The following is a 56,357-nucleotide window of genomic DNA, read 5'->3' as shown; positions in this document are numbered from 1 at the left end:
GCCGAAGGGCTGCTCCAGGTGGAAGGCCCAGCAGAAGGCGAGGATGATCGGCAGGTAGAAGAACAGGAAGAGCACGATCAGCTGAGGCGCGGCCAGCCCCCACAGGAGGAAGCGCGCGCGGAAGATGGCCTGTTTCATGGGCGGGTCCTTCGGCGGGGGAGGCAGCCGGCGCCGCAGCGCCGGCCGGGACGGGATCAGGGCAGCTCGGCGCCCTGGTAGGTCTGCTCGAAGCGGCGCAGCAGCGCGTTGCCGCGGTCTGCCGCGCTGTCTAGCGCCGCCTGCATGGACTGCCCGCCGGTGAAGGCCTTCTGCGTCTCCTCCATGAAGATGTCGCGGAACTGCACGTAGAAGCCCAGCCGGATGCCGCGGCTGTCCGCGCCGCCGGGCTGGTTGAGGGAGTCCACGCCGATCCTGGCGGTGGCGAATTCCAGCGACCCGGCCCGGTCGGAGGCCTCCAGCGCCGCCAGCGCGCTGTTGGTGACCGGCACGTAGCCGGTGGCGCGGGTGAACTCGATCTGCTGCTCGTCCAGCCGCAGGAAGTCGAGGAAGGCGCGTGCCGCGTCGTATTCGGCCTCCGAATGGCCCTTCATCACCCAGATCGAGGCGCCGCCGATCAGCGTGTTGTGCCGCTCGTAGCCCTCGTACATCGGCGCCATGGCGATCTCGACCTTGTCGCCGAGCGCCGCGAAGGCTGCGCCGTAGGAGCCGGTCGAGCCCTCCATCATCGCGCATTCGCCGGTATTGAAGGCGGTGGTGTACTTGCCCGCCGCGGTGTCGGCATCGAGCTTCACCAGCCCTTCCTCGCGCCAGCCGGCGAGGTTCTGCAGGTGCTGCGCCACCGGGCCGGCGTTGAAGGTGTATTCGGCATCGAGCCCGCCATAGCCGTTGCTTTCGGTGGCGATGGACAGGCCGTGGCGCGCCGAGAACTGCTCCAGCACGCGCCAAGGATGGGCGTCCGTCGCGAAGGGGCAGTCGACGCCCGCCGCCTTCAGCGCGCGGGCGGCCTCGGCCACGCCTTCCCAGGTCTGCGGCAGCGCATCGATCCCGGCCTTCGCCAGCAGCTCGCGGTTGCCGTAGAAGATCAGGGTGGAGCCGTTGTAGGGCTGCGAATAGAGCGCGCCCTGCGAGGTCTCGTAATAGGAGCGCGCGCCGGTGATGTAGTCGCCCCAGTCGGCCCCGGGCTCGAAGTCCTGCACCGGCATGACCGCACCCGAGAGCATCAGGTCCAGCGTGCCTGCGTCGAAGAACTGGATCAGCGCCGGGTGCTGGCCCGAGCGGTAGGCGGCGATCGCCTTCTGCATGGCCGTCTCGTAGCCGCCCAGGCCGACGCAGGTGGCGCGGTGGTCGTCCTGGGCTGCGTTGAAGGCGGCGCAGGCGGCCTGGATGGCCTCCTCGCCGGTGCCGGTATTGCCGTACCAGAACTCGATATCGGCGGCGTGGGCGGCGCTGGCGGCCATGAACGCCAGCGCGGAAAGGGTGGATGTCTTCGGCATGTCGGTTCCTCGGAGAACGGGGGGCAGGGAGGCCGGACTCGGCATGCGCCTTACTTACTCAGAATGTGTGACAACAGAGTGACGCTGGGTATCATGCGCATATCCTGCTTGAAAGCCGGTCATCGCGCATGAAATGTGAGGACATGACCGCCCTGTTCCGCACCTTTCCCCATGACCCTGCCGCGCTGCTGGCGCCGCGCTTCCGCCGCGCGGGCGGCGCGCCGGCCAGCCGCAGCGAAAGGCAGCTGCTGGCGCTGCTTTGGCAGGAGCCCGAACAGACGCGCGCGGCGCTGACCGGGCGGATGGACATGGCGCAGCAATCGGTGCACCGGCTGCTGTCGGGGCTGCAGGAGGACGGGATGATCCTGTTCGGGCCGCTGGAGCCGCCGCGGCACAAGGGCAAGCCCAGCCCGCGGCTCCTGCTCAATCCGCGCTTCGGCTGCGCGCTCGGCGTGTCGCTGGATACCGACCGAGTGGGGCTGGCCTGCATGGATTTCGCGGGCGGCCACCTGGCGCGGCAGTTCCCGATCGCGGGCGACAGCGTCGAGGCCGTGCTGGACCGGATCGAGGCGGAATTCGCCGCGCTGCTCGACCAGGCGCGGTTCGGGCAGGGCGACGTGCTGGGCGTGGGCTTCTCGATCGCGGGCTACCTGATGAAATCCGGGCGCTACAACCCGCCGGATCCGCTGGTCCACTGGTCCGAGGTCGACCTGGCGCGGCGCGTGTCCGACCGCTTCGGCCTGCCGTGCTGGACCGACAACAACGCGAACACCGCCGCGCTCTGCGAGGCGATGTTCGGGGTCGGGCGGCGGGTCCGCAATCTCGCCTACCTGTCCTTCAACTACGGTTTCGGCGCCGGGATCATCGCGGAGGGCGACCTGATGCGCGGCGGCTTCGGCAATGCCGGCGAGATCGGCATGATCTTCACCCCCGAGGAGGCCGCGGTTCGGCCCGCGCTCGGCCTGCTGCTGGCGCATCTGCAGCGCGGAGGCCATGACATCCGCGGCATCGCGGATCTGGAGCGCGCGGCGGACTGGCCCGAGACGGCCGCCTGGGTGGCGCAGGTCATGCCGCAGCTCAACCGCGTGCTGAACGCGCTGGCCGCGGTGGCCGATCCGGAATGCATCGTCTTCGGCGGCCAGATCCCGCGCGCGCTGGCCCGGGCCTTCATCGGCCGCGCGGAATTCTACGCCCGGCCGCGGCACGGCCATCTGAACCCTCTGCCGGAACTGGCCGTCTCCTCCCTGGGCGGCGAGACACCGGCGGTCGGCGCCGCCTGCCTGCCGCTGCGGGCGCTGGCCTTCTGAGCCTGCCTGCCGGGAGCCGGAAGGAAAGAAGGCCGGTTCGGGGAACCGGCCTGTCTGAGCGCAATGAAAGAGGGAGGGACATCGGGCTGGCAGGCCCTTCGTCGCCGTCCTGTCTACCCCAGGCAGCCGTCCTGGGGTATTGCGGTATTCCCTACTGCTACGTCAAAGCGGCTCGGTCACCCGTTCCAGCCAGGCCGCGGCGCCACGGCTGACCAGAGGCGCCAGCCGGTCGCAGGTTTCGGCATGGTAGGCATTCAGCCAGGCGCGCTCGGCTGCGGTCAGCATGTCGGCAAGGATCATGCGGCGGTCGAAGGGGACATAGGTCAGGGTCTCGAAATCCAGCATCCTGCGCGCGGCATCGCCGCCGGACAGCGCGGGCGCCTCCTTCACCACGATCAGGTTCTCCAGCCGGATGCCGAAGGCGCCGTCGCGGTAGTAGCCGGGCTCGTTCGACAGGATCATGCCGGGCTTCAGCTCTTCGGCGCTGACCCGCGAGATCCGCTGCGGGCCCTCGTGGACCGACAGGTACTGGCCGACGCCGTGTCCCGTGCCGTGGTTGAAGTCCTGCCCGGCCTGCCAGAGCGGCATCCGCGCCAGCGCGTCGAGGTCGCGCCCGGCAAGTCCCTTCGGGAAGCGCGCCATCGAGATCGCGATCAGCCCGCGCAGCACGCGGGTGTAGCAGGTCTTCTCCTCCATCCCGGCGCTGCCGACGGCCATGGTGCGGGTGATGTCGGTGGTGCCGTCGAGATATTGCCCGCCGCTGTCGACCAGCACCAGCTCGCCCGCCGCGAGCGGACGGTCGGTTTCCTCTGTGACGCGGTAATGCATGATCGCGCCGTTCGGCCCGGCGCCGCAGATCGTGTCGAAGGAGATGTCGCGCAGCTTGCCGGTGGCGGCGCGGCACTCCTCCAGCTTCTTCACCACGTCGATCTCGGTCAGGGGCTCGCCGCCCGCGGCGAGCGTGTCGGTGGCCTTCTCCAGCCAGGCGAGGAATTCGACCACGGCAGCGGCATCGCGGGCATGGGCCTGGCGTGCGGCGGCGATCTCCGTCGCGGACTTGCAGGCCTTGGGCAGCAGGCAGGGCTCGCGTCCGAAGACGATGTCGGCGCCTGCGCCGACCAGCGCGGCATGGACCGCGACCGGCACGCTCGTCCTGTCGATGCGCACCTTGCCCGAAAGCTTCGACAGGGCAGGGCCGAAGGCCCCGGGCTCGTGGATGCGGATGCCCGCGCCCAGGTGGTTGCCGAGGCCTGCCAGCTTCTCGGGGGCCATGAACAGGTCGACCGTCGCGTCGGCATTGAGCACGGCGAAGCCATGGGCCACCGGCACGCGGGGAATGTCGCCGCCGCGGATGTTCAGCAGCCAGCAGATGCCGTCGGGCTGGGTCAGCACGGCCGCGTCCTCGCCCGCCTCGGCCAGCGCTTCGGCCAGCTCGCGGCGCTTGTCGTCCTGGGACTTCCCGGCCAGCTCGGCGGGATAGGCGGTGGCCGGCGCCATCGGCGGCGGCGGCTGGTCCTCCCAGAGCCGGTCCACCGGGCTGGGCGATTCCACCAGCGTGACCGCCGTGCCCGCCAGACCGGCGCGCAGCGTCTCGATCTCCTGCACCGTGTGCAGCCAGGGGTCGAAGCCGATCTGCGCCTCGCCCGCGATCTGGCTCTTCAGCCAGTCGGCGGGGCGGGTTTCCGGCCAGTCCACCGGGGTATAGGCCTCCAGATCGCATTGCGCCCGCGCCTGCAGCCGGTAGCGCCCGTCGACGAAGACCCCGGCGATCTCGGGCAGCACGATGGCGAAGCCCGCCGAGCCGGTGAAGCCGGTCAGCCAGGCCAGCCGGTCGTCATGGCCGGCGACATATTCGCCCTGGTGCGCATCGGCCCGCGGGACGATGAACCCGTCGAGCCCGTCCTCGGCCAGCGCCTTGCGGAAGGCGGCGAGGCGCGGCGGTCCCTGGTCCGGGCTGGCGGTGGAGGTGAAGCTCTGGAACACGCGCGGTCCCCCTCTGACTGGTCACGCCCTTGGCCTAGCGCGTGCGGGGGACCGGCGCAACGGCGCGGCTGGCCGCATTCGCGGATCAGCCGCGGCGGCCCCTCCGGCGCGCCGGAATGGCCAGCAGCGCGGCGCCCGAGGCCAGCGCGAGCAGGCCGGGCGGCAGCGGCACCTCGGGCAGCGGATCGCCCTCCAGCCGGAAGCTGTCCAGCACGACCTGGAATTGCAGCGCGTTCAGGCCGTTGGGGTCCTCGGCGAAGCCGAAATTCATGAAGGCCCGGTCGAAATCGCCCAGGTCGAGGCTTTCGTTCAGCAGCGCGTCCGGGCCGAACAGGCCGGCCGCCGGTCCGCTGATCTGGACATTGAAGCTGGCGACCCCGGCGTTCAGCTCGCTGCCGTTCAGCAGGATCGGCTCCACGGCCGGGTTCCAGGGATCGGAGGCGAGGAAGCCGCCGGCATTTGCATCGGCATCGTTGTCGAGCGCGGTCGCGCCGAACAGGCTGCCGGTGGGGGCGGTGTCGCGGCTGTTGTCGACCTGGAAGATGCCGCCGCCGATCCCGGCCGACTGCGCGGTGCTTTCCGCGGCGGCGAAGGAAAAGGCGTTGCCGCGGGCGATGGCGGTGATCCACATCGGCATGTCGGCGGAGAAATACTGGTCGGGATCTGCCGGGCGCTCGTCCGGATGGGCGATGTCGTAGGCGAAGCTGCCGGTGACCCGGTCGTGGAGCTGCAGGCCGATGTCCAGGTTGTCCCCGCGCTGCGCGGAGACCGAGCTGACCCGGCCGGTCCATTCGAAAGTGATCGGCGCGGCACCGGCCGTGCCGGCGGAGATCAGCGCCGCGCAGGCTGCAATCCAGATTTTCATGTCCCCTCCCGTTTGCACGCGAGGGTAGCATGGCTGCGCCGTCCTGTCGCCCAGGCGTGCGGAACGGAAGGCCCGCCGGCCCGCCGGGGCGGGCCGGACCGTCAGGCGACCCGGTTCATGCCCAGGACGCGCGCCCGCGCCCGCGGATCGCTGTCGAAGAGCGAGGCAAGCTGTTCGGTCATCGCCCCGGCCAGCTGCTCGACATCGGTGATGGTCACCGCACGCTGGTAGTAGCGGGTCACGTCATGGCCGATGCCGATGGCGATCAGCTCGACCGCCTTCTTCTTCTCGACCATGGCGATCACGTCGCGCAGGTGCTTCTCCAGGTAGTTGGCCGGGTTGACCGACAGGGTGCTGTCGTCGACCGGCGCGCCATCGGAGATCACCATCAGGATCTTGCGCGCCTCGGGCCGGGCGATGACGCGCTTGTGCGCCCATTCCAGCGCCTCGCCGTCGATGTTCTCCTTCAGCAGGCCTTCCTTCATCATCAGTCCCAGGTTGTTCCGGGTCCGGCGCATCGGCGCGTCGGCCTGCTTGTAGATGATGTGGCGCAGGTCGTTGAGGCGGCCCGGCTGCTGCGGCCGGCCGGCGTTCAGCCATTCCTCGCGGCTCTGCCCGCCCTTCCAGGCGCGGGTGGTGAAGCCGAGGATCTCGACCTTGACCGAGCAGCGCTCCAGCGTGCGCGCCAGCACGTCGGCGCAGATCGCGGCGATCGAGATCGGGCGGCCGCGCATCGAGCCGGAGTTGTCGAGCAGCAGCGTCACCACGGTGTCGCGGAACTCGGTGTCCTTCTCGATCTTGAAGCTCAGGGGCGTCGTCGGGTTCGCCACCACGCGCGCCAGCCGGCCGGCATCGAGGATGCCTTCCTCGCGGTCGAATTCCCAGGAACGGTTCTGCTGTGCCTGGAGCCGCCGCTGCAGCTTGTTGGCAAGGCGCGACACGGCGCCCTTCAGCGGCTCCAGCTGCTGGTCGAGATAGGCGCGCAGCCGTTCCAGCTCGGCCGGTTCGGCAAGGTCCTCTGCGCGGATTTCCTCGTCATGCTCGGAGTTCCAGACGGCGTAGCCCGGATCGGCCTCGGACACGGGCGGCGGGGGCGGCGGATCGAGCGGACCGGCGCCGTCGGGCAGATCGGATTCCTCGCCCATCTCGGCATCGGCCATCTGGTCCATGACCACCTGGGCCTCGGACTGGTCGCCGGCATCGTCCTGGCTCTGCTCGGGGGCGGCCTCGTTGTCCTGCGGCGCATCCTCCTGCTCGCCGTCATCGCCCTCCTGGTCCTGCTGGTCCTCCTGGGTCTCGGCCTGGTCCTCGGGCTCTTCCTCGTCCGACAGGTCCGGATCGTCGCCCAGCTGGTCGCCGTAGCCCAGATCCTCGATGATCCGCCGCGAGAAGCGCGAGAACGCGGCCTGGTCCGACAGCACGCGGTCGAGATCGCCCAGCGTCTCCTGCGCCTGTCCCTCGATATGCTCGCGCCACAGCTCCATCACGTTGGCGGCGGCGGGCGGCAGCTCGCGCCCGGTGGCGAGATGGCGGATCAGGTAGCCCGCGGCGACGGCAAGCGGCACGTCCTTGGGGTCGGTGACCGTGGCATAGCCCTTGCGCTCGGCTTCCCAGGAAATCTTGGCGTCGATGTTCCCGGCGGTGCCCGGCATCACGCGGGCGCCCATCGCCTCGCAGCGCGCGGTCTCCATCGCCTCGTAGATGTCATGCGCCAGCTGGCCCTGCGGGGCATAGCGGGCATGGGTCGCATCGTCATGGAACTTGCGGTGCAGCGCATAGGCATCCGCGGTGCCGCGGGCCAGCATCACCTCGGCACGCGACATCCGGCGGCTGATCTGCGGCAGCCGCATCGCGTCGGCGGTCATGCCCGGCGGGTCGACCGAATAGCTCACCGTCATCTCGGGATCGTCGGCCATGACCTTGGTCGCTTCGGCCAGGGCCTTCTTGAACGGATCGGCGGGATTGTCGGAGGGCTTGGACATCTGGATTACCTGCGCTTGCGTCTGCCCTGCGTGCCACAGGCAGCGGCACGGGGCAAGGCCGCGGCCCCGGCGCGGGGCGCGCGGCAGGGCGGCGGCGCCTCATTCCGCCCAGAAGGCAGGCATGGCGCGCAGCCGGTCCCATTTGCCCTGTGCCGCCGTCCACTGGGTCCCGGCCTCGCGGCCGAGCCCGTCGAGCAGCCCGGCCAGCGCCTCCGCCGCGGCAGGCGTGGCGGGGGCCAGCGGGCCGCCCTCGGCCGACAGGGTTTCCAGCATGGCGATGTCGTTCATCCGGCCGAAGGTCTCCTGCAGGCGCTTCAGCCGCTTGAGGAACTTCGCCGGGGCCTTGCCCGGATGCAGCGGCGCGGCGAATTCCGCCTGGTAGCGCAGCAGCTTGAGCGCCTTGCGCAGCGCATGGCGCGCCTCGGTATCATGCCCGGCAATGCCGCGGGCGCGCCTTTCGGCCTTCGCCCAGCTGCGCTCCAGCGCGGCGGCGGCCAGCGGCTGGGCATCTCCGTTCAGGCTGTCCCATCCGGTCGCCTCGGCATGGCGACCGAGCGCCAGCAGGAAGCGCTGCACCCGGACCGTGCCGAGAATCCCCTGCAGCACCGGGCGGTTCGCCGCGGCCCGCTTCGCCGCCTGGTCGCGCAGCGCGGCCAGCGCGGGGTTGCCGCCCGCCGCCGCCGGGTCCAGCAGGTCGGACAGCGCCACGTCGAGATCGCGCTGCAGCCCGGCGAGCCCGCCCAGCCACCTCGCTTCGGCCTCCAGGTAATCGGCGGCATCGGCGTCGGGCAGGGGCGCGAAGAGCTTGAGCGCCGCGCGCAGCCGCCGCAGCCCGATCCGCAGCTGGTGCGGCCCCTCGGGGTCGCTGCCGTGGCGGACCGCCCCGACATTGGCATGGATCTGCGCGGCGCAGTCGCGGAACACCGCCGCGGCGGCCTCGCCGGCCTGCATCCCGGGTTCCAGCGCCACTTCGGCGGCATGGAGCGGCTGCGGCTCGGGCGCGATCCGGCCCTCGGCGGCCAGCAGGTAGCCGCGCGCCGATTTCGACAGCGTCGAGGGGGCCGCCCCGCCATCGGGCAGCAGGTCGGCCGCCAGGTCGTAGAGCGCGCCGAGCGGGCCGGATTTCAGCTCCAGCTCCAGCTCGCGGAACGGCTCTGAGAGCGGACCGGCGGCAATTACGCCTTCGTCCAGCGCGACCTCCACCGCCGCGCCGCCGGGGCCGTGGATCACCAGCTGCAGCCGCTCCATCCGGGTCTCGCAGACCGGGTGCAGCATCCGCCCCTTCAGCGCCTTTTTCACTGCCTTCTGCAGCCGCGCGTCGGGAATGGCGCCGAGATCGAGCATGGCGTCGGGCATTTCGGCCTCGGCCTCCTCGGCGCGCTGCAGCCCGCCATGGTTCTTCGCCTTGGCCTTCACCGTCTGGATCCATCGCTCGCCGTCGCGCCGCATCCTCAGTGCCAGCCCGGCCTTCTTCAGCCGGTGCCGCCGGGTGTCGAAATAGACGCTGTGCAGGATGTGGCGCTCCGCCGGGCCGAGCCGCTCCAGCCTCTCGCGCAGCAGCGCGCAGGATTGCGGGTCGAGGGCGAATTTGAGTTCGGTCTCTGGCATGATGCCCGGGATCTACGCCGCGGCGCCCGGTTCTTCAATGCAAAGCGGCTGCGGCGCAGGCGGCATGGAACCCGGCGGCGGGGCCGCGGCTTGGCTTTCCGACGGAAAGACGGAGAACGCGATGACCAACGGCAAACCGATCGGCCAGGTGCGGCTGACCTTCGACCCCGACGCCCATGACGAGGAGGTGCATCTCGACATCTCAACCGCCACGCGGCACGGCGATGCGCTGCTGCTGAGCTGCGACGAGACCGCGGGCATCGAGCGGCTGACGCCGGACAAGGAGGGCTGGGGCAGCCACGCGCATTTCCCGCTGGGGGAGATTTTCGACCTGCCGGACGGGCCGGACGGCGAGATGGACATCGAGGGGCTGGCGGTCGACGGCGACTGGCTGTGGATCACCGGCTCGCAGTCGCTCAAGCGCGGCAAGCCCGATCCGGACGACGATCCGGCGGAGCGGCTGGAGGACATGGCCGAGATCAAGTGGGACGGGAACCGGCAGTTCCTCGGCCGGGTGCCGCTCGAGGCCGGGCCGGACGGGCCGGTGCCGGTCAGGGCGGACGGGCCGCGCAAGGCCTCGATGCTCAAGCCGAAGAAGCTGGGGCGGCTGCGCAAGTGGCTTGCCGGCGACCCGCATCTGGGGGCGTTCCTCGACATTCCGTCGAAGGATAACGGGCTGGATGTCGAGGGCGTCGCGGCGCGCGGCGACCGGGTCTGGCTTGGCCTGCGCGGCCCGGTGCTGCGCGGCCACACGGTGATCCTGGAGATGCGGGTGAAGGAGACCTCGCAGGGCTGGCTGAAGCCGCGCAAGATCGACGGCGGGCGGCGCTACGTGAAGCACCTGCTGCCCCTGGGCGGGCACGGCGTGCGGGATCTCGCGCTCGACGGAGACGACATGCTGGTGCTGACCGGCACGCCGCTCGCCTCCGGCGGGCGCTCGGCGATCTGGCGCTGGAAGGACGGCACCAAGGCGCGCGCCTCCGGCGTCCGCGGCGCGGGCGAGGTCAGCCTGGCCAAGGAGCTGCCCTACCTCGGCAACACCGACAATCCCGAGGGGCTGGTGCGCTGGCAGGACGGCACCTGGATGATCACCCATGACAGCCCCGAGGACCACCGGATCGGCGGCGGGTGCTGGCTGGAGGCCGACATCTGGGCGCTGGACGGCTGATCCCGGCCGGCGCGATCGGCGGTTTCCAGCGCATGGCGGGACGGCAGGGGCGGCTGCGGCGCAGTTGCCCCTTGCCGGTAAAGCTAGCGCTAACTATGTGGCTACGCGGCCGCGCGCGTTTAACTGGACGGTAACGCGGCAAGCCCTAATTCCGCCTTACCCCCAACCGCACACGGAGTTCTGTGCCATGTTCGATTTCATCCAGTCCGTTGTCACCAATCCTGTCTGCATGGGCATCGTCGCCTTCTACTTCACGGTCCTGGCGATCCGCGTCCGCGCCTGACGGAACCCTGCCCGGAGCGGCCCCGGCCGCGTCCCGGACATGCGAAGGCCCGCCCCCTCCCCGGGGCGGGCCTCGCCGTTCCGGCACCGCGCCCGCGCCGGGTCAGCCCATGCCGGGATCGCGGTCGGCCGACACGTCCCCGTCATCGAAGAGCGCCAGAGAGCGGTCGTTGAAGATCACGGGGCGGTTCTCGGCGCTGCCCTGCGCGGCAGTGTATTTCACCCGGTCGATGCGGGCGCCCTCGGCGTCGTAGAGGTAGATCACCCCGCCCTGGTTCGACAGCCGCAGCGGCGCCACCGGCGACAGGCGCAGCGCCTCGCCGGGCAGCAGGCTTCCCGACAGCTCCCGGCGCTTGCGCTTCTCGTCGCTGACCGTCCAGCCCGACAGGTCGACCGTGCCGCCGGTCAGGTTCAGGATGGTGATCCATTCGCCCAGATGCTCGTCGCCGGCGGCATTGACCATCGCCGCGGCGATGTAGACCGCGACCTCGTCGTCGCGGACCACCTCGCGGGTCTCGCCCTCGCGGATCACTTCTTCGGGCATGTCGACCTCGCGCCGCTCGGGCAGGCGGGTGACGTTCAGCGCGGCGGCGGCGGGCGAGGGGTTGAAGAAGATCGGGTTGGTGTCCGGCAGCTGCGGATCGAACAGCAGCCCGGTGCGCTCCTCGATCTCGGTGACCGACACCTGGTAGCGCTGGTTGTCCTGCATCTTGCGGCCCGACTTGTCGCGCAGCGCCGCCGCGTCCTGCGGCATCAGGAAGGCGCGCACCTGCGGCACCCCGGCCTGGACATAGGCGATCACCTTGAAGAAGGCCGAGGGCACCAGCGCGGTCGGCCGTCCCGGCGGGGTGACCGAGCGGGGATTGCCGCCGAAGACCGGGCCGGAGATCGAGGTGATCTTCTGGTTGTCGGTGCCGGTGAAGTCCTTCACCCAGTTCTCCAGCTCCAGCCATTCGTCCTGGTTGAAGTTCCGGTGCTGCAGCGTGGAGTTCGAGAAGAAGAACGTGTCGTCCGAGGCATGCTTGGCTTCGCGGCCCGACGCGCCCCAGGCGGCCGCGGCGCGGCGCGCCAGATGCCCCCGGTCCCAGGGATTGTCGAAGTAGTAGTCGTTGTTCAGCTGGAACGCGTCGCCGATCCGCGTGTCGGTGCGCCAGTCATTGCTGCGCTCCACCGTCTTCAGCGACGCCTGGTCGATGTTGAGCGCGGCATAGAGCGGCGTGCGCAGCTCGCGGTGCATGGCGACGGTGTAGTTGGCGTAGTCCGCCAGATGCCCGTCGCGCAGCAGCGGCTGGCCCTGCAGCACCTTCTCCACCAGCTCCGGGCCGAAGCCGGGCAGCTCCAGGCGGAAGCCGTCGCCGAGGAAATCGGGCCGGTAGCCCGTCTTGGTTGATGTCAGTGTGGGTGTGCCGGTCACGGCCGTCCTCCTCCTTGCGCAACTTGCTGCAGCGGAGAGGACGGCCGGAAGGCGGCAGGCGCCCGGGGCCGCCGCGGACGGATCCGCGGATCAGACGGAGAGCGACGCGGCGCTCTCGGGCAGCTCCTCGTCGAAGCAGCGCTGGTAGAACTCGGCGACGGTCTGGCGTTCCAGCTCGTCGCACTTGTTGAGGAAGCTCAGGCGGAAGGCATAGCCGATGTTGCGGAAGATTTCCGCGTTCTGCGCCCAGGCGATCACGGTCCGCGGGCTCATGACGGTCGAGAGGTCGCCGTTCATGAAGGCGGTCCGGGTCAGGTCGGCGACCGTCACCATCTGGCTGATCTGCTTGCGTCCCGCCGCGGTGTTGTAATGCGGGTTCTTGGCCAGCACGATCGCGGTCTCCGCGTCATGCGACAGGTAGTTCAGCGTGGCGACCAGCGACCAGCGGTCCATCTGGCCCTGGTTGATCTGCTGGGTGCCGTGATAGAGGCCGGTCGTGTCGCCGAGGCCTACGGTGTTCGCCGTGGCGAAGATGCGGAAGGCCGGGTGCGGGGTCAGGACGCGGTTCTGGTCGAGCAGCGTCAGCTTGCCGTCTGTCTCCAGCACGCGCTGGATCACGAACATCACGTCCGCGCGGCCGGCATCGTATTCGTCGAAGACGATCGCGCAGGGGTTCGACAGCGCCCAGGGCAGGATGCCTTCCTGGAACTCGGTGACCTGCATGCCGTCCTTGAGCTTGATCGCGTCCTTGCCGATCAGGTCGATCCGGCTGATGTGGCTGTCGAGGTTCACCCGGACGGCCGGCCAGTTCAGCCGCGAGGCGACCTGCTCGATATGCGAGGATTTGCCGGTGCCGTGATAGCCCTGGATCATGACGCGGCGGTTGTGGGAGAAGCCTGCGAGAATCGCCAGCGTGGTGTCGGGATCGAACTTGTAGGTCGGGTCCATCTCCGGAACGCGGTCGGATCCTTCGGCGAAGCCCTTCACCTTCATATCGGTGTCGATGCCAAAAACCTCGCGGACCGAGATTTCCTCGGTCGGCCTTGCACTCATATCCATCGTTCCGTCCGCCATGTCCGTCCTTCGGTCTTTCGTCTTCGGGATGCAACATAAGGCGGTGGCGTGCAAGGGGAGCCGCGACAAATCCGCGTCCCGGGGCCGGGCGGGGCCGCCTCCTGCCTGCTTCCTTTGCGCTCGCGCCGCCGCCGGGCGTGGCCGGGAAACGGCCAGCGCCGCCAGCCCCGCGACCAGCAGGACCGCCTCCGGCCGGCAGCGGCACCGCCGCCGTCACGGCGCCCGCCTCCCGCGGGGCGGCGAGGATCATCAACATCGGCGGCGGCCCCTGCGCCGGACCGTCCGCCCGGGCGCCTTCCATCAGGCAGAGCCCGCCGGAGAAGTCCGACATCCGGAGCCGCCCGCGCCCGTCGGTGCCGAAGCCGATGATCTGGCCGGGCATCCGCTCGGGCGAGGCCACGTCCCACGGCGTCAGGTCGGCGGCGGTGGCGGTCTCCAGCGCGGCATCGAAGGACCAGATCCGCGGGCTGTCCGCGCCGGGCTGGAAATCGGCGAAGGCATGCTGGCCCTGCAGCGCGGCAAGCGGACCGCGGCAGACCTCGCCGCCGATGATCGAATGGCCCTCGAAATCGCCCGGCCCGTGCAGGCATTCCCAGAGCGGCCCGGCCAGCGTGCCGGACTCGGCCAGCGTGCCGACATGGCCGCGTCTGCCCTCCTGCGCCGGCCAGCCGCAATTCGCCCCGGCCGCGCCGATGTTCGGCTCCTCCGCCGTGACTTTGCCGGCATCGGGAAGGAAGCGGCGCCCGGTCGCCGGGTCGAAGCGCGCGCGGTAGGGGTCGCGCAGCCCGGTTGCCCAGAGAACTGGCCGGGCGCCGGGGCCGAAATCCGGGTTGTCCTGCGGGATGCGGTAGCTGCGCATCGGATTGGCGGGGAAATCGTCGCCCGAGACGTCGAGCCGCAGCATCTTGCCGAGCAGCGAGCCGGCATCCTGCGCGACCGACAGCCCCGCCTGCTCCGAATGGCTGTCGCCGGTGGTCAGGTAGAGCATCCCGTCCGGCCGAAGCCGACCGCGCCGCCGAAATGCGATCCTGTCATCCGCCCGGTGGCGCTGTCTATTGCGATCACGTTCTGCCGGGTGGCCGCCGCGAGATGCAGCTCGCCCTTCGCCGTCAAGGTGGCGGTGTAGCGGACCACGCGGTTGCGCGCGGCCGCGTCGGAATAGCTCAGGCAGACATGGCCGGTCGCGGCGAAATCCGGCGCGAAGGCCAGGTCATAGGCCCGGCGCAGCCCCGGCGGCGCGTTGCGCGCGTTCAGCAGCTGGCTCCCGGCTGCCCGCACCGGCCTGCCGCCCGAAGTGTCCCAGGTGCCGATCCGGCCGTTCAGCCTCGGCACGTTGGCACGGCCGCGCGCCGGGTCTGGATCGCCGAGAACTGCCGTGGCCAGGCCCCGCGTCTCTCCCTTGGCGCGCGAGGAGAAGCCCTGCGTCGCCGCCTCCGCCGCCTGGAGACACGCGCAGCAAAGAAGTGCGCAAGTCCTGCCCTTGCCGTCACGAAATGCCCTTTCTCCGGGGCGTGTCCGGCCGAAATGCCTGGCCCCGAGGAAAGCTCGGGGCGGCGGGCCGCGCAATCTCTGCCTTGCAGCAACCCCACGCGACGGTGATCGGCGGCGGGCCGGGCAGGGCGGAACATGCCGCCGGCGCCCGGTGTTTTTCCCGCAGCTGGGGCCGCGGCCCCGCAGATGGATGGAAAGGAGACCGATATGGCCCGCTTCGAGGGAAAGACCGTGATCGTCACTGGCGCAGGCTCCGGCATGGGCGCGGCCGCCGCGCGCAAGTTCGCCGCCGAGGGGGCGAAGGTGGCGCTGGTCGGCCGCCATGCCGAGGGGCTCGCGGCCGTGGCGGCGGAGCTGCCCGGGGGGCGCGCCATGACGGTCGTCGCCGATGTCACCCGCCCCGAGGACACCCGCCGCGCGGTCGAGGAAGTCACCGCCCGGTTCGGCAGGGTGGACGTTCTGGTCAACAATGCGGGCGTGGCCAGGACCGGCCGGATCGAGGACTTCCCCGAGGCGGACTGGCACGCCGTCATAGATACCGACCTGACCGGCGTCTACCACATGACCCGCGCGGCCTGGCGCGCGCTCAAGGCGGCAAGGGGCAACGTGGTCAACACCTCTTCGGTCTCCGGGACGGGGGGCGACTGGGGCATGTTCGCCTATGACGCGGCGAAGGGCGGCGTGACCAACATGACCCGGTCCCTGGCGCTGGACTACGCGACCTCGGGCATCCGCGTGAATGCGGTGAACCCCAGCTACACCCGCACCCGCATGGCAGAAGGCATCGAGGGGAATGCCGGGCTGAAGGCCAAGTTCGCCGAGCGGATCCCGATGGGCCGCGGGGCCGAGCCCGAGGAGGTCGCCGACGTGATCGCCTTCCTTGCCTCCGACGAGGCGCGCTTCGTCAACGGCGTGAACCTGCCCGTCGACGGCGGGCTATCGGCCTCGAACGGCCAGCCGCCTCAGGCCTGACGCCGCGCCCGGATCGCCTGGCCCGCAGCCCAGCCGGAGGACCAGGCCCACTGGAAGTTGTAGCCGCCGAGCCAGCCGGTCACGTCCATCGCCTCGCCGATGACATGCAGACCGGGGGTCCGGCGGCTTTCCATCGTCTTCGCGTCCAGCCCGCCGGTATCGATGCCGCCCAGCGTCACCTCGGCCTTGCGGTAGCCTTCCGAGCCGGTCGGCTTCAGCCGCCAGTCGGCCAGCCCTGCGGCGAAGGAATGCAGCAGCTTGTCGGAGCAGTCCGCGAGATTGCCCTTCAGCCCGGCCTCCGCGGCGACATGCTGGGCCAGCCGCTTCGGCAGCGCCTCGGCCAGAACCGTGGCGATGTCGCGCCGTCCGGCCTTCTGCCGCTCCGCCTTCAGGAAGGCGAAGAGATCCGTGCCAGGCAGGAGATGGACGGAGATGTCCTCCCCCTCGCGCCAATAGCTCGACACCTGCAGAACGGCGGGCCCCGAGAGCCCGCGATGTGTGAAGAGCAGCGCCTCCTCGAAGCCCGCGCCGCCGCAGGACAGCCGCGCCGGGCACGCCACGCCCGAGAGGGCGGCGAAGCGGTCGCCGAAAGTCAGCGGCACCAGCCCCGGGCGTGTTTCCGTCACGGCCAGTCCGAACTGCTCGGCGATCCGGTAGGCCAGCCCGGTCGCGCCGATCTTCGGGATCGACTTGCCGCCAGTGGCCAGCACCAGCGCATCGCAGGTCACGGTCCGCCCGCGCCCCTCGCGGGACAGCCGCAGCCGGAACCGGGTGCCGTCATGGGCGACCTCCTCCACCGAGGTCGACAGCCACAGCTCCGCCCCGGCGGCGGCCATCTCGGCCGTCAGCAGGTCGATGATCTGCACGGCGCTGTCGTCGCAGAACAGCTGGCCCAGCGTCTTCTCGTGCCAGGCGATGCCGTGGCGCTGCACCAGGTCGAGGAAATCCCACTGGGTGTAGCGCTTCAGCGCCGACTTGGCGAAATGCGGATTGCCGGAGATGTAGTTCTCCGCCGCGGCATGCATGTTGGTGAAGTTGCACCGCCCGCCGCCCGAGATGCGGATCTTCTCGCCGGGGGACGCGCGGTGTTCGATCACGACGCTGCCCGGCCCGGCATGTGCGGCGCACATCATCCCGGCGGCGCCGGCGCCGAGGATCACGGTGGGAAGATGCTGCGTCATGTGCGGTGTTCCGTTGCTGCGCTGCCGCCCGGCGCGGAATTGCGCGGCCGGGCAGGACATACCCAGCCGGAGACGATAGTTCGAGCCATTTGAGGGGAAGATTTACATGTCGCGCAAGGCAAGCCTAGCCGCTGCTGCCGCAGCCGCGATCCTGCTGCCGCTGGCCGCCTATCTGGCGCTGCCGCTGCTGCGCGACCGCAGCGTGACGGTCGGCAGCCTGATGAAGGAATACGGCTACGTGGAATTCTGGCCGCCCTCCAACCTGGTGGAGCCGGGTGACTGGGTCTGGGTGCGCGGCAAGGCTCCGCTGCAGCTGTCGCTGATCTGCGGCAGCCGTCCGGCGCTGGGATTTCCCGAGGATTTCGCGCCGCGGGCATCCGGCACCATGGATGCGGAGCTCCGCCGCCGCCTTGAAGGGTTACTCGACGTCTCGGCGGAGCTGCTGGCCTCGCTCAAGGCGGATCCGAAGCTGTCCTCGGTGGAGAGCCTGGTGCTCCGGCTGGAGAACGTGCGGCTGGAAGAAGTGGCCGACGATCAGGTGCGCGCAGCAGTGCTCAACCGGACGTCGGCCTGCCATGCGGCGATCCTCGGCCGGACCCGCGGCGGCTTCCCGGTTGCCATGGTCAGTTCCACGCTGGTGGCCGCCGCGGTCTACGAGGTCGGGTTCGAGCGCGGCGCCGGGGAAAGCGTGCGGCTGGCGGCGATGCGCGAGCTAGCGCTGAAATTCGACCTGCGCAGCAAGCTGGGCGACAGCGCGGAGCGCAGGCTGACCGGGCAAGGACTGGTCTGGGGCATCCGCGAGGATGCCTATCTGGCCGGGCTGGGCCTGGAGCTGCCGGATACCGGCTCGGCCGGGGACGGCGGCGGGGGCGGCAGCGGCGTTCTGGCGGATCTGGGGCCCGTCAGCGCGCTGGAGGCCGATCCGGCGCCGGAGCGGAAGGGCTTCGCCCCGGAGGAGACGCAAGTCCGGCTGGAGGTGGCGCCGCTGCGGCAGAGTTCGCCCAACGGCTGCTGGGCGACGGTGCATGCGATGATGCGGAACTGGCGCGACGGCACCGATCTGCCGGTCACCCGCAGCGTGGCCGCGCTCGGCCAGCCGTGGACGGACTACTACATAGAGGACAGCGGCCTGCCGGGCGGGCGGGAACTGGAATTCGTCGCTGCGGCGGGAATGGCCGCGAAGCCGCCCGCGAATTACATGCTCCTGGCCTTCCGTGACGACCTGCGCCGCTACGGCCCGCTCTGGGTGATCACCGGTGACGGGATCAGCTCGCATGCGCGGCTGCTGGTCGGGCTCTACGGCACCGACGAACGCGAGACCGCCGAGGCCTGTGGAATCACGGTCTTCGAGTTCATAGACCCGGCCAGCGGCAGCTTCGTCCATGAACCGGCGCTGGACTTCATGGCGCGGTTCGAACGCGAGGCGGCCTATGTCGCCGAACGCGATCCGGAGACCGGCCTGCGCTGGCAGATCCTGCACTGGCCCGGCTGAATCGCGCCGCTGCGGCGGCAGGCGGGCCGCGGGGTTGCCATGCGGCGCGGGATCGTCAGAAGGTGGCGCCAGCATATATGGGAGCGATAACATGACCGATCTTCGCTGGGGCATCCTCGGGGCGGCGAAATTTGCGCGCGAGCACATGGGGCCCGCCATCGCCATGGCGCCGGGGGGACAGCTCTGCGCGCTGGCGACCTCCGATCCGGCCAAGGCCGCACCGTTCCAGGTCTTCGCGCCGGGGCTGCAGGTGCATGGCAGCTACGACGCGCTGCTGGCCGATCCCGCGATCGACGCGGTCTATATCCCGCTGCCCAACAGCCTGCATGTCGAGTGGTCGCTGAAGGCGATGGAGGCGGGCAAGCACGTGCTGTGCGAGAAGCCGATGGCCATGCAGGCCGGTGAGTTCGACCGGCTGATCGCGGCGCGCGACAAGGCGGGCGTGCTGGCGGCCGAGGGCTACATGATCGTGCACCACCCGCAATGGCAGCGCGCGAAGGCGCTGATCGCCGAAGGCGCGCTGGGGGATCTGTGGCGGATCGACGGGGCGTTCAGCTTCAACAATCCCGACATGGCCAACATCCGCAACCAGGCGGCGACGGGCGGCGGCGGCATGCGGGACATCGGCGTCTACACGCTGGGCTGCGCGCGCTTCGCCACCGGCGAGGAGCCTGCCGAGATCGAGTCGCGCATCCGCTGGGAGAACGGCGTCGACACTTATGCCCGGGTCAACGCACGCTTCGGCGGGGCGGATTACAGCTGCTTCACCTCGATCCGGCTGTCGCCGCGCCAGGAGATGACCTTCCACGGCACGGAGGGCGTGCTGCGCCTGACCGTGCCGTTCAACGCCCGCGTCTTCGGCGAGCCGCAGCTGCAGCTGTCGCGCGGCATGGAAACGGTGGTGGAGCGCTTTCCGGCGGCTATGCAGTACGAGCTGCAGGTCGAGGCATTCAACCTCGCCGCGCGCGAGGGCACGCCCTATGCCTGCCCGCTGGAATTCTCGAAGGGCACGCAGGTGGCGATGGACGCCGCTTTCGCCGCCGACCGGCCGCTCTGAGCGGACGGGGAGGGCCGGGCCATGCCCGGCCCGGCGTCAGAGCTCGATGGCCGACATCACCGCGGGCTCGATCACCTCGACGCCCGGCAGCCCGACCCTCAGCTCCTCGGCGGACTGCGCCAGAAGCGGGAAGGTCTTGTAGTGGCAGGGGATCACGGTCTTGAAGTTGAAGAACCGCTTGGCCGCGTAGGCAGCGCGCTTCATGTCCATGGTGAAATGGCCGCCAGCGCAGAGCACGCCGATCTCGGGATGGTGCAGCGCCTCGACCAGTTCCATGTCCATGGTCACGTCCGTATCGCCGGAGACATAGACCCGGCGGCTGCCGTCATCGAGCACGAAGCCCGCCTCGCTGCCGACCGAGACCGGACCGCCATCGGAGGGCATGGTGGAGGAATGCACGGCATTGACCATGGTCACCTTGACCGAGCCGAGCGCCACCGTGCCGCCCTTGTTGAAGCCCACCGCCTTTATGCCGTCCTTGCCCTCGAGATAGCCCACGAGGTCGAAGATGCCGACGGCCGGGATGTCCAGCTCCTTCGCGATCGCCGCGACATCGTTCGCATGGTCGAAATGGCCGTGGGTCAGCAGGATATGCGTGGCGCCGGCGATGGCCTCGGCGCGCGCGCCCTCGGGGAACATCGGGTTGCCGGTGATCCAGGGATCGAGCAGCAGGACCTGGTCGCCGATCTCGATCCGGAAGCCGCTATGTCCCAGCCAGGTGAATTTCATGGGAGTCTCCCTTAGTTACTCACGGGGCAGACCCTAGTGCGGAGCGCGGGAAATGGAATGGACAAGACAGCTCGACGGCTATTGCGAGCGCATTGACGCATCGCTGTGGTCCGAGCCGGTCAACGCGGCGACCAACCTCGCCTTCCTTGCCGCCGCCTGGATCATGTGGCGGCGCTGCCGCGGGCACGGGCTGGCACAGGCGCCGCTCCTGATCGGGCTGCTGGCGGCGATCGGGGTCGGTTCCGGGCTGTTCCACACCTTCGCGGCGCAATGGGCGATGCTGGCCGACGTGATCCCGATCGGCTGCTTCATCCTGGCCTACATCTACACCGCCAACCGCAATTTCTGGCGGCTGCCGGTGCGCGCGGCCAAGCTCGGCACGATGCTGTTCATCCCCTATGCCTTCCTGGTCGCGCCGGTCTTCCAGGCGCTGCCTTTCTTCCGCATCTCGGCCGCCTACTGGCCGGTGCCGGTGCTGATCGCCGCCTACGCCGTCGCCCTGCGGACCCGCGCGCCCGAAACGGCGCGGGGGCTCGCGATCGGTGCCGGACTGCTGGTCATCTCGCTTGCCTTCCGCAGCCTCGACGGGGCGCTTTGCCCGTCATGGCCGCTGGGCACGCATTTCCTGTGGCACCTGCTGAACGCGGTGCTGCTGGGCTGGATGATCGAGGTCTACCGCCGACATTCCGCCGGAAAGCCGATGGCGCGGCGCGGCGTGCTGGCGCGGCCCTCCCGGGCGGGCAGGCCGTCGAATCGCGGCTAGAGCCGCGCCGGGCCGTGGGGGCGGGATCGGCTGCGGACACGGGCCGGTTGCCTGCCATGTGACCCATTTCGCGGCGATGCCCAAGGCATATCCGCAGCAGATCGGCGAGACGGCGGCTGCGCTCTTGCATGCGGCCATCCGGCTGCCCAGCATGCCGGGGACGGACCTGTGCCGGTCGGCGGAAAGACCGCCGCGGCGCCGAGAGGCGCGGAACAGGCCATGGAACGGCACCGCCGGGAAGGGGAGCGGCACGGCAAGGCGGGCGCTGGAAACGCGGGAAAGGCACCATGATGTGCGGCGGCGGCCGGTTTCCGGCCCCGGTCATGCCCGCCGCAGCGCCCTCCCGGCCTTGCAGCGGCGGGGGCGGGAGGCTAAAGCCTTCCCCGACCAGCCAGATGGAGTATGCATGTCGATCGACGAAGGCACCGCGGCCAAGGTGGCCAAGCTCGCCCGCATCAAGGTGGAGCCCGAAGAGCTCCCGCATCTTGCGGCGGAGTTCAACAATATCCTGGGCTTCATCGAGCAGCTCGGCGAGGTCGATGTCGAGGGCGTCGAGCCGATGGTCTCGGTGACGCCGATGCGGCTGAAGCGCCGCCAGGACGGGGTGACGGACGGCAACATGCAGGACAAGATCCTGTCGAACGCGCCGGATGCGCGCGAAGGGTTCTTTGCAGTGCCGAAGGTGGTCGAGTGATGGGCGAACTGACGAAACTGACGATTGCCGGCGCCCGCGACGCGCTGCGCAAGGGCGAGACGACTTCGGCCGAGCTGACCGAGGCCTGCCTGTCGGCCATCGAGGGCGCGGGCGCGCTCAACGCCTTCGTGCACCACACGCCCGAGATCGCCCGTGCGCAGGCCGCTGCCGCCGATGCCCGCATCAAGGCCGGCGGCGCGCCTGCCATGTGCGGCATTCCGCTGGGCATCAAGGACCTGTTCTGCACCAAGGGAGTGCCATCGCAGGCCGCCTCGCGGATCCTCGAGGGATTCACCCCGGAATACGAATCCACCGTGACCTCGAAGCTCTTCGATGCGGGCTCGGTCATGCTGGGCAAGCTGAACATGGACGAATTCGCCATGGGCTCGTCCAACGAGACCTCGGTCTACGGCAATGCCGTGAACCCGTGGAAGATCGCAGGCGACGGCAAATCGCTGACCCCCGGCGGGTCCTCGGGCGGCTCGGCCTCGGCCGTCGCGGCCGATCTCTGCCTTGCCGCGACCGGCACGGATACCGGCGGCTCGATCCGGCAGCCGGCGGCCTTCACCGGCACCACCGGCCTGAAGCCGACCTACGGGCGCTGCTCTCGCTGGGGCATCGTCGCCTTCGCCTCGTCGCTCGACCAGGCGGGTCCGATGACCAAGACCGTGCGCGACGCGGCGATCATGCTGGGCGCCATGGCGGGCCACGATCCGAAGGATTCGACCTCGGCCGATCTGGCGGTGCCGGATTTCGAGGCGATGATCACCGGCGACATCCGCGGCCAGAAGATCGGCATTCCGAAGGAATACCGCGTCGACGGCATGCGCGACGAGGTGGCCAAGCTCTGGGACGAGGGCGCGGCGATGCTGAAGGACGCGGGCGCCGAGATCGTCGACATCTCGCTGCCGCACACCAAATACGCGCTGCCGACCTATTACGTCATCGCACCGGCCGAGGCGTCCTCGAACCTCGCGCGCTATGACGGGGTGCGCTACGGCCACCGCGCCAGGCTGGCGCAGGGCGACGGCATCACCGAGATGTACGAGAAAACCCGCGCCGAAGGCTTCGGCCCCGAGGTGCAGCGCCGGATCATGGTCGGCACCTACGTGCTGTCCGCGGGCTTCTACGACGCCTACTACAACAAGGCGCGCAAGGTCCGGACCCTGATCAAGCGCGACTTCGAGCAGGCCTTTGCCTCTGGAATCGACGCGATCCTGACTCCGGCGACGCCGACCGCGGCCTTCGGCCTGGGCGAGATGGCCGAGGCCGATCCGGTGGAGATGTATCTCAACGACGTCTTCACGGTCACGGTGAACCTCGCCGGGCTGCCGGGCATCGCGGTGCCGACCGGCACCAATGCCGACGGGCTGCCGATGGGTCTGCAGCTGATCGGCAAGCCCTGGGAGGAAGGCGCGCTGCTGAACCAGGCGCAGGTCCTCGAGACCGCCGCGGGCTTCGCGGCCAAGCCGGAAAAGTGGTGGTGACATGAAAGCGGGCCTGGCTCTTCTCTACGCGGGGCTGGGCCTCGCCGGCTGTTCGGCCTGGCAGGGCGGCAGCACGGCGGTGGCGCCGATCGCGGTCGCTTCGCTGCAGCTCGAACCTTCGGTGCCGTCCGGCACTGCCGCGGTGGCCGCCGCGCCGCCCGAGGGAAGTACCGGCGCTTGGGGGGCGGCAGGCACGGCACCGGTCGCCCGGGTCAGCGGCGGCAGCTTCCCCGTGGTTCCGTCCGCAGTTGCCGAAGCTGCACTGCAGCCTTCCGTCCCCAACGGCCAGAGCAATGTCGCGCCGGTGGCGGCGGCAGGCTCGGTGGCGCTGGTTCCAGTGGCGGCCGGCGGCCTGGCGGAACCGCGCCCGGTGGCGCCGGCGCGCGGCGCCTCGTCCCGGCCCGCGGCGGCGAGCGATGCGTCGAACCCTGTGGGCTTCGCGCTCGCCACCTCGCATCCGGTCGGCCAGAAGGTCTATCCGCGCCGCGGCGCCGCGCCGGCCGCAGCCTGCGGCGGCTACGGCTCCGGCGTGTCGGCGCAGCAGGCCTTCCTGAAGGCGGGCGGGCCGCAATCCGACGGGCTCGGCCTCGATCCCGACGGCGACGGCTATGCCTGCAGCTTCGATCCGGAGCCCTACCGGCGTGCCGCAAGAGGGTGATCTCCCCGAGGCGGAGGGCGCGCTCTGGCACCCCTCGCCGAATTTCGGGCCGCGCCGCGAAGGCGCGCTGCCCGACATGGTCGTTCTGCACTACACCGCCATGCAGAGCGCGGAAGAGGCGCTGGAGCGGCTCTGTTCGCCCGAGCACGAGGTGTCCGCCCATTACCTGATCGGCGCCGGCGGCACCGTGTGGCAGCTGGTGCGCGAGGCCGACCGGGCCTGGCATGCCGGGCAGGGCGCCTGGGGGCGGGTGCGCGACGTCAATTCCCGTTCCATCGGCATCGAGCTCGACAACCGCGGCAGGGGCAGCTTCGCGGTGGCGCAGATGGAGGCGCTGGAGCGGCTGCTCGCGGGGATTCTCGCGCGCTGGAACATCCCGCCCGAGCGGGTGATCGGCCATCAGGACATGGCCCCCGAACGCAAGCAGGATCCGGGTCGGCATTTCCCCTGGCCGCGGCTGGCGCGGAAGGGCCTTGCGGTCTGGCCCGAGGGCCGGGCGGCCAAGGGGCGGTTCCTCGATTGCGCCCGCGCCTTCGGCTATCCCGACAGCGATCCCGGCTTGCTGCTGGCGGCGTTCCGCGCGCGGTTCCGGCCGATGGCGGCCGGGCGGCTCTGCGAGGAGGACCGCCGCGTGATGGCGGAGCTTGCGGCGCGCTTCCCCGTTGACGGCGGCACCGGGAGGGGCTAGCGGGGGCGCGCGCGGATGGCTGGATGACCGCGGGCTCCGCAAGGGGCGCGAGGAAAGTCCGGACTCCACGAAGCAACGGTGCCGGGTAACGCCCGGCGGGGGCAACCCCAGGGACAGCGCCACAGAGAACAGACCGCCGCGGTCCGCCGCGGCAAGGGTGAAACGGTGGGGCAAGAGCCCACCGCGGGACTGGCAACAGGACCGGCACGGCAAGCCCCACCGGGAGCAATGCCTAATAGGGGATCCGCATGGGCTGCTTCGGCCCCGAGATCCCGGGTTGGCAGCTTGAGCGCGTCGGCAACGGCGGGCCTAGAGGAATGGTCATCCAGGGGGGCAACCCCCGGACAGAATCCGGCTTACAGGCCATCCGCGCAACTTCCGTCGCGACAATCGCAGAGCGGCCGCGATCCAGCGGAGACGCCCCTTGCGGGGCGTCGTTCCCCTTGTCCCCGCGCCGGGCTCCGCCCTCTGCGGGTCGCCGCCGGTGGCGCAGCCGGGTCGAATAGGGCGGCGACGCGCGCGCGGCGGGCGCCGCTGCCGGGGGGATGGGTGCGGGGCGCGCCTGCCCCCGAGACGCCGCAATGTGCCGGGGCCATCGAGCGAAAGCACTGCGGGATGACGGATGCGAGGACCGGCGTGGTCCGAGCCGGGCGTGCAGTCCGGCCGCCTGGAGCCTCCATGTCCGGCGAGGCGACAGTCTGCGGGACCGGGTCCGGATGTCCGTGGCGGGTCCGTGGCGGGAGTGGTTGGCCGAAGCCTGGTGTTCGGGCGGGCTTTGGATCGCGCGAAAAGGAAGCGCTTGGCCATGAGGTCAGGCTGATCGTGCCCGGCATGTCCGGCCGATCGCGATGCGCCGGAAGACGGGGGCTACCGATGACGGAACGGAACGTGGCGCAGCACCCGGAGATGTGGTTCTTGCCGCCGGAGACCGGAGGGCCGTGCGGTGCTGGTCCGGGGGCGGGAACGAACCGAGCTGCAACGCATATGGCTGCTCCTGGCGGGAGCGGCGATGTGCGTCTGGCCGACGTTGCCCAACTGCAGCGGATCGCGGACCTGATCGGGGCGCCGGCCTGACACCTGCCGGAGTCCGCCATCGGGGAATGCCGGAATCTTGGCGCGCAGATTGCCGGCCGCGGAGCGCATAGGTGCGCAGATGGCGGGGCCGGAGCGCTTCGCCGCCGAACACCGTGGCTGCAGGCCATGTCCGGCGCCGGGCCGCTGGCGGCGCCTGCCATCGGGGCCGTCACTCCGGGCCGGGAGGCATTCCCGCGCGGGCGGGCCGTCGCAATCTGGCTCGGGCTGGCGTCAGGCTGCATGGCTCCGACGGGAAGGGGCGCCCCGGAAAGGATGCCGACGGCCGGACAGCGGGCGGCGCCTGATCATCCGTGCGACGGCGGGACCCGTCGGCAAGGGCGGCCCGAAGATCGTGCCGGGAGCCGGACGGGCCGCATGTCGGCGCGCAAGCCGATGCGCCCGGCCGGAAGCGCACCGGTCAGCAAAATGGCGCTGCAACTCCGGGCCATGCGGGCCGGCGGCTCGTGGCTGGACCGCACGCGGAGCCTGGAAGACCGCCGGATCCGATGGGAGCCGCTGCGGAAGCCGGCGTCAGGACGTGATAGCCCTTTGCCCGACTGAGGTCGGGCCACGCGTTCGGTCCGGGCGGTGCCGAAGGCGTTGACGCGGTTCATGAACGAGCGGCAAGTGCCATCGGTCCGAGCAAGGCCGCGAACGATGCGGGTCCTGATTTCCGCAGTTTGACGGTCCGGGCCCCTTGAGGCGATGCACTCGCCAAAGGGCTCGAGGCACCGCGTCCCGGCCTGGAACCGGCTGCCGGCTTTGCCGCCAGCCCAACTCTCTTTTCGGAGGGAGCCGGATCTTCGGCGCCAGTGCGCGGTGGAAGTCCGGTGAACGCGGCCGGGGTGCTTGCGGGAGCGCGCTGCGCTCCGGCGCCGCAGGACAGTCGTCCTGGCGGAGGCGGCGGTTCCTGCCGTTTGGGAGCGGCGGCATGATTGCGGCAGGACGGGGAAAGGCCGAGCGCCTTTGTCTCCGCCCGCCAGGATCGCTGCATGGCACTGCCGGCGCTGCTCCGGCGGCTGGTGCGTCCGCTGGCAACTCGCCGGCAAGGGCGCCGACTTCCTTGTCACCCGGGTTCTGGTCGAGAGGCTCGGGCAGAACCAGGCTGCCGCTCCCGCGGCCGGAGGCAAATGCCGCCGCCCGGATGTCCCCCTAACCGTGTTCATCGCCATTTGGATCTTGCGGGACTGGCGGCGCCGCTGGGACCGCGGTCCCTCCGCATTGTCCGGGGACCACGATGCCGGTGCTGTCCGCTGCCCGGCTGGGCATTGCGCCGCAATGTCCGAGAGGAGGCCGAAAGGCCGCGCGGGGCCTTGAGCCCGACGGGACGGGCGCTTCGCGGCGATCGTCCGGCGGACTTCCGCGGCCCCGCCGGGGGCACGGTCCGGTTGCGCTCCGGCGGCGGCAGGGCACGGAGTAGCCGCGCCGGCCGGTCGGGCCCGGCCTTTTCGTGGATGCGGGAGACCTTGCCGCGCCGCCGTCGCCCATCGGACTCGAACCGATGAGGCGCCGACGGGCAATTCGTTCGGACCTGCGGCGTTCCCATGGCTCGATCTGGCGCAGCGGCAGGTGGCCGAGGTCGTCCATCATCGGGCAGAACTGGATGGCAGCGCCGGAGAAGGCAGGCGGGCACCCCGGCCTGCCGCCTTTCCCGGCGGAGCCAGAGCACCAGCTTCCCGCGCCCCATCAGGGCGTCATAACATGATGACCAGCTGGCAGTGCGGTGGCGGCAGGCTCGGGCTTCGTCATGGCAGGGTCTCGACCCGCAGGGCGCGAAACGCGCATCCCGCCCCCTTGCGAACTCCGCAACAAGGCCCGTTCGGTCCCGCATGCATCCGGACTGAAAGCCACTGCAAGACCCGCTGTCACCGGGAGACGCGGCTTGCTCACTTGCCGATGGCGATGCCCTCGCGGCGGGGATCGGCGCCGCCGAGCAGCCCGTCGGGGGTGATCCCGATGGCGTGGATGCCGGAATTCAGCTCGGCCAGGCCGGTCTCGAATCCGAGGTCCCCCAGCGGACCGGCCAGCTGCTCGGCCGGGGTGCCCGCCTCGATGTCGTACTTGCCGAATCGGTTGACCAGATGCGGCGCGGCGGCGGCCTGCTGCGGGTCCATCCCCCAGTCGATCACGTCGATCACGTTCTGCGCGACATAGCCGATGATCCGGCTGCCGCCCGGCGAGCCGGTGACGTAGAGCGGCTTGCCGTCCTTCATCACGATGGTCGGCGCCATCGAGCTGCGCGGCCGCTTGCCCGGCTCCACCCGGTTGGCGATCGGCAGGCCGTCGTCATGGGTGCGGAAGGAGAAATCCGTCAGCTCGTTGTTCAGCAGGAACCCGCCCGGCGCCATCAGCCGCGAGCCGAAGCCGTTCTCGATCGTGGTCGTCATGCTGAGCGCGTTGCCGTACTGGTCGACGATGGAGATGTGCGAGGTCGAGGGCAGCTCGATGCTGTCGTCGTCGCCCCAGAGCATCGCGTGGTCGAAGACCGGCCGGCCGGGCGAGACCTCTGGCAGGGCGGCCTCGGTTCCGGCCAGCAGGTCGGCGCGGCTGCGCAGGTATTCCGGATCGGTCAGCCCGGCGGTCGGCATCGGCACGAAATCGCTGTCGGCCATGTAGCGGCCGCGGTCGGCGAAGGCGAGCCGGGAGGCATCGCCGATCAGCCGCCAGGCGCGCGGGTTGCCCGGACCCATCGCCCTGAGGTCGAAATTCTCCAGCATGCCGAGGATCTGGCCGACGGTCAGCGCGCCCGAGCTGGGCGGACCCATGCCGCAGACCTCTGCGCTGCGGTAGGGCACGCAGACCGCCGCGCGCTCCTTGACCTTGTAGACCGCCAGGTCGTCGAGCGAGAGAACGCCGGGATTGCCCTCCGCGCCGCGCACGGTGTCGACGATGCCCTGCGCCACCGGGCCCTTGTAGAAGGCGTCCGGCCCGCCCGCCGCCAGCGCGCGCAGCGTCCGGGCATAGGCCGGGTTGGCCAGCCGTCCGCCTGCCTGCAGCGGCTTGCCGCCGGGCAGGAAATAGGCGGCGGTGGCCGGGAAGCGCGACAGCCGTTCGGCATCCTCCGCCACCAGCGCGGCGAGGCGCGGCGAGACCGAGAATCCCTGGTCGGCAAGGTTGATCGCCTCGAGGAACAGCCCCGGCCATTCCTTCTTGCCCCAGCGGGCATGGGCGGCCTTCATCAGCGCGGGCGTGCCCGGCGTGCCGACCGACCGGCCGCCGACCACGGCATCGTAGAATTTCAGCGGTTCGCCCGCCTCGTCCTGGAACAGCTGCGGCGTGGCCTCCATCGGCGCGGTCTCGCGCCCGTCCAGCGTCGTCACCGTGCCGGTGGCGGCATCGTACCAGACCAGGAAGGCGCCGCCGCCCAGCCCCGAGCTCTGCGGCTCGACGAGCCCCAGCACCGCCTGGGCTGCGATCATCGCATCCGCGGCCGTTCCGCCCGATTCCAGCATCTTCGCCCCGGCCTGCACGGCCAGCGGGTTGGCGGCGGCGATCATCCAGGACTTGGCCGAGACCGGCTTGCCGGAGTCCTTGGCGGCCAGCGCGGCCTTGCCGTCCGCGGTCAGCCCGGCAAAGGCGGCGGCCGGGGCCGCGGATTCCGGCGCCACGGCATCCGCCGCCTGCTGGGCGGAGGCGGCGAAGGCGGCGAGGATGAGCACGGCGGCGCCGCCGAAAGCCCTGAGCGTCATTGGTCACGGATCTCCCTGTTCCTGTTGACAGAGGGCAGCATTTTGCGGCCTCCTCCGCAAGAGACAGGTTTTTGAAAATTCCCCGCTTGACTCCGGCGGGCGCCTAGTCCATTTGCGGGCCTCAGCTTTTCAAGGTGCAGGCCCTGCGCCCGCACCCCCGAAGGAGACATGACATGGCGAAGCCGACCACTATCAAGATCCGCCTGAACTCCAGCGCGGGGACCGGGCATTTCTACGTCACGAAGAAAAACGCCCGTACCATGACCGAGAAAATGGTCATCAAGAAGTACGACCCCGTCGCGCGCAAGCACGTGGAGTACAAGGAAGGCAAGATCAAGTAAGATCGCCTTTCCCGCTGGATGACAGGGCCGTACCTTCGGGTGCGGCTTTTGTCGTTTGGAGGAACCGGAACATGGCAGTCACCGGCGTGCTGCGGCCCGCGCGGCCCGATGACCTCGCGGCGCTGGATGCGCTGCTGGCGGAAAGCTATCCGCGGCTGCTGCGCGCGGACTATCCGCCCTCGGTGATGGTGCTGGCGCTGCCGCTGATCGCGCGGGCCCAGCCGAAGCTCCTGGCCTGCGGCACCTACCATGTCGTCGAGCATCGCGGCCGCCTGATCGGCGCGGGCGGCTGGACGCCGCGCGGGCGCGATCCGGGGCGGGCGGATATCCGCCATGTCGCCGTCGACTGGCGCTTCGTCCGGCAGGGCGTGGCCGGAGCGATCCTGCGCCATGCGCTGTCCGAGGCGCGGGCAGCCGGGGTCGCCGAAATGCGCTGCGAGGCAACGCGGACGGCCGTGCCGTTCTACCGCGCGATGGGTTTCCGCGACCTCGGCGAGGTCGCGATTCCGCTGGCGCCGGGTGTCGAGTTCCCGGCGGTGCGCATGGTGCGGATGCTGTGAGGGCATGTCCGGCCGCGCGTCGCGTGGTCCGCGGCCGGCCGGGCGGGGGCGTTCCTAGGCGGGAGCGAAGGAAATCGTACCGTCGTGCTCCACCGTGAGGATGAGATCTCCCGCGCTGCCGGAGTAGAGGAGTTCGGGATTTTCCGACGTCTTGATCATGCCCATGATCTGGCTCTGGCCGCTGTCCCAGAAGCTGTAGGTATGCCTCGCCGTGTAGATCACGTTCGCCTGGAGGAAGACCGGCAGGTTCTTGGAGTCGTCGAGGGTGTTGATCTCGATGTTGTAGTCGGGCTTCCGGCTGTCGGTCGGGCCGATGAAATAGGTGTCCCTCTTTTCTGCCGGATTTGCGGTGAGAATGCTTCTCTTCGAGTCGTTTATCAGATTCGCGATATGATAGGTCATGCTGGGCTCTGTCTTGGTGTGGAATGCAGTTTTCCGTCCGGCAGGGCGGCGCCGGGCAGGGCAGGTTGCGCGCGCGGCGGAGTGCGCCGCGCCAGCAGGGGCCGGACAACCGCACTGGCAGCCGGATCGGCCCGCATCCGCAACGTCATGGCCCCCGGGCCCGGATCCGCATGCGGACCGGGCCGCCGTCGGTGCATGGCCACATGCACGTCGGGAAGGGACGTCCCTTCTGCCGCATCGAGGTCGGAGGGAGAGGACGCGCGGGGATTGGATCAACACGGATGGACGGGACCCGCGACGGGCTCCGAACGGTCCTTTACATGCTGCATCTGCCAATCTGCCAGATGAGCCGGAGGTCACGCAGTGCGGAACGGCGCCGGACAGTCTTTCCTCGGGGCCTGGAACCCCTCAATCCGGCATGTTCGGAAATTGTGCACTTTCGAAACGCAATGACAAGATGATTCATCCGGCGTGCCCGCCTTTGTTGCGGGCGCCGGGCAACGGCCGCCCGGGCCGCGCCGGGTTTAGCTGCCGCCCTGGAGACCGGCGATCACCTTGGCCATCGCGTCGCGGAACCGCACCCGCTCCTCCGGCGGCAGGGCCGCGAGCGCCTGCGCGTTGACCGCCTCGGCCGCGGCAACGGCGGGCGCCTCCAGAGCGCGGCCCTTCTCGGTCAGCCAGACCCGCTGCAGCCGCCCGTCATGCTCGTCCCGCAGCCGCTTCACCAGGCCGTCGCGCTCCATCCGCGACAGCGTGTTGGCCATGGTCGCCTGCTCGATGTCGAGCCGCGCCACCAGCTCGCGCTGGCTCAGCCCGTCCTCCGCCCAGAGCTCCAGCATCGCCGGGAAGGTCCCCGGGCTCAGCCCCAGCGGCTTGATCCGCGCATGGATCGCCCGGGCGAACAGCCGGGCAAGATGGTTGGCCAGATAGCCGGCCGAGGCTTTGCGGTCGAAGGACATCCCGCTTCCTCGCATTACATAGCAGGCTATGCAATAGCTCCATAGCATGCTATCCAATATCCGCGACTCGCCGGAGCCGGCCCGGCGGGCGCGTTCGGAAACATAGCAAGCTAAGGAATGTCCCGATGACCCCGAAAACTGCCCTGGGCACGCTCGCCCTGTCGCTGCTGCCCGCCGCCGGCCAAGCGGAGGTGACGCTGATCAACGTCTTCGAAGTCCCTGCCGGAAAGCGGGACAGCGTGATCGAGGCCTGGGAGGCCGCCCGCGATTTCCTGAAGGAACAGCCGGGCTACGTCTCCACCGCGCTGCACGGCGCGCTGGGAGAGGGAGCCGATTTCCCGCTGGTGAACATCGCCACCTGGGAAAGCCCGGAGAGCTTCGCCGCCGCTACCCGCGCGATGCAGGAGGCGCGGGTCTTCCCACAGATCGAAGGCGTGCGCATCCATCCGGCGCTCTACCAGGTGATCCGCGGCAACTGATCGCTGGCCGGGCGATGCCTGTGGGGTAGAAAAATCCGTCCGTCCCGGCGAGGATCGGGGCGGACACGAGAGGAGGGCGGAGATGCGGCCCGTGCCGAACCGAGACAAGCTGCACATTGCCGGGTTCCCGGCCTGGCCGCTGGTGACCGCGCTGCTCTTCTTGGCAGCATCGCTGACACCGTCCATGATCCCGAGAAGCTGGATCGTGCAGGGCGCGCTTTCGGGCGCGCTCATGGGGCTGGGCTACCTGATCGGCCGCTTCCTGCTGCTGGTCTGGCGCAGCCTCGGGCTGACCGCGCTGCCCGGGCGCACCGCCTGGGCGATCCTCGACGCGGCGCTTCTGGCCGCGCTCGCCGTGGCGGGCTACGCGCTCTGGCAGCACGGCATCTGGCAGGACGACGTGCGGCTGCGCATGGACATGTCCCCCGCCGAAAGCGCGCACCTGCTGCGCATCGTCGGCCTCGCGGCGGGCATCTTCCTGGTGCTGATGCTGCTCGGCCTCGCCGTGCAGCGGGTCTTCGACATGGCGCGCCGCCGCCTGACCCATGTCATGCCGCAGGGCGCCGCCAACGTGCTGGGCCTGCTGATCGTCGTGCTGGCGATGTTCTTCCTGACCCGCGACGGGCTGGTGGACCGGCTGGTCGCGGTGATGGACGAATCCTTCGAGACTGCGCAGCGGCTGTTCGATCCCGAGCGGCCCGCGCCGGAGGACCCGATGAAGACCGGCAGCGCCGAGTCCCTGGTCTCCTGGGGCGCGCTCGGCAAGCCGGGGCGGAATTTCATCGCGGATGGCGTCGATGCCGCGCGGATCAGCGGATTCACGGGCCGTCCCGCCAAGGAGCCGATCCGCGTCTATGTCGGCCGCGCGCAGAATGACGACCCCGAGATCCGCGCCCGCATCGCGCTGTCCGAGCTGATCCGGCAGGGCGCCTTCGAGCGCAAGATCCTCATCGTCGCCAGCCCCACCGGCACCGGCTGGCTCGATCCCGGCTCCTTCGACGCTGTCGAGATGATGCATGACGGCGACACGGCCTCGGTCGCGGTGCAGTATTCCTTCATGCAGTCGCCCGCCGCGCTGATCTTCGAGACCCGGTCCGGCCTCGACCAGGCGGAGGCCACGATCCGGGTGATCCACGACTACTGGCGTGACCTGCCGCCCGTCAGCCGTCCGAAATTCTACATCCACGGGCTGAGCCTCGGCGCCTGGTCCTCGATGTACGGCGTCAACGGATTCCGCATGGCGAACGACCCGATTTCGGGCGCCTTCTGGGCCGGTCCGCCCTTCCCGTCGGACCTGTGGAACCGCGCCACGCGCAACCGCGACGAGGGCAGCCCCGAGATCCTGCCGGTGCTGGCCGACGGCGAGGCGGTGCGCTTCATGTCCCACTACGGCGGTCTCGACCGCGACTACGCGCCCTGGCGGAACCTGCGGGTGATCTTCCTGCAGTATTCCACCGACGCGATCGTGTTCTACGACCCGGCCTCCACCTGGCGGCCCTCGGACTGGATGCGCGAGCCGCTGGCGCCCGACGTCTCGCCCAATTTCCGCTTCATCCCCGTGGTGACGCAGTTCCAGATGGCGATGGACATGGCGATCGCGATGTCGGTGCCGGGCGGCCACGGCCATGCCTATTACCTGCCGGACTACGTGCTGGCCTGGGCCGAGCTGACCGAACCGGCGAACTGGAGCCCCGGGGAAAGCGCGCGGCTGACCGCCTTCTGCGACGCGGAGGTGCAGCAGGGGTGCGCCGCGCGCTGATCTGGACCGCCGGGGTCCTGGCCGTGCTGGTGCTGCTGGCCGGGGCCAACACGCTGCGCAACCGCGCCGGGATCGCCTTCGAGTCCGGCACGCTGCAGGACCGCATCGCCCGGCTGGCGCCCGCAGCGCATTTCATGCCGGACGGGCAGGGCGCGCCGCATCCGGTGGCGATCCTGCTTTCGGGCTGCGACGGGGTGCACGACAACATGTACTGGTGGGCCGAGGAGCTTGCAGGGCTGGGCTATGCCGGCCTCATCCTCGACAGCCACGGGCCGCGCGGGCTCGACAAGCTGGAAAGCTGGCGGCTGGTCTGTGCCGGGCAGGTTCTGCCCGGGGCGGAGCGGGCGGGCGACCTGGTGGCGGCGCTGGAGGCGGTTCGGGCCGATCCGGCGCTCGACGGGGACAACGTGCTGCTCTTCGGCGCCTCGCATGGCGGCTGGACGGCGATGGAGGCGCTGGCCGACTTGATGGCGCCCGCGCTGCCTGCGGGGATCAAGGCCTGGGAGACGCCGCCGGCGGAGCTTCTGGCGGGGATCCGCGGCGCGGTGCTGCTCTATCCTTATTGCGGGGCCCTGAACGGGTCGGCGCGGAGCCCGTGGGACTCCGCGCCGCCTGTGCTGATGATCCTCGGGGGACACGACACCATCATCAGCACGCCGGCCTGCCGGAAGCTGGCCGGGTCTCTTGCCGGGCAGGGCGCCCGGATTTCGGTCCGCGAATTCGCGGAGGCCGATCACGGGTTCGACCAGCGGGAGAAATCCTTCCTGTCCTCGCTGGTCTTCGATGCCGGGCTGCGCGACCGCGCCCGGGAAGAGGTCGGGGCCTTCCTCGCCGGGCTTCCCGGCCGTTCCAGGTAGGAGGCGGGCTCCTCGGTAGAAGGCCAAATCGCCCTCCGGCAACCGGGCCGTGGCATCCCCAAAACGAGGGTCCCGCTGCCGCGGCCCGGAACTTGGGCCGCGTTCCCGCGGTCACCGGCACGGGTCATGATCATCGCCGGAAGCTCTGCCCGCTCGGCTGCGCATCGGCCGTTGGCCATGATCCGGCTGCCCGCGCTGCTGCCGGAGTCCCGGACGGCATTCTCGCCTGTGCGGCCACAGCGCAGCGCGTTCGCGCCGCCCGGAAGGACGGCGCCGCCGCCAGTATTGCCGGACATGGTGCCGTCCGCGCCGCCGCCTTCCGGCAGGCTGCCATCGCCAACGAAGCCCGCGTCGGCTGCCTCGGGGCGCCGCTCGCCGATATGCTTGAAGGACTGGTCGCGGATCAGCCACCGGACGGCGCCGGCGGGGCTGTCCCCGGTTCCGCGCGGGGGCGCCGGCAATCCGATGCGGCCCCTGCCGCCCTGCAGCGGGTCCAAGCCGACGGAGCGCGGGATGGCGCCGGAGATCATCGAGGCGCCGGCAGTGGCTGCAGCGCTGCCGCCCGCCAGGGGGCCGGTGCCGTCGCGATCGGCACGGCTGACGGGGGATGCCCCCGGGAGATCGACCGGCCGCCCGCCGGACTGGCCGTCCATGGTCTTGGCCACCGGCGCGCGCGATGCCGTCAATGCGCTGCCGTCGACCGGATGTTCCTGCCCGCGTAGGTGCAGGAGGCAGATGCCGAGGCTCTCCGACCCGCCCGGAGCGCCCGAAATCCCGGATAAACTGGCCGCCTTTGCCATGCCGCAATGTCTCCCCCTTCTGGGCCGCGCGCCAGGAGCGTGCGGGACGCTGGAATCCGGTCGGCAGGGCGGGCGCCGCGGCCGGGTCGTGTCCGGGCCAAGCTAGCCGATGCGCCGCCATCGGACCGTGCCATTTCGCACAGGGAGATGCGGGAATGCCCCGTCCGGAGAGATTTTTCAGGTCCGGGGAGACACCCGCGCATCATAGGCGCCGCGCGCCGCCTCGACCTGCGGCAGGCTCTCCCAGGTCCATTTGTAGAGCGCCTTGAAGGGCGGCAGCAGCGAGCGGCCCAGATCGGTCAGGTCGTAGCGCACCGAGACCGGCGAGGTGTCGAGCACCTCCCGCGACACGAGGCCGTTGCGCTCCAGCTTGCGCAGCGACTGGGTCAGCGATTTCTGCGAGACGCCCTCGAGGCAGCGCTTCAGCTCGTTGAAGCGGTGCGGCGCGGGCTCCAGCACGGTGAGGATCATCATCGACCACTTGTCCGCGATCTCGTCGAAGAGAACGCGGCATTCGCAATCGGCCGAGAAGCGGATCATGCAGGTGCCGTCCATGGCGGTATCCTCCGGGTGGCCTGGGGTGGAAATGGTTCCTCGTCGCACCCAGGTATCCGAAAGATACCTGGGCCGCAACGCTGCAACGGGGAGGGAGGCGACATGTCCCTTGGCGACATCGCCTTGGTATCGGAACATTGTTCTGCCCTTCGCCAGGCCGGGCCCGCCGCATTGCAATCAGGTTGCGAAAATTCCCGATCTTCCGCGGCTTGCCGTCTTTCGCCTCCCCGGAAATCGGGAAATCCAGGGCTCCGCCTGGCAGACGCGCGCCATTGCGGCCGTGATGCCCTCGTGCGCACCGAGGAGTTCCGGCTTTGCGCCACGCAGGCCGGATCGTGCCCCTGTGCGAGGCAAGGTTCGCGGACCTTCCGGGAGGTCCGGATCTGATCAGGTCGCCACGGCGGGCAGCCTGGTGTTCTGGGCGACGATCGCACGGGAAGGGCTTCAAGCGACATGCATCTGCCTGCGGCGGCACACTCGCCGTTCGCCTTCAGCATGAATGCGTCGACGAGACGGTTGATGGCGGCATGTCGGGGAGCAAGGGCAGGACTTCCAGGACCCGAAGGAGTGCCCGCGCGCCAATGGTGCGCGCCTGGCCCTTGATCTCGCGGTCCACACGTCCCAGCGGGTTCGCTGCCACGATCTGGGTCCTGGGTTCGCTGGGAGATCGCGCCAGTCCGCGCGGCGGCGAACAGTCCGGGAGGCGGTCCAAGGCAGAACGGGCGGAGCCCCGTGCAGGCCAGAACCTCCTGGCGGGCGCCGTTCATCAGTTTGCCGGGCCTCGGCTGCCTTGCCTTTGGCGCATCGGCAACGATGTCCCGCTGGGCATCGGCCGCCTGCACGAAGACCGTCTTGAGCATCGCCGCCACGGACGTGCGCTCTTGGCCGGGGCGTTCTGCATCGAATGAACGGGCAGCGCCGTTGGGAGGCGCTCGAGACGCGGTGCATGACGGCGCCGCGCCCGCGAAGTGAGCGTGGGATCACCAATTTCACGCCTTGCAGGCCGCAGTCGGCCAGAGAGCGCAGGAACTCCGTCCCGGACGTCTCTGCTTCCGGCCGGCTGGTTGCCGCGCCCAGCCTCTCGCGCTTGCCGACAGCGTTCGCGGCCGGGGCGAGTGTCACGGACTTGCCCGGCCGGCGTAGTTCGCGCTCATGGGCTGAGGGACAATGGCAGCGCGCCCGCCCGTGGGGCGGTGAGATCGGTCGCTTCGAGCGCCAAATGGGGTCCGGCGCCTCAACCGGCCTTGACAGGAACGCGTCTGCGCGCCTGTCCATCTGCCGCGCAGGCGGCTGGCCCGGGTCTCCGGCATGCCGCCAGCGCCCATGGCCTTGGGCAGATTGACCACTGGCCAATGGCGGACTCGGCTCGCTCAACGAGGCCTATGTCCACCATCGGAAAGAAGGCAATGGCGTGCGCCTCTCGGGGCGTCCCGGCAGTCTTGCACGGCCCGGGAAGCCCGGAAAATAGATGCGCCTGCCCGGCTTGCGGATTTCCGGAGCGATCCTGCCGACATGGGTTTCCCGGTCCCGCCCGCGGCACCTGAGGCGCTGGACTGTCCGCGGCGGCAAGCGGACGCCTTCGCGGCACGGCTCCGCTCTTCCGCCTCATTCTTGCTGCGATCGGGTCCCCCGGTCTGATCGGCCCGCGCTCGCAGTCCATGCTCCGCTCTGCCGTGCGGGCCAGCACTGCGCGCGCACGGTCACCGTCTGCCGGCATTTCAACACGCTCTGGCAACGCCATGTTCGCTTCGGTCCTCGTGAACCCGGTGCCGGTTCCCGGCTTCGCAATCCGGATCGTCTCCGAAGACCGGCGATGACCGCCAGCGTCACCCCGGCCGCGCGCAGCGCTGCACTGCGGGCTCCGAGCGCGGCCGCCTGCACCGCTCCCGAGGGTGCAGCCGGCATCTGGACCATTGCCGGGGGGCGAGAATGGACTCCCGGACGCCCGGAGCGGGCGGACCTCCTGCGTCCTGGGAAAGGCCACCGGCATCAGCCAGACCTCATGGATGGGCCTGCCGCCCGCCCTTCCTGCGGATGTTCTCCAGCCGGTCCGTGACCCGCGGCTCATCGTCAGGGCCGGTCAACTTCGCGACACCCTGCTGTCTCTCGGCCCTGAAGCTGAGATTCCACTTCGCAGGATCACAGGTCGGCCGGTTTCCCAGGAGCCCAGCCCACTCGGGACAACGCTGCACGCAACGGAAGTGGGACCGGATCGTCCAAGGGCATTGGCCTTCAGCGCGGAGAGCCAGTGAAGAAATTATTCCGAAAATCAAATGTTACAGTATCTTGGCATCGCCTCGCGGGCCCCGCCACGGCGCCGTCCATTGCGGTATCCTTGGGGTGACCTGGGGCAGGAAAGGTGCCTTCTTGAACTCAGGTATCCGAAAGATACCTTAGCTGCAACGCAGCAATCTAGGAGAGGACCGACATGTCCCTTGACAACATCGCCACCGGCACCGAGGCCCTGTTCCGCCCCTTCGCCCTCAAGGGCCTGGAGCTGAAGAACCGGATCGTCATGGCGCCGATGACGCGCGGCATGGCCCCCGAGGGCATCCCCGGCGCGGCCAATGCCGAGTACTACGCCAAGCGCGTGGCCGGTGAAGTCGGGCTGATCCTGTCCGAGGGCACGGTGGTCGACCGTCCGGCCTCGCGCAACCTGCCGGGCATTCCGTTCTTCCACGGCGCGGCGCTCGACGGCTGGAAGGGCGTGATCGATGCCGTCCACGCCGAGGGCGGGAAGATGGGCCCGCAGATCTGGCATACCGGCTCGACCCGCGGCGGCGAATGGCAGCCTGAGGCGCCGGTGGAAAGCCCCTCGGGCCTCGTGGGCCCGGGCGACAAGCGCGGCGTCGAGATGACCGAGGAGGACATCGCCGATACGATCGCCGCCTTCGCCTCGGCGGCGGCCGATGCCAAGCGGCTGGGCTTCGACGTGGCCGAGCTCCATGGCGCGCATGGCTACCTGATCGACCAGTTCTTCTGGGAAGGCACCAACCTGCGCACCGACGGCTGGGGCGGCAAATCCTTGCAGGAGCGGTCGCGCTTCGCCCTTGAGATCGTCAAGGCGGTGCGTGCCGCGGTTGGCCCGGACTTCCCGGTGATCCTGCGCGTCAGCCAGTGGAAGCAGCAGGATTACGCGGTCAAGCTGGCCGCCGATCCGGCTGCGCTTGAGGCCTGGCTCGGCCCGCTCTCCGATGCCGGGGTGGACGTGTTCCACTGCTCGCAGCGCCGCTTCTGGGAGCCGGAATTCCCGGAACTCGACGGCGAGGACGGGCTGAACTTCGCCGGCTGGACGAAGAAGCTGCTCGGCAAGCCGACGATCAGCGTGGGCTCGGTCGGTCTCGACGGCGATTTCTTCGGCGCCTTCAGCGGCCAGGCGGCCGGCGCGAGCCCGCTTGGCAAGCTGGTCCAGCGGATGGAGCGCGACGAATTCGACCTGATTGCGGTCGGCCGGGTGCTGCTGAGCGACGCGGACTGGGCCGGGAAGGTCAAGCGCGGCGCGGCGGAAGAGATCGGCGGCTTCGATCCGGCTTCGCTGGGCGTGCTCGCCTGATCCGGCGCGGGCGGGGGCCGATCCCGGCCCCCTGCCTGCCTCGGCCCGGCCCGGACCAGCGTATTGGGGCCGGTCCGGGCGTCCCGCAGCGCGCGTCGTCGGCCTGTGCCATTTGCACGTGACGCCCGGCTGTCCGCTGTGTTCTGCGCGCGGTTGCTGCGGGTGTGGCGACGCCGTTGCCGTCTTCGACCCGTGGCTGTTGCCTGCATTGATTCCCCGCTTGGCGGGAGACCTGCCGCGGTCCCCGATCTCTTCAGGGCGCCCGAGGTTACGGTGGATGCAGCCGATTTTCGGCCGTGCGGAGACGGGAGGCCTCGCCGCTTGCCGCCTGTCCCGGCCTATCTGTCCCCTCGGTTCTTCTGCAACAGCTGCTCCCGGAGGCGGTCCGATCCGGAGCTCCTGCCGAAAGCCTTCCCGTGCGCGGCCCACGAATTTCGGCTGGGCGTCCACGCTCCGGAGGCGGCATGAGACCGATAGTTCAGGGTCCGTTCGGGGCGCCTGCAGCCCCGACCGACAAGCCAGCTGGCGGCCGTTGCGGCTGTGTCAGAGCAGAAAATCCGTGCGCAGAGGCGCGTTCCGGCGTGCCGCCGACCCCGCCGCCACCGGCTGCGAGCACGGCAAGGTTGCCTGCAACCATGTCCGATCCATGCGGGCGGGCATCCAGGCGCGGCCGTGGGCGCCGAGCACCTGCAGGCCCTTGCCGTGGGCATTGGCTGGCCGTTCCGCGCAGCGGGAGCGGGTTTGCCTGCTGGGCGGGATCAGGCCGCGGCGCGGCGGGAGCTGCCGCGGATCAGCCGGAGCGCGGCGCCCCCGGAGATCGCGCCGCCGAACTTGCCGTGCTGGGTCTTGTCCCAGTAGAACGGCTTGTAGAGCATTTCGCTGAACGCCTTGTAGGCCGCGGCGCTGGCCAGGAAGAAATAGGCCGGCAGCGTGAGCATCCAGGGCAGCAGCCTCAGCCGTCCGGTCCGGTGCAGCGCGAGCCCCGCCATCCCGGCCATCACCAGCTCGCTCAGCCCGAAGAACAGCGCCATCGCAGCCATCATCGGCTCCGGCACGACCTCGCGCACCGGGTGCGCCAGCCCGAAGGGGATCACCCAGAGCGACCACAGCAGCGGCGCCAGCGAGAATTGCACCAGCGTGCCGAGGAACATGGCCTGGAAGCCCCAGAAGCGCCGGGCGCCCAGTTCCCGCCACAGGAGCAGCGGCCGCCGCATGTGGACCGCATAGGTCATCGCATAGCCCTTCAGCCAGCGCGAACGCTGCTTGATCCAGGGCCAGGGCACGCAATTGGCCTCTTCCCAGGTGGTCATCTCGAGGATCTCGGTGACATAGCCCGCCCGCGCCAGTCGGATTCCCAGATCGGCATCCTCGGTGACGTTGTGCGCGTCCCAGCCGCCGAGGGATTCGAGCACGCCGCGGCGGAAGAACACCGTCGTCCCGCCGAGCGGCACCGCCAGGCCCAGCCGCGCCACGCCGGGCAGCATCACCCGGAACCAGGCGGCGTATTCCATGGTGAAGCAGCGCGACATCCAGTTGAGCCCGGTATTGTAGAAATCGAGGCAGCCCTGCAGGCAGGCGACGCGGGGACCGGCAGCGGCGAAACGTTCGGCCACCTGGCGCAGCTGGGCTGGGTCCGGCGCGTCCTCGGCGTCGTAGATGCCGACGATGCTACCGCGGCAGAAATCCAGCGCGTAGTTCATCGCCCGAGGCTTGGTTTTCAGCTGGCCGTCCGGGACGGTCAGCACCCGCATCCAGAAGGGCAGCTCGGTCCCGGCCAAGGTGGCGTGGGTCACGGCGTCATCGGCCTCGACCACAAGGCAGACATCGAGCAGCGCCGCCGGATAGTCCAGCCGCTCCAGCCGCCGCACCAGCTGCGCGGCGATGCGGTCCTCCCGGTAGAGCGGGACGAGCAGCGAGATGACTGGTAGCCGTCCGGGCGTGACGTCGCCGTGCAGCTCGAGGATCTCGGCGCCCTGCGGCGGGAGCGGCCGGGCGAAGAGCGCGGCGCATTTCAGCACGGTCTGCGCCGCCAGGCTGATGCAGGCGAGCGCGAGCAGGGCGGCGAGGAGCCAGGGCAGCGAGAGCGCGCCGAGCAGCAGGCAGGCGGCGGCCGCCGCTGCGCTGCCGGTGCGGAACGGGCCGCTGCGCCAGACCCGGCAGGACAGGCTTCGCGCCACCCGTGTCTCGGCCCGTGCGGCGAGCTCGCCTGCATGGGAGTGCGCAATCGCGGCGCCGACCTCGCCCGGGGCCGCCAGCGCCATCATCACGGGACCGAACAACGCCTCCATCCGTTCGCGGATCTCGGGGAAGCGGGCCGGATCCTCGGTGGCGATGACCGTGGCGCTGCCGATGCGGCGCCAGGGCAGGGCGGCCATGCGCAGGCAGTCGACGGCGCCGATCCGGTCGACCAGCCGCCGGTCGGCAGGCGCGGCGCGCAGGTCGACATGGCGGGCGCCCCATTGGGTTTCGAGCAGGCGGGCGACCTGGCTGCGCTCCAGCGCGCCGGTGGCCATGAGCGCCTCGCCGAGGCGGAGGTCTGCAGAGCGGTGAAGTGCGAGGGCTTCGTCTATCAGGGCCTGGTCAGCGAGGCCGCTGGCCCGCAGCAGCTCGCCGATCCGCGGCCGCCCGGGCGGCTGGTCCCCGCGCGGTTCCGCGCTGCCGGCCGGCCCGGCTGATCTGATCGGCACCAAGGCCATCCTGTCCAGTCCTGTCGCAAGGAATGGACCGGGATTTGCCCGAAATAAGTTAAATCGCCTTTAAGATGAATTGGTTTTCACGGACTAACAGTCTGGAACTGCTGGAATTCCGGACCTGGGCGCCTCCCGCCGGAGCGGGAGGCAGGGCGGCGTCAGGCCGCGGGTTCCATCGCGGCGCGGAAGCGCTCGAACAGGTAGAAGCTGTCCTGCGGGCCCGGGGAGGCCTCGGGGTGGTACTGCACCGAGAAGACCGGGCGGTCGGCCATGCGGATGCCGCAGTTGGAGCCGTCGAACAGCGAGACATGGGTCTCCAGCACGCCCGCGGGCAGCGACTGGCTGTCGACGGTGAAACCGTGGTTCATCGAGGTGATCTCGACCTTGCCGGTTTCCAGATCCTTCACCGGATGGTTGGCGCCGTGATGGCCGTGGTTCATCTTCACGGTCTTGGCGCCGAGGGCGAGGGCCAGCATCTGGTGGCCGAGGCAGATGCCGAAGATCGGCAGGTTCTTCTCCAGCACGCCCTTGATCATCGGCACGGCGTAGGTGCCGGTGGCGGCGGGATCGCCCGGCCCGTTCGACAGGAAGACGCCGTCCGGGTTCTGCGCCAGCACGTCCTCGGCGGTCGCGGTGGCCGGCAGAACCGTCACGTCGCAGCCTGCATCGGCAAGGCAGCGCAGGATGTTGCGTTTCGCGCCGTAGTCGATCGCCACGACCTTGGGGGCGGCGCCCTCGCGCTTGCCGAAGCCGTCCGGCCAGGCCCAGCGGGTCTCGTCCCAGCGGTAGGACTGGGCGCAGGTGACGTCCTTGGCCAGATCCAGCCCGACCAGGCCCTGGAAGCTGCGCGCCTGGCGGACAAGGTCCTCGATGTCGAAATTGCCGTTCGGATCATGGGCCAGCGCGACATGCGGCGCGCCCTGGGCGCGGATCGCGCGGGTCAGGCGGCGGGTGTCGACCCCGGCGATGCCGATGCGGCCCTTCGCGGCCAGCCATTCGGACAGGGTCTGGGCGGAGCGCCAGTTGGACGGCAGGGTCGGGTCCCATTTCACCACGAGGCCCGCCGCGACCGGGTCGGCGGATTCGTCGTCTTCCGGCGTGCAGCCCACATTGCCGACATGCGGGAAGGTGAAGGTGACGACCTGGCCCGCATAAGAGGGGTCCGTCATGATTTCCTGGTAGCCGGTCATGGCGGTGTTGAAGCACAGCTCCGCCACGCAGGTTCCGGTCGCGCCGATCCCGTGTCCGTAGAACAGGGTACCATCGGCGAGGGCGAGACAGGCTGTGGGCGTGGGCATGGGCGACTCCTATCGGCAAATCCTCGGTCAGATAAGCCTAACGGCAAGCCTCTGCAAGCAGGGTTGCGTGCCGAAGCTGCAATGCAGTATAGGCCCGCGGACCACAGACATCAGGGGATGGACGATGGGCAAGGACCTCAAGGCCCGCGTAGGCGAAAGCCTCAAGCAGGCGATGAAGGACAAGGACGCCGTACGGCTTTCTACCCTGCGGCTGATCAATGCCGCGATCAAGGATACGGAGATCGCCGTCCGCTCGGCCACGCCGGGCGATGCCGAACCGCAGCCCCTGTCGGACGACAAGGTGCTGGCGATCCTCGGCAAGATGGTGAAGCAGCGCCAGGAAAGCGCGCGCGTCTACGAAGAGGGCGGGCGGCTGGAGCTTGCCGAGCAGGAGCGCGGCGAGATCGAGATCATCGAGGAATTCATGCCCGCCAAGCTCTCTGCCGAGGCACAGGCGGCCGCGGTCGACAAGGCGATTGCCGAGACCGGCGCCGATTCGCTTCGTGACATGGGCAAGGTGATGGCGGCGCTGAAGGCGAAATATGCCGGCCAGATGGACTTCGGCGAGGTCGGCCCGCTGGTGCGTGCCAAGCTCGGCTGATCCGTCCCGGAAACCCGATTCAGAGACGCCCGCGGTCCAACCGCGGGCGTCTTTGAGACTCAGGCGGCGCTGCGGCGGCGCATCAGGCCAAGTCCGGCCAGCCCCGCGCCCAGCAGCGGCAGCGCGGCCGGCAGCGGCACAGCGGCCACGTCCGAGCTCAGCACAGTGATGCGGGCTGTCGCGTAGCCCGTCACCGACTGGTCGGGGGCGTAGCGCGTCCAGGTGGACCGGTTCCAGAATTCGGTATAGAGGCCGACCTCGACCTGCAGATCCAGCATCGTCCCGGCCGGGCTGCCGTTGATGGCGGCGATCTGCGCGGCCGAGAAGGAAAGGTTCACCGAGGCTTCCTGCCAGTTGTCGCCGCCTTCGTTCCGCTCTCCGAAGAACAGGAAACCGGCCTTTGCGAGTGGCCCTCCGGAAAGGCTGTAGGACCGTCCGCCGGGCTCGAAGTCCAAGCCGTCCAGCGTCAGGGTAATGTCAGGAAAGGGCGTGTCCAGATAGTCGAGGACCCTCGGAAAGCTTGCCTCGGTGGTGGCCTCGAAGGCATCCATGGATGAGGAGGCCTGGACGTCGCTGCCGGGGTTGCCGGGCGAGCCCAGCCGGAAATCCGTGAATGTGACGGAAAAGGTCGCGGCGGAGCACCGGAAATGGCGGCGCTGGCGAAAACGGCGGCAGCGGCGATGGTCGCTCGAATGGTCATGGGAACTCCAGAAGACAATGACCGAGAATATCACTCGATGTCTGCCGGGACCCTATTCCGGATGCCCTGGACATCTCCGTGACAAAACGCACGCTGGCGGCAGGTTTTCCGTTATCCGGCGCAGGGTTGGCGCGGGTCAGAGCGGCAGGTCGGAGGCGGCCGCGCTTTCCAGCAGGCGGCGCAGCTGGGGATGCAGCAGCGCGCGCTCCGTCTCGGTCAGGAAACTGCCCAGCTCGACCTCGCGCCCGTCTTCGCCGCCGGTCAGCGTGATGTAGTTGCGGTGCTGCCCCCGCCGCGGGTGCAGATGCGCCGCCGCCCAGTAGGTGTTGGCCTCCCAGGTTTTCACCGGGCCGCGCGCCGGGCAGTGGCGCAGCTTGACCCGGTCGGTCCAGATCGACAGCTCCTCCTGCACGTCCTTGTCCGCCCAGGAATGTTTCAGCGCCCACCACAGCAGCCCCAGCGCGCCCATGACGAAGGGCAGGAGCGGCCAGAAGACCGGCGAACCCAGAACCGACAGCAGCGGCACCAGCGCGAAGGCGAACATCGTCGCGATGACGATCACGAACCCCTTGGCGGAAAGCGAGCTGTGCGCGGAGAGCTTCAGCCGGGCCAGGGGCGGCTCGCCATCCGCGAGGAAGGACGCCTTCGAGATCTCCGGCGGAGATCCTGTTTCATTCAGCCAGAGATAGGGCATCGGCGAAATAGCAGACCTTTGGGCTGGAGGCCCGTCCCGCCAGCCATGGTCCGAGACTAGCCGGGGCGCATTCGTCTGGCAATTCCGGGAGCGCTGCGCCCGCGCCGGGCTGGAGCGCCGCGGCAGGAGCTTCGACGGAAAAGGGCTCCCGCTTTCGCGGAAGCCCCCGTGGATTGCGTTTCCGGTCCGGTCGCCGGATCAGTGGGCGTGGCCCTTGTCCCAGTCGGACTGCTTCGGCAGCTGCTCGAAGGTGTGCTCCGGCGGCGGGGTCGGCAGGGTCCATTCCAGCGTGTCGGCGTATTCGTTCCAGTAGTTCTTCGCCGTCACCCGCTCGCCCTTGGTCAGGGTCACGTAGACGATGTAGATGAACAGGACGAAGGACGCGAAGCTGATGAAGGCGCCGATCGAGGAGACCATGTTCCAGGTGGCGAAGGCCTCCGGATAGTCGATGTAGCGCCTCGGCATGCCCTGCCGGCCGAGGAAGTGCTGCGGGAAGAAGGTCATGTTGGCGCCGATGAACATCATCCAGAAATGGATCTTGCCCAGCCGCTCCGGGTATTGCCGCCCGGACATCTTGCCGATCCAGTAGTAGACGCCCGCGAAGATGCAGAACACCGCGCCCAAGCTCATCACGTAGTGGAAATGCGCCACGACGTAATAGGTGTCATGGTAGGCCCGGTCGATGCCGGCCTGGCTCAGCACCACGCCGGTCACGCCGCCGATGGTGAAGAGGAACAGGAAGCCCATCGCCCAGAGCATCGGCGTCTTGAACTCCACCGATCCGCCCCACATCGTCGCGAGCCAGCTGAACACCTTCACCCCGGTGGGCACGGCGATCACCATCGTGGCCAGCATGAAGTAGCTCTGCTGCGTCAGGCTGAGGCCGACGGTGTACATGTGGTGCGCCCAGACGACGAAGCCCAGAACGCCGATGGCGACCATGGCGTAGACCATCGGCAGGTAGCCGAAGATCGGCTTCTTCGAGAAGGTCGCGATCACGTGGGAGATTAGGCCGAACCCCGGCAGGATGATGATGTAGACTTCCGGATGGCCGAAGAACCACAGGATGTGCTGGTAGAGGATCGGGTCGCCGCCGCCCGAGGGATTGAAGAAGGTGGTCCCGAAGTTGCGGTCGGTCAGCAGCATGGTGATCGCGCCGGCCAGCACCGGCAGCGACAGCAGGATCAGCCAGGCGGTGACGAAGATCGACCAGGCGAAGAGCGGCACCTTGTGCAGCGTCATGCCCGGCGCGCGCATGTTGAGGAAGGTGGTGATCATGTTGATCGCGCCGAGGATCGACGAGGCGCCCGAGACGTGGACCGCGAAGATCGCCAGATCCATCGACATCCCCGGATAGGAGGTCGAAAGCGGCGGGTAGAGCACCCAGCCCACGCCCGATCCGGTGCCTTCGAGCCCGTCGGGCGCGAACATCGAGGCGATGCCCAGGCAGGTGCCCGCGACATAGAACCAGAAGCTGAGGTTGTTCAGCCGCGGAAAGGCCATGTCCGGCGCGCCGATCATCAGCGGCATGAAATAGTTGCCGAAGCCGCCGAAGAGCGCGGGGATCACCACGAAGAACATCATCAGGACGCCGTGATAGGTGATCATCACGTTCCAGATGTGGCCGTCGGGGGTGCAGGGATCGGCCATGAAGCCCTCCATGCACATGTACTGCACGCCGGGCTGCATCAGCTCCAGGCGCATGTAGACGGTCAGGATGACCGAGACCAGTCCCACCACCCCGGAGGTGAAGAGGTAGAGGATCCCGATATCCTTGTGGTTTGTCGACATGAACCATCGGGTGAACCACCCTTTCCGGTCATGTTCGTGCGATGCGCTGGCGGCGTCTGCCATGCGTGCCTCCCTAAACATTCAAGACAGTAAGCCCCGGTTCGGCCGGAACCCGTTTTGTTTGGTTTTTTTCTTTCGTTCAGTTCTAAGGCCGGAGCGGCAGCCGGACAAATATTCGATTGTCTGCAGGTCGCAAAAAAGTTTGCGGCCGTTTTGCCGCAGTCCGGTCTGGCACGGAACCGGGAGGGGGGTCAAGCCGGGCAGGGGGCGGTCAAGCCGCTGGAACTCAAGGAGCTTTGAGCGTATCCGGAGGGGCGGAAGGAGATCTCGACATGGCAGCGGCAGAGACAGGGGCGCAGGCGGCGCCGCGCGGCGGATGGGCAGCGGCGGCACTGGCCTGCGCCTGCCTGATGTGGGCGGGCAACTTCGTGACGGGGCGTGCGATTCGGGGACTGCTCGATCCCGAGACGCTGAACCTGCTGCGCTGGCTGGTGGCGGCAGCCGCCTTCCTGCCCTTCACGGCGCGCGGCCTCTGGCGGCACCGGGCCGCGATCGCGCGGCTGTGGCCGTGGTTCCTGGGGCTGGGGCTGACCGGCGTGGTCGGCTTCCAGGAGGCGACCTACATGGCGCTGACCATGTCGCCGGTGGCGAATGCCGCGCTCCTGCTGGCGGTGATGCCGATGCTGATCCTCGCCAGCTCCGCGCTGCTCGGCAAGGCGCGGCTGAGCGCGCGGCAGGCGGTGGCCGTTGCGGTGTCCTTCCTCGGCGTGGCGGTGATCCTGGGCGAGGGCGACCCGATGGCGGTGCTGCGGCTGCATCTGGGCGCGGGGGACCTGTGGCTGCTGGCGGCGGTGGCGGCCTGGACGGCCTATACCCAGCTTCTGCGCTCCGTGCCCAAGACCGTGCCGGGCGACGTGTCGCTGATGGCCTCTATCCTCTTCGCGCTGCCGGTGCTGGCGCTGCTCGCGCTCTGGCGCGGCCATTCCGAGATCGCGGCGCTGCCGCCGCGCGCCTGGGCGGCGGTCCTCTATGTGGGGCTCTTCGCGGCGCTCGCGGCCTTCCTGCTCTGGGGCTACGGCGTGCGGCGCAAGGGACCGGATGCTGCGGGGCTCTACATCAACCTCATCCCGGTCTTCTCGGCCGCGCTGGCCTGGGCGCTGCTGGGCGAGGCAGTGACGGCGGGCCAGGCGGCGGGGGCGGCGCTGATCGTGCTGTCGCTCTGGCTCGGCACCGCGGGCGTCAGGTCCCGCAAGGCTGGGGTCGACGCAACGCAGGGTTGACGCTAGGTTGGACCTGACTCCGCCGGAGGAGGGCAGGCCCGTGAAGCTGGCTGATATCGTCAAGAACTGGCAGCTGATGCTGACGCTGATCGCGGGCATGTCCAGCTTCATGTTCAGCCGCGAGGCCGAGATCCGGCGGCGCTTCGACGTCAACGAGAAGGCGATCCAGACCGCAGAGCGGCAGATGCGGCTGTTCCTGAACCAGCCCGCCTACATGCTGACCTATCTCGAGAACGCCTATCCCGAGCCCGCCTATTGCGCGGCGCTCTCGGCGGTGCAGGCCTGCGTCAGCGCGCTGGACCAGTCGCCGCTGACGCAGCCCTCCTGCCAGGGGCTCTCCGGCAGGGATGCCGAAGCCGGAACCGGCGACCTGGCGGCGGCGGCAGATGCGCTTGCGCGGGAGATCGACCGCATCGCCCGCGAATCCGGGCTGACCGAAGCGGCGATCCACGCCGAGGCCGAGACCCTCGCGCAGGAGGTGGCGGTCGGCGAGAACTGGTCGGCGCGGGTCTCGACCACGGTGCAGTGCGACGCGGATCTCGAACCGATGTTCGCTGCGCTCCCCCTGCGGGAGCGGTTCCTGCACCATGCCGTGCCGGAGGAATGCGTGGAAACGCTGGGCCTCTACAAGAAGACCACCTGCGGCGCGCAGCTGCGCCAGAGGCTGCGCATGGCAGAGGGCGGAGCGGCCCCGGAGGTCCAGCCGCCGCCGGGCGCCGCTGTGCCCGCCGAGCCGGTGCCGGAGGACAGCGCGGCGGAACCGGCCGCGCCGGCGGATGAGGCGGTGGTCGCGGAGCGGCCTGCCGAGGCATGCCCGCCCGGGGGCGCGCGCCCCGTGGTCTATCCGCATGTTGCGTCCAGGGATCTGATGGCCGCCGATGCAGCCGTCATGGACGAGCTCAGGGCGAAGGGCTGGAGCCTGGCCGACGCCCGGGTCGCCGAGGGCGCCAGCAGCGGCGGCGACATCCGCTTCTACTACCCGGACGAGGCCCCCTGCGCGGACCGGCTGGCCGCCGATGTTGCCGCAGTGGAGGGCTTCGAGCGGCCGAAGCTGATCGATCTCAGCGGCCGCTACCGCAACCTGCCCTTCGGCCGGATGGAGCTCTGGATGCCGGTGCGCTAGGCGGTTGCCGGAACTTCGCCGAAGACCTCGCCGAAGGTCTTCTTCAGCGCGACGTCGACATTCTCCATCGTCACCGGCAGGCCGAGATCGACCAGCGACGTCACGCCGTGCTCGGAGATCCCGCAGGGCACGATGCCCGAGAAATGCGACAGGTCCGGCTCCACGTTGATCGACAGGCCGTGGAAGCTGACCCATTTGCGGATGCGCAGGCCGATCGCGGCGATCTTGTCCTCGCGCGGCCGTCCGTCGGCGCCCAGCGGCTTGTCGTGCCGCACCACCCAGACGCCGACCCGTCCCTCGCGGCGCTCGCCCTTGACATTGAACTCGGCCAGGGTCGCGATCACCCACTCCTCGACCTGGTGCACGAAATGCCGCACGTCGCGGCCGCGCTTGGACAGGTCAAGCATCACATATGCCACCCGCTGGCCCGGTCCGTGATAGGTGTACTGCCCGCCGCGGCGCGTCTCGTAGACCGGAAAGCGGTCCGGATCGACGAGGTCGCGGACATTGGCGCTGCTGCCCGCGGTATAGAGCGGCGGATGCTCCAGGAGCCACAGGGTTTCGTCCGTTTCGCCGCGCGCGATTCCGTCGGCGATCCGCTCCATTTCGGCCAGCGCCTCAGGGTAAGGGACGAGAGATTCAGAGGTTTTCCAGGTAAGGGACATTGGGCGGACTCCTGTCTTTCAAGGGGCGATTACCCCTTGCGCAGGGGGCTGTCCACTTTTGTCGGAAAACTTGCATTTCCCCTCTTGCGGCCCTCCGGCGGCTTGGGTAGATACCCGCCACTGCCAGTCAGGACAGTGCGGTCGTGGCGGAATTGGTAGACGCGCAGCGTTGAGGTCGCTGTGGGGTAACTCCCGTGGAAGTTCGAGTCTTCTCGACCGCACCAATCCTGACAGGGCAGAGATTCGGCAAATCCGGTCTCAGCCCCAGTTTCTTTCAAGTTAAGATGCAACCGCAAGTAGAAGGTTACAATCGTGATTGTCCTTCAGCGGTAGTCCCATGCCGAAAAAATAATCAGTACGCGGTTTCCGCCCGGAAATCCGCGATAGCCCTGTTCATTCGTTTCGAATTCATAGACAATAAATTAACATCGCGTTACCGTGTTGTTATCCGGATAACCAAGACGGGTAGTTTACCAAGGGAAGCCAGTATGAACGTAATCACGCCGCTGTTCGGCGGCACATCCGATTCCCTGCACATGCGAATCCATCGGGCCCGCGAACGCGTGATCTCTCCGATCCGTGCCTTTGCTTCGCGGTCGCAGCTGACGGAACAGCAATGGCGGATCCTCACCGTTCTGGAAGAACAGGGGCCCATGGATGCGACCCGGCTTTCGGAACAATGCGGGCTTCTGCTGCCGAGCCAGACCCGGATCATCCAGACGCTCCTGGAAAAGGGCCTTGTGAGCCGCAGCCGCGACTTGCGCGACCGCCGCCGCCAGACTCTGGCGGTCACGGACAAGGGCCAGGCCATCGTTCATGAACATGCCGAGGACCTGGCGGTTCTCTCCGCGCGCATCGAGGCCCGGCTGGGACGCAAGCGCCTGTCGGTGCTGATGGAACTGCTCGAGGAACTCGAACGCATCTGACCCCGGCCAGGACACAGCCGGGGCCTTTCCGCAGAGCGGTCAGGACCCGGCCCGGGCGGCCGTCAGATCGATGGAGACCTTCACCGCAAATCCAAGCGAGCCTTCGTCGTTGTAGCTCGCCGTGCCGATCGCGAAATCGCGGCGGTCGATCACTGTCTCGCCCTTGGCGTGCGCCTTGCCGTCCTGCATGTCCAGCGAGAAGGGCAGGCTGACCGGTACCGTGGCGCCCTTCAGGTCGAGCGTTCCCTCGGCGAGATAGCTGCCGTCTTCCTGCTTGGTCAGGCCGGCGTCGAAGGTGGCCGCGGGAAAGCCCTGCGCATCGAAGAATTCCGGACCCATCGCCTGGTCGGTGACGGTGCCGAGCGTCAGGCTTGGTATTGCGATCTGAACGGTCGCATGGCCTGCCGGGCCGGGACCGGCATCGGGATCGAAGGCGATCGATGCGGTCCAATCGGCGAAGCTGCCGGTCACATCTGACCCGAACTGTCGTACGCTGATCGACAGTGTTCCCTGCTGAACCGTCCAGTCGCTGGCCTGCTGTTCCAGCGCGGGCCGCGTTGCGGTGCCTGCGCCGCCGCGGGGCAGGCCCTGCAGCGTGCCGACGGCGATGGCGGCAACCCAGACGGCCAGCGCGGCCACGGCCGGGGCGCCGGAATGGCGGGCCGGCGGCACGTCGATTGCGGGCCGTCCCGGGAGCATCCGGCGCAGCGTGCCGTCACGGTCGATCAGGTGGTGCTTGAGCGCCCCGGCGACATGCAGCGCGACGGCGCCGGCCAGCACCCAGACGAAGACCGAATGCAGGCTGGAGAACAGCCCCGCCACGGCCGGGCTTTTGGGCACGAAGGGCAGCGACTGTCCGAAAGGCCACCAGATCGGCGCGAAGCCCTCGGTGGCGGCATGGCCGATCCAGCCCGAGAGCGGTGCCAGCACCAGCGCGCCGTAGAGCGCCCAGTGCACGGTCTCGGCGGCGAAGCTCTCCAGCTTGCGCTCGGGATGCAGCAGTCCGGGCTTCGGCTGGACCAGCGCCCAGAGGATGCGGACCAGCGCCACGAAGAACACCGCCACGCCGAGCGTCTTGTGCACCGAGAACAGCGTCGCCTTGACCGCCAGCTCCGCCGACGTGCCGTAGGGCCATTCATGGGCGATCAGCCCCAGGGGCCAGAGGGACAGGATCAGCAGGGCGGTGAGCCAGTGGAGGGACTTGGCGACGCTGCCATAGCGCTCGCCCGTGTTGCGGAGCTGAGAATCGGACATGGGGCACTCCCGGAAAGAACAGGTGCCCCACAGCTACCGCGGAACGGGCCGTGGCCCAATCCGCGCTGCGCGCACATCTCCCCTGCATTTCCGGTCAGAGAGAGGTGATCGCGAGAAAGAGCAGGAAGTTGATCGTGACCAGAGAGGCGGCGGTCGCCATCACCTGGGCCGCCGAGGCCAGGGTCTCGCCGCCATGGCGCGCGGCGAAGAGGGTGAAGATGGTGAACATCGGCACCCCGGCGAACAGCATCCCGCCGATCACCGTCTCGTGGTCCAGTCCCGGCAGCGCGGAGAGCACCAGATAGACGGCCAGCGGATGCAGCAGCAGCTTGGCGAAGGTGATCGCCGCCACCGGCACGCCCGCGCCGCGCACGCTTTCATGCGCGATGAAGCCGCCGACCAGCATCAGCGACATCACCGGCGCGGCCGAGACGATCATCCCCATGGTGCGCGCGATCGGGGCGGGCGGCTCCAGCCCGGTCACCGACACGGCCAGTCCTGCCACCAGCCCGATCATCAGCGGCGAGCGCGCCATGCCGGCCAGCACGCCGCGAAGCGACGCGAGGAAGCTGCCCGCGCGCTGGTCGGCGCTTTCGGCCAGCGACACGCAGAGCGGGATGACCACCATGTTCTCCGCCAGCAGGATCCAGGCGAAGATCGTCGCCGCCGCGTCCGGCCCCAGCGCGATCGCCGCCACCGGCAGGCCGAAGAAGGCGCTGTTGGAGCTGCCGCAGCCCAGCCCGAGGATGATCGCGCGCCCCGGCGGGTGGCCGTAGAGGCGGCGCATCACCTGGGTCATCGCGGCGATCACCAGGAAGGAGGCGGCGGAATAGCCCGCCACGAAGCTCCAGTTCAGCAGCAGCAGCTCGCCCGGCTTCGACACCGCGGCGAAGATCAGCACCGGCAGGCACACCTTCAGCGCGAACTGTCCGACGCCGCCCAGGTTCTCGGGCGGCAGGTATCCCGACCGCACGACGGCAAAGCCCGCGGCGATCAGCAGGTAGAGCGGCACGGCCAGCAGGAAGACGTCCAGCATGTCAGTCCGTCGCCCCCGGCTGGGTGTCGCGTGCCGGGCAGGGGTGCAGGGTCATCGGGTCTCGCAAGGCAGGGCGGGGCGGCGGCCCCGGTCATTGCGCTACCGGTAACATCCTTGCGGGCGGCGCGTCGATGGGGCCGCACGGCTAGCGGGCGGCTTGGGGCGCCGCGTCGCAGGGCGCCGCCCTCGTTTCCGGTTGCGCCGCGAGATTGCAACGCGCCGCGGCATTGGCTAATCCGCTGCGCAGACCACGGAACGGAAGAACGGAACAGCTGGAGGAGCTCGCCATGACGCGCGCATATGTGTTTCCCGGGCAGGGTGCCCAGACCATCGGCATGGGCAAGGCGCTGGCCGAGGCCTATCCCGGCGCGAAGGCCGTGTTCGACGAGGTGGACGAGGCCCTGGGCGAAAAGCTCTCCGCGCTCGTCTGGGACGGCGACATCGCCGAACTGACGCTGACGCAGAATGCCCAGCCCGCGTTGATGGCCTGCTCGCTGGCCGCGGTGCGCGCGCTCGAGGCCGAAGGCTGGGAAATCGGCACGGGCGCCTATGTGGCCGGCCACAGCTTGGGCGAGTATTCCGCGCTGGCCGCGTCGGGCGCTCTGAGCGTCGCCGATACCGCGCGGATGCTGCGCGCCCGCGGCGCGGCGATGCAGGCGGCGGTGCCGGTGGGCGCCGGTGCCATGGCGGCGCTGCTGGGGCTCGACTTCGCCGCGGCGGCCGCCGTTGCCGAGGAGGCGGCGCAGGGCGAAGTTTGCCAGGCGGCGAATGACAACGATCCCGGCCAGGTCGTGGTCTCGGGCCACAAGGCGGCGGTCGAGCGCGCCGTGGAAATCGCCAAGGGCAAGGGCGCCAAGCGCGCCGTGATGCTGCCGGTCTCCGCGCCCTTCCACTGCGCGCTGATGCAGCCCGCGGCCGAGGCGATGGCTGCCAAGCTGTCCGAGGTGGAGATTCGCGCGCCGGCCGTGCCGGTGGTCCAGAACACCCTGGCCGAGGCGGTCAGCGATCCCGAGACGATCCGGGCCGAGCTGGTGCGGCAGGTGACCGGCTCGGTGCGCTGGCGCGAGAGCGTCGCCTGGATGGCGGCGCAGGGGGTCGACGAGATCTGGGAAATCGGCGCTGGCAAGGCGCTGTCGGGGATGATCCGCCGGATCGAGCGCTCCATCGCCTGCAAGGCCGTCGGCACGCCCGAAGACGTCAAGTCGGTTCTGGCGCTGGCCTGAGCCGGAAAAGGCAGCGGGCCCGGAAGGGCCCGCGATTGCCGTGCTCCATGCCTGTCCGGATGGGGCTCAGCAGTTCCTGAGTTGCCCGCGCAGGCGCAGCGCGCCCATCAGCCCCGCCCCGGAAAGCAGCATCCACGCGCTGGCCGGAACCGGCACGGCGGCATAGTTCGTGGCGATCCGGTAGGTCAGGGTGGTGTTCGTCAGATCCGCAGTTGTCAGGTCGTTGTAATAGACCGCGGCGGCCTGCTGGGCGTAGAGGATCTCGCTGTCCGGCAGGGTCGGTCCGCCCACCTGGATGACGCTGGTGATCACCTCGTCCACATGCTCCATCGGGATGTCGAAGAGCCCCATCTTGATGCCGATGAACGGCAGGCCCTGCGTCATGTCGATCTCCAGGTTCCGTCCCAGATCCGGCAGGCCGTTGTTCAGCGCCAGTTCGTCGGGCCCGTAGAGGTTGAAGATCAGCTGGAATTCGCGGCTGGAGATCCAGTTGGTGCTGAGATGGCCGATGCTGACGGTGGCCGGGCCCCAGGTCGATCCGCCCGATTGCAGCGTCATCTGCGCGGTGATTTCCATGCTGATTTCGCGTTCGCCCGCCGTGGCATCCGGGAACCGGGTCACGCCGCTTCCGCTGGTCCGGAACGCGTTCTCGTCGAAGGCCGCGGTGAATCCTGTCCCGGGAAGCTGTGCCGAGATCGCAGCGTCTATCCCGGTGACGGAGCCCGCCGCGTAATAGTCGTCGCCATTTAGCACCGTGGCAGTCGCCGGGGCGGTGAAGGAGAATGCGGCGAGGAGGACGCCGCATGAAATGAGGTTGCTCTGTTTCTTCATGTCACCTATCGCAAGTGATTTCGGAGACGTTCCGCAACCATGCGGACATAACCGGAAGACGCAGAACAATCTCCAGATACATATTCACATCGAGGATGGTTGGATCGTCGATTCAATTCAACCCGCAATTGTTCATTCAGCAAGAATTTTCGGAGAAATGCATCTTTCCGCGGGAAAGGCATCTGCGATGCGGGGAGGCTGCGCCCTCCGGCGACGGACGATTCGATCCGCGGCGGCCCAGCCGGTCAGGAATTCCGGCGTGCCGCAGCTTTTTGTCCGCCCCGGCCGGCCCGGGGATTGCGCCGGCTTCCGCGGCTGGGGTAGGGCAGTCGGCAACGTGACAAGACGGGGCAGAGGACACGACATGTTCGATCTGAGCGGAAAGACGGCGCTGATCACCGGCGCATCGGGCGGCATCGGCGCGGAAATCGCCAGGGCACTCCACGGCGCGGGGGCCACGGTCGGCCTCTCGGGCACGCGGGTCGAACCGCTGGAGGCGCTGGCGGCGCAACTGGGCGAGCGCGCGCATGTGCTGCCCTGCAACCTGTCGGATGCCGAGGCCGTCACCGCGCTGCCGAAGCAGGCGGCAGAGGCGATGGGATCGGTCGACATTCTCGTCAACAATGCCGGGATCACCCGCGACAACCTCTTCATGCGGATGTCGGACGACGAGTGGGCGAGCGTGATCGAGGTCAACCTGACCTCCACCATGCGGCTCTGCAAGGGCGTGCTGCGCGGCATGATGAAGGCGCGCTGGGGCCGGATCGTCAACATCTCCTCCATCGTCGGCGCGACCGGCAATCCGGGCCAGGGCAACTATGCCGCCGCC

At 69.4% G+C, this 56,357-nt stretch carries 47 protein-coding genes, 1 tRNA gene, 1 other RNA gene and 1 pseudogene (2 of these 50 only partly in view); 24 read left to right on the top strand and 26 right to left on the bottom strand.

The genetic code is table 11. The features are described from left to right. Together HCC78_RS00510 and HCC78_RS00505 are read right to left on the bottom strand one after the other, a co-directional pair. On the bottom strand, window positions 1–138 hold the start of the coding sequence (locus HCC78_RS00510) for a carbohydrate ABC transporter permease (RefSeq protein ID WP_172326774.1). The gene continues 747 nt to the left of window position 1, outside the view; the window shows 138 of its 885 coding nt (coding positions 1–138); its start codon is at window positions 136–138; the stop codon falls past the left edge of the window. A gap of 56 nt (window positions 139–194) precedes the next feature. Then, entirely contained in the window at window positions 195–1,493 is a 1,299-nt protein-coding gene (locus HCC78_RS00505; protein ID WP_172326773.1) for an extracellular solute-binding protein, read from the bottom strand. Window positions 1,494–1,636: 143 nt separating this feature from the next. On the opposite strand from HCC78_RS00505, the gene HCC78_RS00500 reads away from it, so the two are divergent. Further along, window positions 1,637–2,800 carry an ROK family transcriptional regulator gene (locus HCC78_RS00500; RefSeq protein ID WP_172326772.1) on the top strand — a complete coding sequence of 388 codons (1,164 nt, stop codon included), beginning with the start codon at window positions 1,637–1,639 and terminating at the stop codon, window positions 2,798–2,800. A gap of 162 nt (window positions 2,801–2,962) precedes the next feature. Here HCC78_RS00500 and HCC78_RS00495 read toward each other — a convergent pair whose 3' ends face one another. The 4 genes from HCC78_RS00495 to HCC78_RS00480 all read right to left on the bottom strand — a co-directional run bounded on the left by HCC78_RS00495 (window position 2,963) and on the right by HCC78_RS00480 (window position 9,238). Beyond that, a complete protein-coding gene (locus tag HCC78_RS00495; RefSeq protein WP_172326771.1) occupies window positions 2,963–4,783 on the bottom strand; it encodes a M24 family metallopeptidase in 1,821 nt (606 codons plus the stop codon). A gap of 85 nt (window positions 4,784–4,868) precedes the next feature. Further along, on the bottom strand, window positions 4,869–5,648 hold the full coding sequence (locus tag HCC78_RS00490; protein ID WP_172326770.1) for a hypothetical protein: 780 nt from the start codon (window positions 5,646–5,648) through the stop codon (window positions 4,869–4,871). A gap of 101 nt (window positions 5,649–5,749) precedes the next feature. Then, window positions 5,750–7,630 carry a cobaltochelatase subunit CobT gene (gene cobT / locus HCC78_RS00485; protein ID WP_172326769.1) on the bottom strand — a complete coding sequence of 627 codons (1,881 nt, stop codon included), beginning with the start codon at window positions 7,628–7,630 and terminating at the stop codon, window positions 5,750–5,752. 99 nt (window positions 7,631–7,729) lie between these two features. Continuing rightward, window positions 7,730–9,238, bottom strand: coding sequence for a CYTH and CHAD domain-containing protein (locus HCC78_RS00480; RefSeq protein WP_172326768.1), 1,509 nt, complete (start codon window positions 9,236–9,238; stop codon window positions 7,730–7,732). A gap of 121 nt (window positions 9,239–9,359) precedes the next feature. Here HCC78_RS00480 and HCC78_RS00475 point away from each other — a divergent pair, with 121 nt between their 5' ends. Next, window positions 9,360–10,406, top strand: coding sequence for a DUF3616 domain-containing protein (locus HCC78_RS00475; protein ID WP_172326767.1), 1,047 nt, complete (start codon window positions 9,360–9,362; stop codon window positions 10,404–10,406). Window positions 10,407–10,791: 385 nt separating this feature from the next. Here the strand turns inward: HCC78_RS00475 and HCC78_RS00470 are convergent, their stop codons facing one another. The 4 genes and pseudogenes from HCC78_RS00470 to HCC78_RS00455 form a co-directional block, all read right to left on the bottom strand. After that, window positions 10,792–12,102: a DNA/RNA non-specific endonuclease gene (locus tag HCC78_RS00470; protein ID WP_216670977.1), complete on the bottom strand. Its 1,311-nt coding sequence runs from the start codon at window positions 12,100–12,102 to the stop codon at window positions 10,792–10,794. Window positions 12,103–12,192: 90 nt separating this feature from the next. After that, a complete protein-coding gene (gene cobS, locus HCC78_RS00465; RefSeq protein ID WP_172326766.1) occupies window positions 12,193–13,176 on the bottom strand; it encodes a cobaltochelatase subunit CobS in 984 nt (327 codons plus the stop codon). Between the two features lie 712 nt (window positions 13,177–13,888). Then, window positions 13,889–14,164: pseudogene (locus tag HCC78_RS34670) on the bottom strand (PQQ-dependent sugar dehydrogenase); the annotation flags it as partial. Next, the gene (locus tag HCC78_RS00455; RefSeq protein WP_172326765.1) at window positions 14,152–14,508 is read right to left on the bottom strand and encodes a hypothetical protein; all 357 of its coding nucleotides are present in this window, start codon (window positions 14,506–14,508) and stop codon (window positions 14,152–14,154) included. The pseudogene HCC78_RS34670 and the gene HCC78_RS00455, both read right to left, overlap by 13 nt. 366 nt (window positions 14,509–14,874) lie before the next feature. Between HCC78_RS00455 and HCC78_RS00450 the strand changes: the two genes are divergently transcribed. Next, a complete protein-coding gene (locus HCC78_RS00450) occupies window positions 14,875–15,639 on the top strand; it encodes an SDR family NAD(P)-dependent oxidoreductase (protein ID WP_172326764.1) in 765 nt (254 codons plus the stop codon). Here the strand turns inward: HCC78_RS00450 and HCC78_RS00445 are convergent. Beyond that, a complete protein-coding gene (locus HCC78_RS00445; protein WP_172326763.1) occupies window positions 15,630–16,820 on the bottom strand; it encodes an NAD(P)/FAD-dependent oxidoreductase in 1,191 nt (396 codons plus the stop codon). The two genes, HCC78_RS00450 and HCC78_RS00445, sit on opposite strands and share 10 nt — an antisense overlap. A gap of 106 nt (window positions 16,821–16,926) precedes the next feature. Between HCC78_RS00445 and HCC78_RS00440 the strand changes: the two genes are divergently transcribed. Beyond that, window positions 16,927–18,312, top strand: coding sequence for a papain-like cysteine protease family protein (locus HCC78_RS00440; RefSeq protein WP_172326762.1), 1,386 nt, complete (start codon window positions 16,927–16,929; stop codon window positions 18,310–18,312). Window positions 18,313–18,403: 91 nt separating this feature from the next. Then, window positions 18,404–19,369, top strand: a complete 966-nt coding sequence (locus HCC78_RS00435) for a Gfo/Idh/MocA family protein (protein ID WP_172326761.1) — start codon at window positions 18,404–18,406, stop codon at window positions 19,367–19,369. 36 nt (window positions 19,370–19,405) lie between these two features. Here HCC78_RS00435 and HCC78_RS00430 read toward each other — a convergent pair whose 3' ends face one another. After that, window positions 19,406–20,098 (bottom strand): metal-dependent hydrolase, encoded by a 693-nt coding sequence (locus HCC78_RS00430; RefSeq protein WP_172326760.1) that lies wholly within the window; start codon window positions 20,096–20,098, stop codon window positions 19,406–19,408. A gap of 52 nt (window positions 20,099–20,150) precedes the next feature. Here HCC78_RS00430 and HCC78_RS00425 point away from each other — a divergent pair, with 52 nt between their 5' ends. The 6 genes from HCC78_RS00425 to rnpB all read left to right on the top strand — a co-directional run bounded on the left by HCC78_RS00425 (window position 20,151) and on the right by rnpB (window position 24,763). Continuing rightward, on the top strand, window positions 20,151–20,861 hold the full coding sequence (locus tag HCC78_RS00425; RefSeq protein ID WP_172326759.1) for a ceramidase domain-containing protein: 711 nt from the start codon (window positions 20,151–20,153) through the stop codon (window positions 20,859–20,861). A 406-nt stretch (window positions 20,862–21,267) separates the two neighbouring features. After that, window positions 21,268–21,555 carry an Asp-tRNA(Asn)/Glu-tRNA(Gln) amidotransferase subunit GatC gene (gatC, locus tag HCC78_RS00420; protein ID WP_172326758.1) on the top strand — a complete coding sequence of 96 codons (288 nt, stop codon included), beginning with the start codon at window positions 21,268–21,270 and terminating at the stop codon, window positions 21,553–21,555. Further along, a complete protein-coding gene (gatA, locus tag HCC78_RS00415; RefSeq protein ID WP_172326757.1) occupies window positions 21,555–23,042 on the top strand; it encodes an Asp-tRNA(Asn)/Glu-tRNA(Gln) amidotransferase subunit GatA in 1,488 nt (495 codons plus the stop codon). The genes gatC and gatA overlap by 1 nt, the downstream gene beginning before the upstream one ends. A gap of 1 nt (window position 23,043) precedes the next feature. Then, a complete protein-coding gene (locus tag HCC78_RS00410) occupies window positions 23,044–23,700 on the top strand; it encodes a hypothetical protein (protein WP_172326756.1) in 657 nt (218 codons plus the stop codon). 76 nt (window positions 23,701–23,776) lie between these two features. Continuing rightward, entirely contained in the window at window positions 23,777–24,388 is a 612-nt protein-coding gene (locus tag HCC78_RS00405; protein WP_253948984.1) for an N-acetylmuramoyl-L-alanine amidase, read from the top strand. Window positions 24,389–24,399: 11 nt separating this feature from the next. Beyond that, an RNA gene (gene rnpB / locus HCC78_RS00400) (RNase P RNA component class A) lies at window positions 24,400–24,763 on the top strand. A gap of 2,585 nt (window positions 24,764–27,348) precedes the next feature. On the opposite strand, the gene ggt is transcribed toward rnpB, so the two are convergent. Then, window positions 27,349–29,151, bottom strand: coding sequence for a gamma-glutamyltransferase (gene ggt / locus HCC78_RS00395; RefSeq protein WP_172326754.1), 1,803 nt, complete (start codon window positions 29,149–29,151; stop codon window positions 27,349–27,351). A 173-nt stretch (window positions 29,152–29,324) separates the two neighbouring features. Here ggt and rpmG point away from each other — a divergent pair, with 173 nt between their 5' ends. Both rpmG and HCC78_RS00385 read left to right on the top strand, forming a co-directional pair. Then, window positions 29,325–29,492 carry a 50S ribosomal protein L33 gene (rpmG, locus tag HCC78_RS00390; protein WP_007119221.1) on the top strand — a complete coding sequence of 56 codons (168 nt, stop codon included), beginning with the start codon at window positions 29,325–29,327 and terminating at the stop codon, window positions 29,490–29,492. Window positions 29,493–29,563: 71 nt separating this feature from the next. Beyond that, window positions 29,564–30,052: a GNAT family N-acetyltransferase gene (locus HCC78_RS00385; protein ID WP_172326753.1), complete on the top strand. Its 489-nt coding sequence runs from the start codon at window positions 29,564–29,566 to the stop codon at window positions 30,050–30,052. 54 nt (window positions 30,053–30,106) lie between these two features. Here the strand turns inward: HCC78_RS00385 and HCC78_RS00380 are convergent, their stop codons facing one another. Further along, entirely contained in the window at window positions 30,107–30,454 is a 348-nt protein-coding gene (locus HCC78_RS00380; protein WP_172326752.1) for a hypothetical protein, read from the bottom strand. Between the two features lie 524 nt (window positions 30,455–30,978). Next, window positions 30,979–31,413 (bottom strand): MarR family winged helix-turn-helix transcriptional regulator, encoded by a 435-nt coding sequence (locus HCC78_RS00375; RefSeq protein ID WP_172326751.1) that lies wholly within the window; start codon window positions 31,411–31,413, stop codon window positions 30,979–30,981. 125 nt (window positions 31,414–31,538) lie between these two features. Here HCC78_RS00375 and HCC78_RS00370 point away from each other — a divergent pair, with 125 nt between their 5' ends. The 3 genes from HCC78_RS00370 to HCC78_RS00360 all read left to right on the top strand — a co-directional run bounded on the left by HCC78_RS00370 (window position 31,539) and on the right by HCC78_RS00360 (window position 34,508). Beyond that, the gene (locus HCC78_RS00370; RefSeq protein ID WP_172326750.1) at window positions 31,539–31,892 is read left to right on the top strand and encodes an antibiotic biosynthesis monooxygenase; all 354 of its coding nucleotides are present in this window, start codon (window positions 31,539–31,541) and stop codon (window positions 31,890–31,892) included. Between the two features lie 91 nt (window positions 31,893–31,983). Beyond that, the gene (locus HCC78_RS00365) at window positions 31,984–33,651 is read left to right on the top strand and encodes an alpha/beta hydrolase (protein WP_371743748.1); all 1,668 of its coding nucleotides are present in this window, start codon (window positions 31,984–31,986) and stop codon (window positions 33,649–33,651) included. Further along, the gene (locus tag HCC78_RS00360; protein ID WP_172326748.1) at window positions 33,636–34,508 is read left to right on the top strand and encodes a dienelactone hydrolase family protein; all 873 of its coding nucleotides are present in this window, start codon (window positions 33,636–33,638) and stop codon (window positions 34,506–34,508) included. The genes HCC78_RS00365 and HCC78_RS00360 overlap by 16 nt, the downstream gene beginning before the upstream one ends. A 977-nt stretch (window positions 34,509–35,485) precedes the next feature. Here HCC78_RS00360 and HCC78_RS00355 read toward each other — a convergent pair. Continuing rightward, the gene (locus HCC78_RS00355; protein ID WP_172326747.1) at window positions 35,486–35,863 is read right to left on the bottom strand and encodes a helix-turn-helix domain-containing protein; all 378 of its coding nucleotides are present in this window, start codon (window positions 35,861–35,863) and stop codon (window positions 35,486–35,488) included. Between the two features lie 444 nt (window positions 35,864–36,307). Then, on the bottom strand, window positions 36,308–37,138 hold the full coding sequence (locus HCC78_RS34665; RefSeq protein ID WP_371743747.1) for a transposase: 831 nt from the start codon (window positions 37,136–37,138) through the stop codon (window positions 36,308–36,310). A gap of 1,153 nt (window positions 37,139–38,291) precedes the next feature. Here HCC78_RS34665 and HCC78_RS00345 point away from each other — a divergent pair. Beyond that, window positions 38,292–39,416, top strand: a complete 1,125-nt coding sequence (locus tag HCC78_RS00345; RefSeq protein ID WP_172326745.1) for an NADH:flavin oxidoreductase — start codon at window positions 38,292–38,294, stop codon at window positions 39,414–39,416. A gap of 758 nt (window positions 39,417–40,174) precedes the next feature. On the opposite strand, the gene HCC78_RS00340 is transcribed toward HCC78_RS00345, so the two are convergent. Both HCC78_RS00340 and carA read right to left on the bottom strand, forming a co-directional pair. After that, on the bottom strand, window positions 40,175–42,112 hold the full coding sequence (locus HCC78_RS00340; RefSeq protein ID WP_371743746.1) for a glycosyltransferase family 2 protein: 1,938 nt from the start codon (window positions 42,110–42,112) through the stop codon (window positions 40,175–40,177). Between the two features lie 152 nt (window positions 42,113–42,264). Further along, on the bottom strand, window positions 42,265–43,404 hold the full coding sequence (gene carA / locus HCC78_RS00335; RefSeq protein WP_172326743.1) for a glutamine-hydrolyzing carbamoyl-phosphate synthase small subunit: 1,140 nt from the start codon (window positions 43,402–43,404) through the stop codon (window positions 42,265–42,267). 124 nt (window positions 43,405–43,528) lie between these two features. Between carA and HCC78_RS00330 the strand changes: the two genes are divergently transcribed. Next, complete coding sequence (locus HCC78_RS00330; protein WP_172326742.1) at window positions 43,529–44,005, top strand: GatB/YqeY domain-containing protein; 477 nt, start codon at window positions 43,529–43,531, stop codon at window positions 44,003–44,005. A 59-nt stretch (window positions 44,006–44,064) separates the two neighbouring features. On the opposite strand, the gene HCC78_RS00325 is transcribed toward HCC78_RS00330, so the two are convergent. The 3 genes from HCC78_RS00325 to ctaD all read right to left on the bottom strand — a co-directional run bounded on the left by HCC78_RS00325 (window position 44,065) and on the right by ctaD (window position 47,253). Further along, window positions 44,065–44,556 carry a VPLPA-CTERM sorting domain-containing protein gene (locus HCC78_RS00325; protein ID WP_172326741.1) on the bottom strand — a complete coding sequence of 164 codons (492 nt, stop codon included), beginning with the start codon at window positions 44,554–44,556 and terminating at the stop codon, window positions 44,065–44,067. A gap of 285 nt (window positions 44,557–44,841) precedes the next feature. After that, window positions 44,842–45,399, bottom strand: coding sequence for a DUF2244 domain-containing protein (locus tag HCC78_RS00320; RefSeq protein WP_172326740.1), 558 nt, complete (start codon window positions 45,397–45,399; stop codon window positions 44,842–44,844). A 198-nt stretch (window positions 45,400–45,597) separates the two neighbouring features. Next, window positions 45,598–47,253 (bottom strand): cytochrome c oxidase subunit I, encoded by a 1,656-nt coding sequence (ctaD, locus tag HCC78_RS00315; protein WP_172326739.1) that lies wholly within the window; start codon window positions 47,251–47,253, stop codon window positions 45,598–45,600. Between the two features lie 269 nt (window positions 47,254–47,522). On the opposite strand from ctaD, the gene HCC78_RS00310 reads away from it, so the two are divergent. Then, the gene (locus HCC78_RS00310) at window positions 47,523–48,470 is read left to right on the top strand and encodes a DMT family transporter (RefSeq protein ID WP_172326738.1); all 948 of its coding nucleotides are present in this window, start codon (window positions 47,523–47,525) and stop codon (window positions 48,468–48,470) included. Between the two features lie 40 nt (window positions 48,471–48,510). Continuing rightward, window positions 48,511–49,593, top strand: coding sequence for a hypothetical protein (locus HCC78_RS00305; RefSeq protein WP_172326737.1), 1,083 nt, complete (start codon window positions 48,511–48,513; stop codon window positions 49,591–49,593). Here HCC78_RS00305 and lipB read toward each other — a convergent pair. Further along, window positions 49,590–50,258, bottom strand: coding sequence for a lipoyl(octanoyl) transferase LipB (gene lipB, locus HCC78_RS00300; RefSeq protein WP_172326736.1), 669 nt, complete (start codon window positions 50,256–50,258; stop codon window positions 49,590–49,592). The two genes, HCC78_RS00305 and lipB, sit on opposite strands and share 4 nt — an antisense overlap. Before the next feature lie 137 nt (window positions 50,259–50,395). Here lipB and HCC78_RS00295 point away from each other — a divergent pair. Both HCC78_RS00295 and HCC78_RS34660 read left to right on the top strand, forming a co-directional pair. Beyond that, window positions 50,396–50,482, top strand: a tRNA-Leu gene (locus tag HCC78_RS00295). Next, window positions 50,453–51,184, top strand: coding sequence for a MarR family transcriptional regulator (locus HCC78_RS34660; protein ID WP_216670976.1), 732 nt, complete (start codon window positions 50,453–50,455; stop codon window positions 51,182–51,184). The genes HCC78_RS00295 and HCC78_RS34660 overlap by 30 nt, the downstream gene beginning before the upstream one ends. Window positions 51,185–51,223: 39 nt before the next feature. On the opposite strand, the gene HCC78_RS00285 is transcribed toward HCC78_RS34660, so the two are convergent. Together HCC78_RS00285 and HCC78_RS00280 are read right to left on the bottom strand one after the other, a co-directional pair. Continuing rightward, window positions 51,224–52,438, bottom strand: coding sequence for a cytochrome b/b6 domain-containing protein (locus tag HCC78_RS00285; protein WP_172326735.1), 1,215 nt, complete (start codon window positions 52,436–52,438; stop codon window positions 51,224–51,226). Between the two features lie 94 nt (window positions 52,439–52,532). After that, complete coding sequence (locus HCC78_RS00280; RefSeq protein ID WP_172326734.1) at window positions 52,533–53,474, bottom strand: AEC family transporter; 942 nt, start codon at window positions 53,472–53,474, stop codon at window positions 52,533–52,535. Window positions 53,475–53,761: 287 nt separating this feature from the next. On the opposite strand from HCC78_RS00280, the gene fabD reads away from it, so the two are divergent. After that, complete coding sequence (gene fabD, locus HCC78_RS00275) at window positions 53,762–54,697, top strand: ACP S-malonyltransferase (protein ID WP_172326733.1); 936 nt, start codon at window positions 53,762–53,764, stop codon at window positions 54,695–54,697. A 66-nt stretch (window positions 54,698–54,763) separates the two neighbouring features. On the opposite strand, the gene HCC78_RS00270 is transcribed toward fabD, so the two are convergent. After that, a complete protein-coding gene (locus HCC78_RS00270) occupies window positions 54,764–55,528 on the bottom strand; it encodes a VPLPA-CTERM sorting domain-containing protein (RefSeq protein ID WP_172326732.1) in 765 nt (254 codons plus the stop codon). A 364-nt stretch (window positions 55,529–55,892) separates the two neighbouring features. Here HCC78_RS00270 and fabG point away from each other — a divergent pair, with 364 nt between their 5' ends. Further along, window positions 55,893–56,357, top strand: partial view of a 3-oxoacyl-ACP reductase FabG gene (gene fabG, locus HCC78_RS00265; protein WP_172326731.1) — the 5' portion only. Its footprint extends 273 nt past the window's final position; the window shows 465 of its 738 coding nt (coding positions 1–465); it begins with the start codon at window positions 55,893–55,895; its stop codon lies off the right edge, out of view.

This window comes from Mangrovicoccus sp. HB161399 (assembly GCF_013184745.1).
In the GTDB taxonomy this organism is placed as follows: Bacteria; Pseudomonadota; Alphaproteobacteria; order Rhodobacterales; family Rhodobacteraceae; genus Mangrovicoccus.
The sequence above is the reverse complement of the archived record's forward strand: the minus strand, read 5'-3'. Positions and strand labels throughout refer to the sequence as shown.

Coding starts and splice junctions, on each gene's coding strand:
- HCC78_RS00505 (WP_172326773.1), bottom strand. CDS start 1,493: ATGCCGAAGACATCCACCCTTTCCGCGCTGGCGTTCATGGCCGCCAGC.
- HCC78_RS00500 (WP_172326772.1), top strand. CDS start 1,637: ATGACCGCCCTGTTCCGCACCTTTCCCCATGACCCTGCCGCGCTGCTG.
- HCC78_RS00490 (WP_172326770.1), bottom strand. CDS start 5,648: ATGAAAATCTGGATTGCAGCCTGCGCGGCGCTGATCTCCGCCGGCACG.
- cobT (WP_172326769.1), bottom strand. CDS start 7,630: ATGTCCAAGCCCTCCGACAATCCCGCCGATCCGTTCAAGAAGGCCCTG.
- HCC78_RS00480 (WP_172326768.1), bottom strand. CDS start 9,238: ATGCCAGAGACCGAACTCAAATTCGCCCTCGACCCGCAATCCTGCGCG.
- HCC78_RS00475 (WP_172326767.1), top strand. CDS start 9,360: ATGACCAACGGCAAACCGATCGGCCAGGTGCGGCTGACCTTCGACCCC.
- cobS (WP_172326766.1), bottom strand. CDS start 13,176: ATGGCGGACGGAACGATGGATATGAGTGCAAGGCCGACCGAGGAAATC.
- HCC78_RS00450 (WP_172326764.1), top strand. CDS start 14,875: ATGGCCCGCTTCGAGGGAAAGACCGTGATCGTCACTGGCGCAGGCTCC.
- HCC78_RS00445 (WP_172326763.1), bottom strand. CDS start 16,820: ATGACGCAGCATCTTCCCACCGTGATCCTCGGCGCCGGCGCCGCCGGG.
- HCC78_RS00440 (WP_172326762.1), top strand. CDS start 16,927: ATGTCGCGCAAGGCAAGCCTAGCCGCTGCTGCCGCAGCCGCGATCCTG.
- HCC78_RS00435 (WP_172326761.1), top strand. CDS start 18,404: ATGACCGATCTTCGCTGGGGCATCCTCGGGGCGGCGAAATTTGCGCGC.
- HCC78_RS00430 (WP_172326760.1), bottom strand. CDS start 20,098: ATGAAATTCACCTGGCTGGGACATAGCGGCTTCCGGATCGAGATCGGC.
- HCC78_RS00425 (WP_172326759.1), top strand. CDS start 20,151: ATGGAATGGACAAGACAGCTCGACGGCTATTGCGAGCGCATTGACGCA.
- gatC (WP_172326758.1), top strand. CDS start 21,268: ATGTCGATCGACGAAGGCACCGCGGCCAAGGTGGCCAAGCTCGCCCGC.
- gatA (WP_172326757.1), top strand. CDS start 21,555: ATGGGCGAACTGACGAAACTGACGATTGCCGGCGCCCGCGACGCGCTG.
- HCC78_RS00410 (WP_172326756.1), top strand. CDS start 23,044: ATGAAAGCGGGCCTGGCTCTTCTCTACGCGGGGCTGGGCCTCGCCGGC.
- HCC78_RS00405 (WP_253948984.1), top strand. CDS start 23,777: ATGGTCGTTCTGCACTACACCGCCATGCAGAGCGCGGAAGAGGCGCTG.
- ggt (WP_172326754.1), bottom strand. CDS start 29,151: ATGACGCTCAGGGCTTTCGGCGGCGCCGCCGTGCTCATCCTCGCCGCC.
- rpmG (WP_007119221.1), top strand. CDS start 29,325: ATGGCGAAGCCGACCACTATCAAGATCCGCCTGAACTCCAGCGCGGGG.
- HCC78_RS00385 (WP_172326753.1), top strand. CDS start 29,564: ATGGCAGTCACCGGCGTGCTGCGGCCCGCGCGGCCCGATGACCTCGCG.
- HCC78_RS00380 (WP_172326752.1), bottom strand. CDS start 30,454: ATGACCTATCATATCGCGAATCTGATAAACGACTCGAAGAGAAGCATT.
- HCC78_RS00375 (WP_172326751.1), bottom strand. CDS start 31,413: ATGTCCTTCGACCGCAAAGCCTCGGCCGGCTATCTGGCCAACCATCTT.
- HCC78_RS00370 (WP_172326750.1), top strand. CDS start 31,539: ATGACCCCGAAAACTGCCCTGGGCACGCTCGCCCTGTCGCTGCTGCCC.
- HCC78_RS00355 (WP_172326747.1), bottom strand. CDS start 35,863: ATGGACGGCACCTGCATGATCCGCTTCTCGGCCGATTGCGAATGCCGC.
- HCC78_RS34665 (WP_371743747.1), bottom strand. CDS start 37,138: ATGGACAGGCGCGCAGACGCGTTCCTGTCAAGGCCGGTTGAGGCGCCG.
- HCC78_RS00345 (WP_172326745.1), top strand. CDS start 38,292: ATGTCCCTTGACAACATCGCCACCGGCACCGAGGCCCTGTTCCGCCCC.
- HCC78_RS00340 (WP_371743746.1), bottom strand. CDS start 42,112: ATGGCCTTGGTGCCGATCAGATCAGCCGGGCCGGCCGGCAGCGCGGAA.
- carA (WP_172326743.1), bottom strand. CDS start 43,404: ATGCCCACGCCCACAGCCTGTCTCGCCCTCGCCGATGGTACCCTGTTC.
- HCC78_RS00330 (WP_172326742.1), top strand. CDS start 43,529: ATGGGCAAGGACCTCAAGGCCCGCGTAGGCGAAAGCCTCAAGCAGGCG.
- HCC78_RS00325 (WP_172326741.1), bottom strand. CDS start 44,556: ATGGATGCCTTCGAGGCCACCACCGAGGCAAGCTTTCCGAGGGTCCTC.
- HCC78_RS00320 (WP_172326740.1), bottom strand. CDS start 45,399: ATGCCCTATCTCTGGCTGAATGAAACAGGATCTCCGCCGGAGATCTCG.
- ctaD (WP_172326739.1), bottom strand. CDS start 47,253: ATGGCAGACGCCGCCAGCGCATCGCACGAACATGACCGGAAAGGGTGG.
- HCC78_RS00310 (WP_172326738.1), top strand. CDS start 47,523: ATGGCAGCGGCAGAGACAGGGGCGCAGGCGGCGCCGCGCGGCGGATGG.
- lipB (WP_172326736.1), bottom strand. CDS start 50,258: ATGTCCCTTACCTGGAAAACCTCTGAATCTCTCGTCCCTTACCCTGAG.
- HCC78_RS00285 (WP_172326735.1), bottom strand. CDS start 52,438: ATGTCCGATTCTCAGCTCCGCAACACGGGCGAGCGCTATGGCAGCGTC.
- HCC78_RS00280 (WP_172326734.1), bottom strand. CDS start 53,474: ATGCTGGACGTCTTCCTGCTGGCCGTGCCGCTCTACCTGCTGATCGCC.
- fabD (WP_172326733.1), top strand. CDS start 53,762: ATGACGCGCGCATATGTGTTTCCCGGGCAGGGTGCCCAGACCATCGGC.
- HCC78_RS00270 (WP_172326732.1), bottom strand. CDS start 55,528: ATGAAGAAACAGAGCAACCTCATTTCATGCGGCGTCCTCCTCGCCGCA.